Here is a 57671-nt window from a genome sequence, read left to right on the forward strand (position 1 = left end):
GATGTCGCCACCCAGGAAGCCGAGTACCGCCGTGTGCTGAATGGGCTGGGCGGGCGACCCCTGGTCGTGCGCACCCTCGATGTGGGCGGGGACAAACCGTTGCCCTATTGGCCGATCGCTGCCGAGGAAAACCCGTTTCTCGGTGTGCGCGGCGTGCGCCTGACCTTGCAGCGCCCGCAGATCATGGAAGACCAGCTCAGAGCCCTACTGCGCGCCGCTGATCAGCGCCCGTTGCGCATCATGTTCCCGATGGTCGGCCAGGTGCACGAATGGCGGGAGGCGAGGGCCATGGTCGAGCGCCTGCGTAAAGAAATCCCGGTAGCCGACCTGCAACTGGGCATCATGGTGGAAGTGCCGTCCGCTGCTTTGCTGGCGCCACAACTGGCCCGCGAAGTGGACTTTTTCAGTATTGGCACCAACGACCTGACCCAATACACCTTGGCCATCGACCGTGGCCACCCCAGCCTGTCGGCCCAGGCCGACGGCCTGCACCCGGCGGTGCTGAGCCTGATCGACATGACCGTGCGCGCCGCCCATGCCGAGGGCAAGTGGGTAGGCGTGTGCGGTGAACTGGCCGCCGACCCGCAGGCGGTGGCGGTGCTGCTGGGCCTGGACGTGGACGAACTGAGCGTGGCCGTGCGCAGCGTTGCCGAAGTCAAGGCACTGGTTCGCCAGGCCGATCACCAGACGGCCCGCGCCCTGGCGCGCGAGGCCCTGCAACAGGACAGCGCCGCAGCGGTTCGCGCGCTGGTGGAGCGTTACTGAATGGCCAAGATCCTTACCCTGACCCTGAACCCGGCGCTGGACATCACCGTAAGCCTCGATGCGCTGCGCCCCGGGCACGTCAACCGCGCCCAGGACCAGCACAGCCATGCCGCGGGTAAAGGGTTGAACGTGGCCCAGGTACTGGCCGACCTTGGGCACAGCGTGACCGTCGGTGGTTTCCTGGGCCAGGACAACCTGCAACCGTTCGAGGCGTTGATCCAATGGCGCGGCTTTGCCGATTGCTTCGTGCGTGTGCCGGGCGAGACACGCAGCAACCTCAAACTGGTCGAAGCCGATGGCCGTGTGACCGATATCAATGGCCAAGGCCCGCAGGTCGATGAGGCTGCTTGCGAGGCCCTGCTGCGCCTGCTCGAGCAGGTGGCTCCCCAACATGACGCCGTGGTGGTGGCGGGGAGCCTGCCACGCGGTATCAGCCCTGATTGGTTCGCCCGGTTGCTCGAACAGCTCAAGGGCCAAGGCCTGAAGGTTGCCCTCGACAGCAGCGGTGCGGCCCTGCGCGCAGGACTGGACAGCGCCCCTTGGCTGGTCAAACCCAACACCGAAGAACTGGGCGAAGTGCTTGGCCTTGACGTGCACAGCGCCGCCGAACAGCAGGCTGCCGCCCAACGGCTGCTGGCCACGGGTGTCGAGCATGTGGTGGTGTCGGCAGGGGAGCAGGGCGTCAGCTGGTTCACGGCTGGCCGCACGCTGCGCGCCCAGCCACCGCAAGTGCGTGTTGCCAGCACGGTCGGCGCGGGCGACTCGCTGGTAGCCGGCATGGTTCACGGCTTGCTGCTGGCTGAGGCGCCTTTGCAGACCCTGCGCCGTGCCACGGCCATCGCCGCCCAGGCCGTGACCCAGGTCGGTTTCGGTATCCGTGACCGCGAGCAACTGGCGCGCCTGGAGGCCGCCGTGCAACTGACAGAACAACAAGAGGCTCGCCGATGAACATTGCCATTGTCACCGCCTGCCCGAACGGCCAGGTGTCCAGCGTGCTGAGTGCGCGCCTGCTGGCCGCTGCTGCCCAGCGCCGCGGTTGGAAAACCTGCGTGGAAGTGCAGGATGCCGAACATCCCGACCGCCAACTGAGCGCCGCGCAGATCGCGGATGCCGACTGGGTGCTGGTTGTCAGCACCGGGCCGGTCGACCTGGCCCGCTTCGCCGGCAAGCGTTTGTTCCAGAGCACACCGGCGCAAGCGCTGGCCGACCGTGAAGGTTTCCTCGACGAGGCGGCGGCGAAGGCCCAGGTACAGGCCGTTACTCATCAGGCCGAACAGCCGATGGCCACTGCTGGGGCCAAGGTCGTTGCGGTCACTGCCTGCCCGACTGGCGTGGCGCATACGTTCATGGCAGCCGAAGCGTTGCAGCAGGCAGCGCAACAGCTTGGCTATCAACTCACCGTAGAAACCCAAGGCTCGGTCGGTGCGCGTAACCCGCTGTCGGCCCAGGCCATCGCCGAAGCCGACGTGGTGCTGCTGGCTGCCGATATCGAAGTGCCCACCGCGCGTTTTGCCGGTAAGCGTATCTACCGGTGCGGAACCGGCATCGCCCTCAAGCAGGCCCGTGCCACGCTGGACAAGGCCCTGGCCGAAGCCAAGGTGGAAAGCGCAGGTGACACTGCAGCCGCTGCAAGTGCCGGCAAAGGCGAGAAAACCGGTGTTTATAAACACCTGCTGACAGGTGTTTCGTTCATGCTGCCGATGGTGGTGGCAGGCGGCTTGCTGATCGCTCTGTCGTTCGTCTTCGGTATCGAGGCCTACAAGGAGCCGGGCACCCTGCCGGCGGCATTGATGCAGATCGGCGGCGAGGCTGCATTCAAGCTGATGGTGCCGTTGCTGGCGGGGTACATCGCCTGGTCCATCGCCGACCGCCCGGGCCTTGCGCCCGGCATGATCGGCGGGCTGCTGGCCAGCACCCTGGGGGCCGGTTTCATCGGCGGTATCGTCGCCGGTTTTCTCGCCGGTTACAGCGCCAAAGCCATTGCCCGCTGGGCACGCCTGCCGAGCAGCCTCGATGCGCTCAAACCGATCCTGATCATTCCGCTGCTGGCGAGCCTGTTCACAGGCCTGGTGATGATCTATGTGGTCGGCCAGCCGGTGGCTGCCATGCTCGAAGGCCTGACGCAGTTTCTCGACAGCATGGGCACCACCAACGCCATCCTCCTGGGGCTGCTGCTTGGCGGGATGATGTGCATCGACCTGGGCGGGCCGATCAACAAAGCGGCCTATGCCTTTTCGGTAGGGCTGCTGGCATCCTCGAGCTACGCGCCGATGGCGGCGACCATGGCGGCGGGCATGGTGCCGCCGATCGGCCTCGGTATCGCCACGTTCCTGGCCCGGCGCAAGTTCGCCCAAACCGAGCGAGAGGCCGGCAAGGCCGCTCTGGTGCTGGGTTTGTGCTTCATTTCCGAAGGCGCCATCCCGTTCGCTGCCAAAGACCCGCTGCGGGTCATCCCGGCAAGTATTGCCGGCGGCGCGTTGACCGGCGCGCTGTCGATGTACTTCGGTTGCAAGCTGATGGCGCCCCATGGCGGGCTGTTCGTGCTGCTGATTCCCAACGCGATCAACCATGCGCTGCTGTACCTGCTGGCCATCGTCGCGGGTAGCCTGCTGACAGCGGTGGTGTATGCGCTGATCAAAAAGAGCGAGCGGGTGGAAATGGTCGTGGCGCCGGCCAAGGGCTAGGGCGTTCGACCCTCACTGGCCTCAGCGCTGGCACGCCGGCCCCCTAGGTTCACCAGGCCTCCCGAGGGCAAGGGTTGGATCGGTGGCCAGCTTCTTGGGGGCAGTCCAGACGATTAGCGGTATCAGGGCTGCGCAGCAGCCCCCTTAGCGCAGATGTAGCTCGACGGGACCCACGCGCATCTGGGTCCGCAACAGGCTCAGCGCCGGTGCTTTTGCCGCAACGGCACCAGCAGATCCCCCAGGCCGTTGTGATCGACCTCGTGCATCAACGCCAGCAACCCGCCCAGCTCACCCGCCGGAAACCCCTTGCGCGCAAACCATGCCAGGTAGTCACCCGGCAAGTCGGCGATGATCCGGCCTTGGTATTTGCCAAAGGGCATGGTGCGGATTACCAGCAGTTCGAGGGTTTCCGGTTTCATCGGTAAGACCTGGCAGTAGACGTCCGCCGACCATACTGCAATCTGCACGAGCACCCAAGCGGCAATCATGCATAACGCCGTTTTCCATGGTTTCCACTATCCAAGCAACTTATTGTTTTTTAAGCATTTTTATTTAATGGTCGGTTTGGCACGAAGGCTGCTCCTGTTTACATGACTATTACCTGCCAAGGAGTTTGAGCCATGAGCGACCTCAACAAAGACGTAATCAACGTGCTTAACGACCTGATCGAGTACAGCAAGGACGGCGAGAAAGGGTTCAGAACTTCGGCTGACGATGTAAAGAACCCGGAGCTGAAATCCTTCTTCGCCCAACGCGCTGGCGAGTGCGGCAATGCAGCAAGCGAACTGCAGAGTGAAGTGCGTCGCCTGGGCGGCGACCCGGAAACCTCCACCAGCATCAGCGGCGACCTGCACCGCGGCTGGGTGAACCTGAAGTCGATGGTTACCGGTAAGGATGACGAGGCCGTGCTCAACGAAGTCGAACGCGGCGAAGACCATGCCCTCAAAGCCTACAAGGAAGCCCGTGAGAAACTGGTCAAGCTGGGCCGTTCTGCCACCGACCAGAGCTATATGCTCGTTGAAAAGCAACTGCAGGGCGTACAGCGTAACCACGACCAGGTGAAGGCACTGCGCAACGCCGCACGCGCCCGCTCTTAATCCTCAGGGCCCTCTACCCGGTTTCGGCCCTTGGCTTTGGCCCGGTAGAGCGCCTCATCCGCGGCCCCCAGCATGGTCGCCAGATCTTGCTGGGTGCCGGGGGTGTGGACGCTGATGCCGATGCTCACCGTCACCGCGTGGGCATCATCGGCAAAGGGTGCCAGTGCCGCGACATGGGTACGGATCCTTTCCGCCAGCAGACGGGCACCGGACAGTTCGGTTTCCGGCAAAACCACTTGAAATTCCTCCCCCCCGTATCGCGCCGCCAAGTCTGCCGGGCGTCGTATGCACTGTTCGATCGTCTTGGCCACTTCTCGTAACGCATGATCGCCCCCGGCGTGCCCGTGGCGCTGGTTGAATGCCTTGAAGTGATCCACATCCACCATCAGCACGGCCAACGGTTTACGGTTGCGCTGGGCGCGCGCCCATTCCTGGCGCAGCACCTGATCCAGACGGCGGCGGTTGGCCAGGCCGGTCAGGCTATCGGTTGCCGCCAATGTGGCCAGGCCCTGTTCAGCCTCATGCCTGCGGCGCAATTCGCGACCCAGCAGCAGGGTAAGCCAGAGAATACCGATGCACAGCACGCCGGTGGCGATACTGACCACCACCGCCGTGCGGCGCCATGACTGGAACACCTCATCGCTTGAGTGCACCACCAGTACGATCAACGGCAGGTCGGCGACCCGGGCGAAGGTGTACATGCGCTGGGTGCCATAGAAACTGGAGCGGGCTGTAAAGCTGCCGCTGCGCTCGCCGAGGATGCGCTTGAAGTTGGGCCGGTCGGCGAAGCTGGTGCCGATCAACGGGTCTTGGTCGCGTTGTGGCTGGCGGGCGAGCAGTTGGCCATCGACGTTGAGCAGGTTGATGCTGCTTTCATGGCCGATATCAAGGCGCTGGAACAGTTCGTTGAAATAGGAGAGGCGCAGGGCGCCGGCGGCCAGCCCGGCAAAGCTGCCATCGGCTGCGGAGATGCGCCGGCTGAAACTGATGCACCAGTCAAGGTCGCCGAGCCGCGCCTTGAATGGCGGGCTGATCAACAAGCCCAGGTCAGGGTTGCGGCGATGGGCCCGGAAGTCGAAGGTATCGGCGAAATTGGCTTGGCGCGGGGGCACGCTGGTGGAGTCGGCCACGACGTCGCCATTGGCATTGAGCCAGAGAATATCGCCGCGCACCGGGGCCGCGAACGTCTGGTTGAAAAGGATCTGCTGGCGCAGGCTGGGCGTGACCTGCAGCAGTTCGGGGTGCTGTACCGCCCAGATCAGCCCGCGCAGGGATTGGTCATAAAGTTCGACGTTGCGCAGAATGTCGCTTTCGATCAGTTGGACGATATTGCCGGAGGAGCGCATGGCCGATTGCTCGACACTCTCGCGCTCACGCCCCAGCAGGTAACCGACGATGCCCACGATGGCGAGCACGGCGATGCAACTGCCCAGATTGAGGATCAGTTCGGGGTGCGACCTGTAGAGGGCGAGACGCGGTAATCGAGTGGGCATTCGCGCTACTGCTGAGGCAGGGCCGGTTGCGGCGGGCAATATTCTAGGGAAGTGGTGATTGTCGGACAAGATTTGTCCGACGGAATCGAGCAGGGGCTGCTGCGCAGCCCATCGCCGGCAAGCCGGCTCCCACCGAGACCGCGCAGCTCTTCAGGTTGCGCTTTGCCAATTTCCAGAAGTAGACGCCCGTCCTGTGGCAGGAGCTGTCATGCTCAACGTCTAAAAGCTGGCGCGGTCCCGGTGGGAGCCGGCTTGCCGGCGATGGGCCGCGAAGCGGCCCCAGGCTATCGCCGGCCTCAGGTCAGAACACGTTCAACGGATAATCGACGATCACCCGCAGTTCGTCGTTATCGCTGTTGCTGTCGATCGACGCATAGCCCTGGCCGCCGCGATGTACGGCATAACGCACCAGTACCGACAGGTCCTTGAAGTCGCCTTCCTGGAACACGTACTTCACATCCAGGTCACGTTCCCAGTGCTGGGCGTTCTTGCCGTCGGCGCGGTAGTAGTCGTAGTGGGTGTTGTTCTGGTCAGCCTTGGTCAGGTCCGCCTCGCCGCGCGAGTACGACACGCTAGTGGTCAGGCCAGGCATGCCAAGGCCGGTGAAATCATAACCGTACTGCAGCTTCCACGAACGCTCGTTGGGCGCGTTGAAGTCCGAGTACATGCGCGAGTTGTCCAGGTACACACTATCGCCCAGGTTGATGTAGTCGAACGGCGTGTCGCCATTGACCCGCTGGTAGGCAGCAGTGACGCTGTGGTAGCCGGCGTTGACGGTGAAGTGCACGCTGTAGGTGTTGTTGTCGATCTTGCCCAGCAGCGCCTGGCCGGTGTCCTGGGTGTGGTAGAAGTGCACGCCCGGGTTCAGGCTGACCAGGTCGTTGACCACATAGATGTAGTCGAAATCAGCGTAGTACTGGTTCCAGATGTCCTTCAGCTCGGCGGCATAAAGGTTGGCCGTGATGTTCTCGGTGCCGTTCCACGAGGCGCCCGCCCAGTTCAGATGCTTGCTTTTGTCGTGCTCATCCAGCAAGCCGTAGTAGGTGTCGATGCGGCGGTGGCCGCTCTGGTTGTACGGCTTGGTGAAACTGACCTGGCCGCCTTCGAGCAGCAGGCCGTCGACGCTGGTGTTGGTCAGGCTGACGCCACGGAAGGTTTGCGGCAGCATTCGGGTTTCGCCACCGGCGATCACCGGGTTGGTCAGGAACAGGTCACCGGCTTTGAGTTCTGTGTCGAAGGCCTTGAGCTTGACCGCCGCGCCTGCGGTGGAGAACGAGTGGGGGGCAGCGCCCAGTTCACCGTTGTCCTTCACGTGCTTGGGCAGGATGCTGGTGCCGGCATGGCCGCCACCGCCATCGAGCTTAAGGCCCAGCATGGCGTGCGCATCGAGGCCAAAGCCGACTACGCCAGGCGTGTAGCCCGATTCGAAGCGGGCAACCGCGCCCTGGCCCCACTCGCGGGTGTCGCGCACGCCGCGGTTGTGGTTGTCGCGGTTGAAGTAGGCATTGCGAAAATGCAGGTTGAATGACGACCCTTCGATGAAGCCATCAGCCTTGTCTTCATCTGCCTGGGCGGCGAAGGGAATCGTTGCAGTCAATGCAATGAACAACGGGGTAAAACGAAACGCGGAAGGCACCGGTACTAGCTCCTTTGGTCTGACGGTGGGGCAGTTTTTATTTTTGAATGTGCAACTTTCTTGTTAGAGAAATAACGGCCGGGCTGATCGTCAACGCACATAAAAAAAGCCGCTGATCGGCAGCGGCTTTAAAAGGCTAACATATCGGCGCCGGGGGTGCCCATGGTGTAGCCGGGGGGAAACGGGAGCGGCAGTGGTGCGCGATCAGCCTTCGGCATTGGCGTCGCTATGGACTCGGGAGGCTGTCTGTTCTGCATCTTTGCCTGCGTCGACCTTGTGCGCGACAGCCTCTTGGGCTTGCTGGTGCACAGCGGCCAGCTCTGCATTACGGGCGACGAAAGCCGGGGATTCTTCGGCCATGGCCAGGGGCGACAACAACAGGGAAGACAGAACGAAAACGCTGGCAATACCCATACTGTTGGACATGTTGAAACTACCTTCTTGCGCTGCAAGTGCTAATGGAGACAGGGCTAAAGTTAGTCGCTTCATGGCCTTGGAAACAGCGCCTGGCACGATAAGCACTGTTGCGCAAAAGGTAACTATCCCTGCAAAAACCGTCACCCCTTCGCCGCAAAACCCTGCAGTTGAGCGTTTGGCAGGCGAATGCCGAAGGTGTTGGCACCTGCCTCGCTGCGCACGAAAACTTCGCCCCCATGCATCAAGGCAATCGCCTTGACGATGGCCAACCCCAACCCATGGTTGCCCCCGCCACTGTTGCTGCGTGCCGCATCCACCCGATAGAACCGCTCGAACAGCAGTGGCAGGTGATCATCGTCGATAGCCGGCCCGGGGTTGCTCACGGCAATGCTGACCTGCTCCAGCCCGGCATCGATATGCACGCCGATCACCTGATGCGGCGCGGTGTGCTGCACGGCGTTGTTCAGCAGGTTGATCAATGCCCGGCGCAAGTGGGCTTTTTCGATGGGGGCCTGGGCATCGCCGCTGACGGTGACGCTGACCTGGGCGTCTTCGAGGATGTAGTCGAGGTAATCGAGGGTGGTGGCCACTTCTTCGGCCAGCGATACCTCGGTCAGCGCGGTGGCTTTGCTGCCCTGGTCGGCGCTGGCCAGGAACAGCATGTCGTTGATGATGTTGCGCAAGCGTTCGAGCTCTTCCAGGTTCGATTGCAGCACCTCGAAGTAGTGTTCGGCGCTGCGCCCCCGGGTGAGGGCGACCTGGGTCTGGCCGATCAGGTTGGTCAGCGGCGAGCGCAGTTCGTGGGCAACGTCGGCGTTGAACGCTTCCAGCTGCGAATAGGCCTGGCTGACCCGGTCGAGCGCGGCGTTGAATGCGCCGGCGAATTGCGCCAGTTCCGGGGCCAGGTTGACGGTTTGCAAGCGGCCATCCAGGCGCGGGGGGGCCAAGGCCTGCGCCTCGTTGGACAGCGCCAGCAGCGGGCGCAGGCCGATGCGTGCTACCCAGTAGCCCAGTAGCGAGGCCAGCAGCACGCCGAGCACCGCCAGCCCGATGATGGCCACCAGCAGGCTGTGTTGGGCCTGCCAGAAGGTCTCGGTATCGATGGCGATCAGAAACCGCAGGGGCGGGCGGCCTGCCAGGGCCGGCAACTCGCTGACCAGCACCTTGTAAGGGTAAGGCCTGTCAGGCAGGCGCAGGTCGCGCATCCCTTCAGGGCCTTGGGCGAATGCGCGGACCTGTTCGCTGGGCTGGCCATATTCGAACGCGGGGTCGCTGCCGACCACCCAGAAGCGGATACGTTTGTCTTCCTCGCTCAGCAGGTTGAGCTTGTTACTGATCTTGGCCCAGTGCTCGCGGGTACCGTAGCGATTGAGGGTGGATTCGAGCACGCTGAAGCGGGCGTCCAGTTCGGCCGCTGGGAGCATGTCCAGGCTATGGTCGACCTGGCGGTAAAGGGCCGAGCCGATAACCAGAAACACGCCCATCGCCACCAGAATGAACAGCGCCGACAAGCGCAATGCGAGGGAGTTAACCGGCACGGTTTTCCAGGACATAGCCCATGCCTCGAATGGTATGCAGCAGCTTGTTGTCAAATGGCCCGTCGAGCTTGGCGCGCAGGCGCTTGATGGCCACTTCGACGACATTGGCGTCGCTGTCGAAATTGATGTCCCAGACCAGTTCGGCGATGGCGGTCTTGGAGAGGATTTCGCCCTGGCGCCTGGCCAGCACGCTGAGCAGCGAGAATTCCTTGGCGGTCAGGTCCAGGCGTTGGCCGGCACGGCTGGCCTTGCGCGCCATCAGGTCGATCCACAGGTCGCCGACCTGCACCTGCAGCGGTTCATGGCTGCTGCTGCGACGGGTCAGGGCCTGCAGACGGGCGACCAGTTCAAGGAAGGAGAACGGCTTGCCCAGGTAATCGTCGGCGCCCTCGCGCAGCCCGTGGATGCGGTCCTCGACGCGCTCGCGCGCGGTGAGCATGATCACCGGCGTCTGCTTGCGTGCACGCAAGGCACGCAGCACGCCATAGCCATCCAGGCCCGGCAGCATCACATCGAGTACGATCACCGCATAGTCACCTTCAAGCGCCAGGTGCAGGCCGTCGATGCCGTCCCGCGCGAGGTCGACAGTGAAGCCTTGCTCGCTCAGGCCGCGATGCAGGTAGTCCGCGGTTTTCTCTTCGTCTTCGATGATCAGCACACGCATGGTCTTGTCTCAGTGGGGACTCGGCGCGACCGCGCTGGCGGCCTTGGGGCGATGGAACAGGCGCTCCAGCGCCAAGTATATGACCGGGGTGGTGAACAGCGTCAGGGCCTGGCTGACCAGCAGGCCGCCGACCACAGCGATACCCAGCGGCTGGCGCAGCTCGGCACCGGCGCCAAAGCCGAACATCAGCGGCACCGCGCCGAGCAGGGCGGCCAGGGTGGTCATGATGATGGGCCGAAAGCGCGTCAGGCATGCCTGGTGGATGGCCTGCTCAGGCGTCAGGCCACGCTGGCGCTGAGCTTCCAGGGCAAAATCGATGAGCAGGATGCCGTTCTTCTTGACGATGCCGATCAGCAGCACCACCCCGATCAGGCCCATGATGCTGAAGTCCTGGCCCATCGCCCACAGCAGTATCAACGCGCCCAGGCCCGCCGACGGCAGGGTCGAGATGATGGTCAGCGGGTGCACCAGGCTCTCGTAGAGCACGCCAAGGATGATATACACCGCCACCAGTGCGGCGAGGATCAGCCACGGCTGGCTCGACAGCGAACTTTGGAACGCCTGCGCCGCGCCCTGGAAGTTGCCGCTGATCGAGTCGGGCATGCCCAGCTCGCGCTGGGTGCGCTCCAGGATCGCCACCGCATCGCCCAAGGCCACGCCAGGGGCCAGGTTGAACGACAGGTTGGCGGCCGGGAACAGGCCGTCATGGCTGATCGACAGCGGCCCGGTGCTGGGCGCGGCGACATGCGCCAAGGCCGACAGCGGCACCATTTCGTTGGTCAGGGGCGAGCGCAGGTAGAAGAAATTCAGGCTTTCGGCCTTGCCGCGCTGTTGTGCGTCCAGTTCCAGGATCACCTTGTACTGGTTGGTCTCGGTCTGGAATTCGCTGATCTGCCGCTGGCCAAAGGCGTCGTACAGCGCATGGTCGACGTCGGTGGTGGTCAGGCCGAAACGGGCCGCCGCCTGGCGGTCGATGTCGATGCGGGTAACGCTGGCGCCCAGTTGCAGGTCGTTGGACAGGTCACGCAACGCCGGGTTATCGCGCAGGCGCTCGGTCAGGCGTTGGGTCCACAGGTTGAGGGCGACGCCGTCGTTGCTCTTGAGCACGTACTGGTATTGGGTGCGTGACGGGCCGGAGCTGAGGTTGATGTCCTGGCCGGCACGCATGTACAGCACCACACCAGGCACCTGCGCAAGCTTTGGGCGCAGCCGGTCGATCAGCTCGCTGGCCGAAACATCGCGCTCGCCGCGGGGCTTGAGGGCGATCCAGAAACGGCCGTTGGCGATGGTCTGGTTGCTCCCGGTAACGCCCACCGAATGGGAGAAGGCCCTCACGGCGGGGTCGGCTTCGATGATTTTCGCCAGTGCCAGGTGCTTGTCGATCATCGACGGGTATGACACATCCGCCGCCGCTTCAGTGGTGCCAAGAATGAAACCGGTGTCCTGCAGGGGGAAAAAGCCCTTGGGGATGGCCACGTAACCCACCACAGCCAGGGCCAGGGTCAGGCCAAACACGCCGAGGGTCAGGCGCTGGTGGGCCAGGGCCCGGTCCAGGCCTTTTTCGTACCACTTCACCAGCCGCTCGCCGAAGCCACCTTTATGTGCCGAGGGCGGGCGACGCATTAACAAGGCGCACAGGGTCGGTGCCAGGGTCAGCGACACGACCACCGAAATCAGGATGGTAGCGGTGGCGGTCAGGGCGAACTCCTTGAACAGCCGGCCAACCACCCCGCCCATGAACAGCAGCGGAATGAACGCGGCAACCAGCGAGAAGCTGATCGACACCACGGTGAAGCCGATCTCGCCTGCCCCTTTGAGCGCTGCCGTGCGGCTGTCTTCGCCGGCTTCCAGATGGCGGTGGATGTTTTCCACCACGACGATGGCGTCGTCCACCACGAAGCCGACAGCAATCACGATGGCCACCAAGGTCAGGTTATTCAGGCTGAAACCGAACACGTACATCAGTGCGCACGTGGCGATCAGCGACACGGCCAGCACACTGGAGACAACCAGGGTGGCCGACCATTGGCGCAGGAACAGCGCCATCACCCCGATCACCAGGGCCACGGCGATCATCAGCGTCAGTTCCACCTCATGCAGCGACGCGCGGATGGTCTGGGTACGGTCCTGCAGCACCGACACCTCGACCGAGGCCGGCAGCATCTCCTGCAGCTTGGGCAAGGCGCCGAGCACGCGGTCCACGGTTTCGACGATGTTGGCGCCAGGCTGGCGGAACACCACAAGGTTCAGCCCCGGCTGGTTGCCGGACCAGGCTTTGACGTAGGCGTTTTCGGCACCGTCGATCACCTTGGCCACGTCCTGCAGGTGCACCGGTGCGCCGTTGCGGTAAGAGACGATCAGCCTGGCGTAGTCCTCGGGGTGGAACAGCTGGTCGTTGGCGGCGATGGTCGACACGCTGTGCTCGCCATACAGGGCGCCCTTTGCCAGGTTCAGGCTGGTCTGCTGGATGGCCTGGCGCAGGTCGGCGAGCGTAAGGCCCATGGCAGCGAGCTTTTCCGGCTGCGCTTGCACACGGATGGCCGGGCGCAACTGGCCGGTGATGTTGATCAGGCCGACGCCTTCGATCTGGCTCAGCTGGCGTGCCAGCAACGTCTCGGCATAGTCGCTGAGGTCATTGCCAGGCATTTGCGCGGAGCTGACGGTGAGTACCAGCACCGGGCTGTCGGCCGGGTTGACCTTGCGCCAGGTCGGTGGGTTGGGCAGGTCCTGGGGCAGGCGCGCGGTAGCCGTGTTGATGGCCGCCTGGACTTCCTGGGCGGCAGTGTCGATGTTCTTGTCCAGGGTGAACTGCAGGATCAGGGTGGTGGAGCCCAGTGCGCTGCTGCTGGTCATCTGGGTCATGCCGGGGATGGCGCTGAACTGCACCTCCAGCGGCGTGGCCACCGAAGAGGCCATGGTTTCCGGGCTGGCCCCAGGCAACTGGGCGGTGACTTGTATGGTCGGGAAGTCGGCTTCCGGCAAGGGCGCCACGGGCAGCCGTGGAAAGGCGATGGCGCCTAGCAGTACCAGGGCGAAGGTCAACAGCAATGTGGCGATGGGGTGGTCGACGCACCAGGCCGATACGCTGTTGCGGCTGTTCATGGCTGGCCCCGGCCGTCGGCCATTTCCGACGGTGGCGGTGCGTCCGGGGCGACCTCCACGCGCGAGCCGGGCTTGAGCCGCGACTGGCCATCGAGCACCAGACGCTCGCCCGGCTTGACCCCGGCAATGATGTTCAGCCCGCTGTCCTGGTACAGCACTTTGACTGGCACACTGGTGACCTTGTCACCGTCCAGGCGGTAGACGAAGTGGCCATCGGCGCCGCGCTGCACCACCGGCGGTGGCACCACCAGGGCGTTCTCCTGCACCGCGGTGCGTAAACGGATGGTCACCAGTTGCCCTGGCCACAGCCGGCCGTCCTTGTTGTCGAATTCAGCCTTGACCCGCACCGTCCCGGTGTTGGCCGAAATCTGGTTGTCGATCAAGGCCAGGTGGCCCTCACCCAGCAGGGTGCGTTCGCCATCGGCGTCCATGTAGGCCTGCACCAATGCAGGGGCCGACGCCTTGAGCAGGCCTTGCAGGGTTGGCAGCATCTGTTGCGGCAAGGAGAACTCGACCGCGATGGGGTCGATTTGGGTCACGCTGAACAGGCCCTGCGTATCGCTGGCGCGCACCAGGTTGCCGGGGTCGATGTTGCGGATGCCAACGCGCCCGGTGACGGGGGAGCGAATCTGCGTGTAGGAGAGTTGCACTTCGGCATTGGCGATGGCGGCCTGGTTGCCTTTTACGGTGGCCTGCAGCTGGTTGACCAGCGCCTGTTGCTGGTCGAGGGTCTGCTTGGACACGCCGTCATCGCTGCTGAGCAGGCGGTAACGCTTGAGGTCTACACCGGCGACCTGGATTTGCGCCTGGCTCTGGCCGAGCTGAGCGCGGGCCTGGTCCAGGCTGGCGCGGATGCTGCGGTCGTCAAGGGTTGCCAGCAGGTCGCCTTGCTTTACCCACTGCCCCTCTTTGACCAGTACCCGGGTCAGCACCCCTTCGACCTGGGGTTTTATTTCGACGCTGTGCAGCGACAGCACTGAGCCGATGGCGCTGGCGTAGCGCGGCACGTCCTGCTGGGCAACGCTGACCACGCGCACCGGGATGGTGCTTTGCGCGCGCGCAACCGGCGCCTCCTGGCGCTGGCCATACCAGATGCCCAAGGCTGCGAGGGCGAGCAGGGCGGTGGTAGCCAGCAGGAGAGGGCGGGTAGGACGTCGCATCGGCGCGGGCACCTTGGCCAAGAGGGAGGTTGTATTGAAGCTTATAGCGCTGTGACCGGGTCGGCAGCGTGACAGCTGGCTGACAGCGCTGACAGGTTGGGCGGCTTAGCTGGCAGTCCTTAGCGCGTAAGAAGATTCTGAATCTGAAACCAGATGCTTCAAGAGTGCGGCCATGAGGAATTATCCTACGCGCTCTGTCGGATGGCGTCTGATAGTCGGGGAAATGCTTCAGCGATAACTTCGCGGTTCGCCACAACGGCGAGCGGCCGTGAGAAGCCGCAGCTGTATCCAGGATGCCATTTTTCATGGCAGCCGTGCGTGTGCGGGCTTCGGTCCGGGCCGCGGTTCCTGGACGCGGTCTTCTCACCTCGCGTACGGCTGCCACCCAATCCGTGAGAAGAACAAGGTGGTCGCTTTCCAGTAGCATCTTCAGGAAAGTCATCATGAAAAAAATCGTTCCCGATCCACCGATCGCATTCCCGATCCCTTACATCACAATAATCGCCGGCCTCTGCGCCGAGGACGCCAAGGCTCACGCTGCCACGCTGATGGACTGCTTCTGCAAAACCAGCCAGGTCTACCTCGACACCGAAGCCGAAGACCATCGCTACGCGCTGCTGGAAAACCTCGGCATCCTCACTGAACTGCTGCGTGTCCTTGTCGCCCATATGGCGATGCAGGAGATCAACCGTGAGTGATGAACTGAACCTGCGCAGCACAGCCGGTAAGGAAACATTCCTCGGCTTGTACGCCATCCAGCCGGGCATACCGCTCAATCATGCGTTCGATGAGCTGTCGGTCTTGCTCGGTTGTATCCGGCATTTGAGCGAGGAAGCCGAGATGGAGGGCAACATGATCGCTGGCAGCGCGGCACGCATTCTCAGTGCCATGGCCAAAGCACTGATCAACGACATGGAAATGGGCATGAACCGCAGCGCCTAAGCGGTTGTGGGGCCGCTTTGCGGCCCATCGCCGGCAAGCCCGGCACCCACTTGGATTGCGCTGGCCTCTAGAAATTAGGCAAGACGGTTGCTTGCACAGGTAAAGCGCAGGCTTGTCAGAAGCCGATGAAGGCGTAGTACTGCGAAGGCGTGTCGCCGGCCTGCAAACCCTGCGCCTGCAGGCTGGCCAGCAGGGCTGCGTCCTGGACGTGCAAGGCCCACGGCGCACCGTGCGGTGCCGGTATATCCGCCAGCGCTGCAGCCAAGGCCCCCATGTCTGGAAGGTAGGCCGTGAAGCCATTGCCCTTGAGCGCGCTGATGGTCATGCCCAAGGCCTGGCACACGGCAACCTTGGCCGCGATGTCATCGCGATCTGCCTGCCGGGACGCCTGCACCAGTGCCTGCAGCGCCGGGTCCACCGGCAATGAACCATGAATCAGCTCAGGCCCTTGCTCCCAAGCCTCGGGCGGGCAGTCCTTGTTCTCTGGCCGGAGTGGAATGTGCGGGTTGATTTCCACCGGGTAGATGCGGCAAACCAGCGGCCGGCTCTCGTAGATGGTGCACAGGTCGTTTTCGTCCAGGTTGCGGCAGCGCCCAGGGTTGAACGCGGCAAAGGTCACCGAAACCCGCACCTCGCTGTCGCCGCAAGGCACCGGGTGCGAGCGGCGCAGCACATGCTCACGCTGGTCTGCCGGCATCCCCGGGCCGTCCTCCACAAAGGCTTCGATCAGCACTACCACCTGGCCGCCGGAGGCCGCCCACTGGCGCGCCTCGGCCAAGGTCAGTGGCACATGGTGGCCGGTGCAGCACTTGCCACAGCCGGTACAGGCAAAACGCAAAGAGTCGTTCACTTGGCGCCCAGGTTCCATTCGCTGACGAAGGCCCGCTGCTGCTGGCGGTCGTACAGGCACAGCTCGGAGCCGGTGCGTCGCTGCATGTGCTTTTGTGGATACACCCCTTCGATGACCAGGGCGCTGAAGCCCACCTGGTCATCGAACTCCGCAGGTTTGCCGCGGGCGTGGGCATCCTTGAACTGGCTGGCAGCCAGGCAGGCCTTGAGCATCTGCTGGCGTTGTTCGTTCCAGGCCTGGCTGCTGGAGGCCTGGGCAACACCGCTGAAAACGGCGCAGGCGATCAGGAGAGAGCTGAAAAACTTCATACGCTATACCGTGAAACGTTCGAGGGTGGCGAAGTATGACCGACTCATCCCTGGCAACAGGCCAGGGAGTTTGTCGCTGGATATGACAGCACGGCCTTCATCGTTCGGCAAACACTACCGTGCGCGCCGCCACCACCAGGCAATCGGTCAGCTCCGGGGAGGAGAACTTGGTGAGGATGGCATTGGCCCCGGCCAGCCTGGCCTTCTCGGCACTCATCGCGCTGTCCAGCGAGGTGTGCAGCAGCACGTAAAGGTGCTGGAAGTCCGGTGTTTCGCGCAGCGTGCGGGTGAAGGCATAGCCGTCCATCTCCGACATCTCGATGTCGGACACGATGATGTTTATCTCCTGCGCAGTACCTTGCAGCTCCAGCAGCACGTTGATCGCATCCTTGGCACTGCGGGCGGTGTGGCAGTCGATGCCCAGGTTACGCAGAGTGTGCACCGACTGCTGCAGCGCCACTTGGCTGTCGTCCACCACCAGGATGTTGGCGGCGGCCAGCAGGCTGGCGTCTTCTTCGTTCAGTTTGCCCGGAGCAGGCTCCGGCTCCGGCGGGGCGATGGCGTGGATCACCTTTTCGATGTCCAGCACCTGCACCAAGGTGTTGTCGACGCGGGTCACGCCGGTGATGAACGAGCGGTTGCCCGAGCCAAAGGGCGGCGGTTTGATGTCGGTGCTCAGGCAGTGGACGATGCGGCTCACTGCCTGCACATGCAGGCCCTGGCGCGAGCGGCTGATCTCGGTGACGATCAGGCAGCCACCGTCGGGGTCGGCCAGTGGGCGTTCACCGATGGCCCGCGACAGGTCGATCACCGACAGCGGGTTGCCGCGCAGGGTCGCCACGCCTTTCACGTGGGGGTGCGATTCGGGCAACTTGGTCAGCGACGGGCAAGGGATGATCTCGCTGACCTTGAGCAGGTTGATTGCCATCAGCTTGCCGCTGCGCAGGGTGAACAGCAGCAGGGACAACGCGTCCGCGCGGGCATTTTGCGTGGCCATGGTGACCTTCATGGAAGACAGGGGATAACCGGTTATCGGCCTGTTCGGGCCAGGCTTTAACTTGGCGGTCGCCTTCGCTGGCCCTGTCGCCGGCAAGCCGGCTCCCACCAAATGGACCTTCACAAGACATTGGGTTGGTGTCCAACTTCCTGGGGCAGCTCGGGAGCTGCCTTACCCAAGACTTGGAAGCTGACATGACCCCTCCCACCAGATGGACCTCCACAAGACATTGGATTGGCGTCCAACTTCTTGGGCGCAGTCCGGCAGCTGTCTTACCCAACACCTGGAAGCTGACACGGTCCCGGTGGGAGCCGGCTTGCCGGCGATGGCCGCGCAGCGGCCCCTAGCGCTCGCGCAAGGCTTCCTTGGCCCGGTTCAGCGGCTTGATCAGGTAATCGAGAATGGTTTTCTCACCGGTGCGGATATCCACCGTGGCAATCATCCCCGGCACGATCGCAAAGCGCTTGCCGGCCTTGTTCTGCAGGCTGTCCTGCTCGGTACGGATGAACACCCGGTAGTAATAGATTTCCGGCTTCACCTCATCCTGCAGGGTGTCCGGCGAGATGCCCACCACCTTGCCTTCCAACCCGCCATACACCGAATAGTCATAGGCACTGATCTTCACCTTGGCCGCCTGGTCGGGGTGGATGAAGGCGATGTCGCGGGGGGCGATGCGCGTCTCGATCAGCAAGCGTTCGTCCATCGGCACGATCTTCATTACCTGCCCACCAGGCTGTACCACCCCGCCCAGGGTGTTGACCTCGATGTCCTTGACGATGCCCCGCACCGGCGAGCGCAAGGTCAGGCGTGACAGCGAATCGCTGCGCCCGCGGATCACTTCCGAGAGGCTGTCGGCTTCGGCGCTGGCCTTGGCCAGCTCTTCGCGGGCGCGTACCAGATAATCGGAGCGCGCTTCGTTGGCCTTGAGCTCGAGTTCCGAGCGCTGGCGGTTGAGGCGGATCACTTCGACCCGGCTGGAGGCCCCCATCTTGGCGAGGTTCTCGGTAATCTGCAGTTCGCTGCGCACCAGCCGCAGCGAGTCCTCGATACCCGCCAGGGTCTGCTCCAGGCCGCGGCGGCGGGTCTGGTACAGCGCGGTTTCGGCGTCGATCAGCTCCGGCGAGTCGCGCAGGCTGTCGGGGAAAACCAGCGGCTTGCCGGTGACCTCGGCGCGCAAGCGGGCAACGCTGGCGGTGGCCGCACGGTACTTGGCCTCACTTTCACCGACACTGGAGGCCGTCTTGGTCGGGTCGAGCTGGGCCAGCACCTGGCCGCGCTCGACCAGATCGCCTTCGGCCACGTTCATCTCGGCGACGATGCCGCCTTCGAACGACTGGATCACTTGCTCGCGCGAGCTGGGGATCACCTTGCCCGTGCCGGTAGAGACTTCGGTGACCTCGAACCAGGCAGCCCAGGCCAGGAACGCGGCCAGCATCAGTGCGCACACGGTGATCACGCGGCCGGCGCGCAGCACGGCCTGATCGTCCTGGCCATCGAGGTAGGACGCGGGGAGTTCATGGTTGCTCATGCCTGCGCTCCTTGCAGTTTGGCCAGGGCGGCGTCACGGCTGTCGTCGATGACGATGCGCCCGCCTTCGAGCACGATGATCCGCTCCACCCGTTGCAGCACGCTCAACCGGTGGGTGGCGATCACCAAAGTGCGGCCTTGGCAGAAGCGGTCGAGGTTATCGAGCAGCTTGCGTTCGGTCGTGTCGTCCAGCGAGGCGGTGGGTTCATCCAGCAGCAGTACCTGCGGCTGGCGCACCAGCAAACGTGCCAGCACCAATGCCTGGCGCTGCCCGCCGGACAGGCCCAGGCCGCCTTCCAGAATCAGGTGGTCCATGCCTTTGGGCAGGCGGCGCACGAACTCCAGGGCGCCCGTGGCGGCCAGCGCGGCCACCAGCTCCTGGTCACTGGCCTGGCCGGCGCCGAGGGTGAGGTTCTCACGCAGGGTGCCGTGGAACAGCCGCGCATACTGCGCCAGCAAGCCGACGTCCCGGCGCAGGTCGGCCGGGTCCAGGTGGGCCAGGGCAATGCCGTCGAGCGTGACCTCGCCTTGCACCAGGTCCATGGCACCGCCCAGCGCCTGCAACAGCGTCGACTTGCCGGCGCCATTGCGCCCCAGCACGGCGATGCGTTCGCCCGGCCGGATGTCCAGCTGGCCGATGTTCAGCACCGGTGGTGCCTCGGGGTCGTAGCGGAAGTTGGCCTGGCGCAGCCGGTACTCCCCGCGGATGGCCGGCAGGTGTACCCGGGCTTCGCCTTCGGGGTGATCGACCGGCGCCTGCATCAGTTTGTCCAGGCCCTGTAGCGCCACCTTGGCTTGTTGCCAGCGGGTCAGCACATGGGTCAGCTGCGCCAGCGGCGCCATCATCCGCGAGGACAGCATCGAGGCGGCCACCAGGCTACCGGTGGTGAGGTCGCCGGCAATCACCATCGGCGCGCCGATGACGATGACCACGGCAAACACCGCGCCTTGCACGTTCTGGGTCCAGGTCACCAGGCCGTTGGTCAGGGTGCGCAGATGCAGGTTGGTGTGCGCGCAGGCTGCGTTGTACTGGTTCCACTGGCGCTCGAAGCGCGCTTCGGCCTGCAGTGCCTTGATTTCATCCAGGCCCTGAACGCTTTCCACCAGCATGGCGTTGCGCAGGGACGATTCGCGCATCGAGGCATTGGCCAGGCGTGCCAGCCGGCGCTGCGCCAGCAAACCAGGCAGGAGCATGGCCAGCAGCGCCAGCAGCGGGATGAACACCAGCACGCCGCCGATCAGCCAGAACACGAACAGGAACAACAGGAAGAACGGCAGGTCGGCCAGCGCGGTGGCGGTGCTGGAGGTGATCAGGTCGCGGATCGACTCCAGCTCGCGCAGTTGCGAAATGAACGAGCCGGTGGATTTCGGCCGCGCCGAGTTGCGCAGGCGCAGGGCATGGCCGTAGACCAGGTCCGACACGCGCAGGTCGGCGCGTTTGCCGAGCAGGTCGGTAACCTTCAGGCGCAGCAGGCGCATGCTGAAATCGAACACCAGCGCCAGCACCACACCGCCGAACAGCACGTACAGGGTAGGCAGCGATTCGGCGGGGATCACCCGGTCATACACCTGCATCGAGAACAGCACGCCGGCCAGGGCCAGCACGTTGGCCACCAGCGAGGCGACCATCACCTGCCCGTACGGGCGCAGGTCGCGCAACACGATGCGGGCGAACCAATGGCGGTCGTACGGGGCGGTGTAGTCGTCGGTACGTACGTCGCGCAATGGCCGTGCCGGGCGCATCAGTGCCACGCGGTTGATGCGCCCTTCGAGCGCTTCGCGGGGCAGGCGCGAGGTGAGGCCCTGGTCGCCGGCGAACACCACGGCCAGCTGGTTGTCCTCGGTCACGGCTTCGACCACAGCCAGCTGGCCATCGTTGAGTTCCAGCACCAGGGGGGTACGCCATTGCCGCAGGGCCTTGGCATCGAAACGCACGAAGCGCAGGGACAGGCCGGCCTGGCGCGCCATGTGGCGCAGAATTTCATCCAGCGGCCGGGCATCTTCGACGGCCGCCAGGCGGATGCGCTGGGGCGATACATCCAACCGGTAGTGGTGGGCGACCTGCAGCATGACTTCAAGCCAAGGGCCAAGGTCCGGCCGATGGACGACAGCTGGCTCCGGGTTTTGCTGCTGCGTGGCTTGGCTCAGGTTGACCGTATCGTTCATGGCTCGATCTCCACCCCTTGCAGGTTGCGCCCTTCAAGGCCCAAGGCCATGCGCAGGGCGCCGGTGTTGTACAGGCAGTCGACATCCAGGCGCAGCAGGTCGGAACGGGTGCCGGCAAGTTCGAAGCGCGACTGGTAGATTTCCTGCTCGGCATTGAGCAGGTCGAGCAGCGGCCGTGTGCCCAGGTCCAGGTATTGCCGGCCGTAGAGCATGCGTGCCTCCTTGATGCTGGCCTGGCGCGCCTGGAGCGAACTCAGCCGGCGGCCCAGCCCCGAGGTTTGCGCCATGGCTTCGGCCAGACCGCGACGGGCCTGCAGGCGTGCAGCGTCTTCGGCGGAGTCGGCAGCGGTCAGGGCATACCCGGCCGCACGGCTGCGGGCGCTGATGGCACCGCCTTGGTAGATCGGCACCTCGAGGTTCAGGTAAATGCCCGCCTGGGTGCGGTCGAGGCGGTTGTTGTCGCGGTCGTAGTCGTTGTCCAGGTAGTGGTTGACCTGCGGCTGCAGCGACAGCGTCGGGTAGGCCTCGGCCTTGGCCTGTGCCAGTTCGGCTTGGGATTGTGCGCGCAGGGCCAGGGCCATGAGCACTGCAGGCAGGCGGTCGTCGCCCTGCGGTGGGCGCTTGCAGGCCTGGTCGAGTTCGGGGGGCGTTTCTTCGGCCAGGGCCGGCGGTGAAACGCGGCCGAGCAGGGCGGCGAGGGTAGAGCGCCAGCGCTGGTACTGGGCCTGATACTCCTCGAGGGTCGCGCGCGCGCCTTCCACCCGGGACTCGGCCTGGACCACGTCGGAGCGCGTGCTGGCGCCCATGTCGCTGCGCTGGCGCGCCATGCCGGCAATAGCGTTGACGCCGTTGATCTGCTCACGGGCAATCACCATGAGCTGCTCGTAGCGGCGGGTTTCGATCCAGGCGTAGGCGGTATCGCGGGCCAGGTCGTCGATGACCAGCAGGATGTTGGCCTGGGCTCGGGCGGCAGCGGCTTTGGCAGCGTCGACGGCGCTGTCGACCTTGCCGAAATCGTAGAGCATCTGCTTGAGCGACAGGTTCAGCGCCTGGCTGCTGCGGTCGCCGCCATACCCGCTGTCATAGCCGGTACGGATACCGCCGGAAAGCTGCGGGTAGTAACCGGCGCGCGCCACGTTGATGCCTTCGCCTTGCTTGTACAGGTTGCCGACGGCTTCAGCGATGCTGGGGTGCCACTGCGCAGCGGCCAGCACCGCCTCGGCCAGCCCGAGCCGATCGCCATGGGTGGCGGCCTGGCCTGCCGCGGGGCGGGCAGGGATGGCATCGGGGGCATCGCGTAGCAGTGACGGGCCGATGGTGCGTAGCGAGGGGTCTATGTCATCGGCTGCCTGCGCAACCGGGTTCCAAATCAATACCAGGAGCGCGACGGCTCCCGGCAACAGCGGTGACAGCGGACTGCTTCGCTTCACATAATTCCCTTACTGCTGATCGTCCTTGCCGCCGGGCATGGCGCCCGGCGGGTTACTGCGGCCTCAGACGACATGGATGCCGTTCTGCACCCACAGGTGGTGGCTCGGATCCTCCTGGGCCGTGTATTGGTTATAGTCGATGCCGTCGGCGCTCTGGCTGCCGGTCAGGCTCCAGTTATCGGTCATGTGCACCGAATCCTTGTCGTCACCTTTGATCAGCAGCGTGCTGCTGGCGCTTTCGGTGACGGCCACCACATCCGCCAGGCTCAGCGTCAGGGCCACCGCGCTGGTGTCGTTGAGGTCGATGATTTCGATGTCGTGGACACGCTCGGCCAGGGAGCTCAGGTCGATGCTGGCATCGCCGCCGCCCCACAGCAGGGTGTCGGTACCACTGCCGCCGTCGACGCTGGCAAAGGCCTGGTCGACCACCATGAGGGTGTCGTCGCCGGCCCCGCCTTGCAGGCTGATGTGCCCGCCCTGGCTGCCATCGAGGTGGTCATTGCCATCGCTGCCGGCAATCACCTCGGTCGATGCGGCCGCGGCCACACTGGCCAAGGCCGCCCCCTCGTCACCGCTTTCAGCCAGCAGCGAGGTGGTCGCGGTAAACCCGGTGGCGTTGTCCAGGTTGATGGTCAGCGTTGCGGTATCGGTGGTGCCGTTGGGGTGCGTCAGTTCGTAGGTGAAGGTGTCCTGTTGGCCGATCACTGCCGAGGTCAGGCCGGCCTTGAGGGTATAGGTGTAGCTGCCGTCAGCGTTCACCAGAAGCGTACCGTAGGTGCCGGCCACGCTGACGCCGTTGTAACCGGGGATGGCGTAAGTGTTGGCCGCTACCAGCACGCTGAGCACGGTCAGCGTCGAACCGAGGTTGTCGGCTCCGCCCCCGGCAGTGTCGGTCAGCAGGTTGCCGGTCACGGGGGTGTAGCCGCTGACCACGAACTCGTTGGCGTACGTGGTGGTGGTGTTGAGGCTGGTGGTGATCGAGCTGGCCAGGCCAATGCCACCTGCGCTGACACGGATCTCGTAGGTACCGGCGCCCTGGTTCTGGAAGGTGTAGGCCGAACCGCCGCCGAGCAGGCTGACCAGCGACCCACCGGGCACAGACTGCACGAGGACGTACTGGCCGGTAGCCGTGTTGAGTTTGTAAAGGCCGAGGGTGGTGCCGTTGAGCAGGCCCAGCAGGTTGGCGGAGTTGAGTACCACTTGCAGGTTGGCGGTGGTGTCGGCGGCAACGGTGGTGGTGTAGGCCGCCTGCCGCGAGCCGATCAGCGGCAGGGACAGTGTGCCCAGTGTGGCGCTGGCGGTGTCCACCCGGTTCGCCAGGCTGATGTTGGTGCTGTCGATGTCGTTGACGGCATCGACCACCGTGGCGGGCGCGCTGAGGTTGCTGTCGCTCCAGACCTCCGTGGCTTGCGGGCTGTCGATCCGCACATACAGGTTGGCGACATCGGTCAGGCCGTTGCCGTGCACCAGTTGATAGCTGAACACGTCCACCTTGCCGACGCTGGCGGGGGTGCCGTTGGGCGTGTAGGTGTAGCTGCCATCGGCGCGGATCACCAAGGTGCCATACAGGCCCTGCACTTCGGTGGCGCTGCCGGCGGTGACGTAGCTGCCGTTCTTGAGCACTTGCAGCACGGCACTGCTGTCCGGGCCACGGGCATCGGTGGTGCCGTCGACCCCGGGGTCGGTGATGACGTTGCCGGTAGTGGGGGTACCAGTGCCGGTGAACTGGGTCAGGCTGGTGGTTTCTACGTCCAGCGTGGTGGTCACGTTGGTCACCAGGCCGATCCCGCCACTGGCGACGGTCAGCCGGTACTCACCGGCTTGCAGCTCGCCGATGTCGACGCGCACCCCTTGGCCCAAAGGCAGCAGGACCAGGTCCAGCAGGCCTTGGCTGTTACCGGTCGCCACCGTGACCCAGGCCCCGGCAGCATTTTTTACCTGCAAGGTGAAGGTGGTGTTGTCGAGCAGGGCCAGGGCACTGCTTGTGGTCAGCGTCAAGGTAGGGTCAACCGTGGTGCCGGCCCCGACCGTCCAGGTGTAGGTCTTGCTGAAGCCCGCCAGCAGGGTGGTGAAACTGTCGGTGTAGGTCTGCGTGGCGACAACCGGTGCCAGGTTGACGGTGGGGCTCGCCAGGTTGTCGCTGGCGATCACCGGTGCATTGGCGTCGACGTCCGGCGCGGTGATGGTGACGTTGCCGGAGACATTGTTGCGGGGGTCGGTGAGCGACACCGACAGGCTCTGGCCGTTGTCCTGGGCAGGTGTCAGGGTGACGGAGAAGGTGCCGTCGGGCTGCACCGTGCCGGTTTGCAGGACGGTGCCGTTGGCGCTGCGCACCGTGACCGTGGCGCCTGCCTCGCCGCTGCCGGTCAGCGTGCTGCCGTCGGCGCTGATCACCAGGTTGCTGGCCAGCGCTGGCGGGGTGAGGTCTGGAGCGGTCAGTGCGGTGCCGGTCGAAGCGTTGCCGCTGGCGTCGGTCAAGGTGACCGTCAGGGCCTGGTTGTCGATCTGCGCCGCCGCCAGGCTGACCACGAACAGGCCGTTGCTGCCGACTGTGGCGGTGCCGAGCACGGTGCCTGCCGCGTCGCGCACGGTGACGGTGCTGCCGATCTGGCCAGAGCCGCTGACCGTGGTGCCGTTGGCGTTGATGGCGGCCACTGGCGCCGCGGGTGGCGTGGTGTCGGGGGCTGTGACGCTGGCGCTGCCGGACTGGTTGCCGGCGGCATCGGACTGGCGCACGGTGAGCAACTGCCCGTCGTTCTGCGTGGTGGAGAGGTTGACGGTGAAGCTGCCATTGGGTTGCACCACGGCGCTGCCCAGCGGCCCGCCCGGGCCGGTGACGGTGACTGTCGCGCCGGGCTCGCCGACACCGGTCAGCACGGTGCCTGCGCCGCCCACGGCCAGGTTGGTCGGTGCCGCCGGCGCCTGAGTGTCCGGCGCGGTATAGCTGGTGCTGCCCGAGGCATTCGCTGCCGCGTCGACCTGCGTCACACCGAGTACCTGGCCGTTGAGCTGCGCGCTGTCCAGGTTGATGCTGAACACGCCGCCCGCGTTGACCACGCCGGTACCGAGCACATTGCCATTGGCATCGCGCACGGTGACTGTGGCATTGGCTTCACCGGTGCCGGTCAGCACCAGGCCATTGGCGGACAGCGCAGTGACCACCGGGTTGGCCGGCGGCGTGCTGTCGGCCGCCTGCACGAACACCGGTTGCGACTCAGTGCCCGCCACCGCCTCGGCAGTGACCGACAGCGATTGGCCATTCAACTGGGCGCTGTCGAGCTGCAGACTGAAGTCGCCGTTGCCGTCCGCTGTACCACTACCGATCACATTGCCCTCACTGTCATAGACCGTGATGGATGCCCCGCTGGTGGCGTTACCCGTGAGGGTCAGGCCGTCAGGGTCCAGCACCACGTTGGTCGGGGGCGCTGAGGGTGGAACATCCGGGGTGAGGTAGGTCTGTACTGGTGAGGGGTTGGTACCGTCGTCTTGGATCACTTCCAATGTGACGTCTGCGCCAGGTGCGGGGTCGAGGTCGATGGAGAAGTTGCCATTGGCATCGACCACACCGGTGCCGATCACAGCGCCTCCCAGGCTGACAGTCACTGTAGCGTTGGGCTCACCGCGCCCGGTCAGCACGTCGTAGTCGGCATTGATGGCCAGATTGGTAACCGGTGCAGGTGGCGACGTGTCGCCAGCCTGGTAAGTGGCTGGCAGCGAAGCGTTGCCCGCCTCATCAAGGGCGACCACGGTCAGCAATTGGCCGTTGTCCTGCGCCGGGCTCAACGTCACGCTGAAGGTGCCGTCTTGGTTGGCCTGGCTGGTGCCGAGAATGGTGTTGTCCGGGCCACGCACGGTGATGATGCTGTCGGGTTCGGCACTACCGGTCAGCAGCGTGCCCGTCGCGTCCAGCGCCAGGCCGGTGGGTTGCTCCGGTGGCACCAGGTCCGGGGCGGTCACTTCGAGTGGCGCGCTGGGGTTGCCGGTGGCGTCCTGAGCGACCACGGTCAGTACCTGGCCGTCGATCTGTGGGGTGGTGAGGTCAAGCACGAAGGTGCCATCAGGGTCGATCACGCCCTGGCCGACCATGTCGCCACGGTCGTTCATCACGGTGATGCGCGCCCCTGCTTCGCCGCTACCGGTGAGCTGGGTGCCGCTGTCGTTGAGCACCGCGACCACCGTGGCCGGCGGCGTGGTGTCGGCTGCGGTGGCCGAGCTGATGGGCGATACGTTATCGCTGTCGTCTGTCAGGGTTACCTGCACCGTTTGGCCGTTGAGCTGCGCCGAGCTCAGATCGACCACGAAGGTACCGTCGGCCCCCACGGTGGCGGTGCCGATTTCAGTGGTACCCAGGTACACCCGTACCGTGGTGCCCGCTTCGCCGACGCCGCTTAGCTGATCGCCTGCAGCATTGAAACGCAGTTCGGTCGCCGCTGCAGGGGGCGTGAGGTCGGGTGCATCGACGGTGACCGGCGCGCTGATGTTGCCGGGTGGGTCGGCCTGCTGTACCGACAGCACTTGCTGGTTGATCTGGGCGGGCGACAGTTCTACAGAGAAGCTGCCATCGGTGAGCACAATGGTCGTACCGAGCACTACGCCTGCGGCATTGGTCACCGTGACGGTGGCGCCTGGTTCACCCTGGCCGGTGACCACGCTGCCATCGGCATTGATCGCCACCTGTGTGAGGATGGCCGGCGGCGTGAAGTCGGGCGTTTGCAAGGTGGCGACCGCCGACACGTTGCCGGCTGCGTCGGCCTGGCTGAGGCTGAGCAGTTCGGCGTTGCCCAGTGCCGGGTTGAGCGTGACGGTGAAATTACCGCTGGCATCGACCACTGCCGTGCCGATCTCGTCGCCCTGGGCGTTGGTCACACTCACCTGTGCGCCGGGCTCGCCGCGGCCGGTGAGGGTAACCCCGTCGCTGGAAATCGCAAGCTCGGTGGGGGCTGCCGGTGGGGTGGTATCGGCTGCGGTGATGGGGCTGGGGTCGGACTGGTTGCCGGCGGCATCGGTCAGTACCACCTGTACCTGCTGGCCGTTGGCTTGTGGCGCGCTGAGCGTGACCTGGAAGGTACCGTCGGCGCGGACCACTGCGCTGCCCAGTGTACTGCCATCGGCAGCCAGCACTTTGACGGTGCTGCCGGCCTCGCCGGTACCGTTGAGCACGCTGCCGCCGCCGGCGAATGCCAGGTTGCCAGCAGCATCGGGTGCCACGCGGTCGGGCGCAGTCAGGCTGACACTGTCGGACTCATTGCCCGCGGCGTCGCTCTGCTGTGCACTGAGCTGCTCGCCATTGATCTGTGCGGTACTCAGGCCAATGCTGAAATTACCATCGGCATCGACCACGGCGGTGCCCAGGTCGACACCGCCTTCGCCGAGCACGGTCACCGTGGCCCCCGGCTCACCTCGGCCGGTGAGCGTCAGGCCATCGGCGCTCAGCACCAGGTTGGTCAGCGCTTGTGGAGCGGTGGTGTCCGGTGCCTGCAGGGTCGCAGGTAACGAAACACTGCCATCGGTGCCCACGGCACTGACCTGCAAGACTTCGCCGTTGGCCTGAACGCTGTCGAGGTTGACCGTGAAGCTGCCGTCATTGCCCACTGGCGCAGTGCCCAACAGCACGCCGTCAGGGCCATACACACTGACGGTGCTGCCAGGGGATCCATTGCCGGTAACCACCAGGCCATCGGCTGAGAGCGTCAGGTTGTCCGGAATGTCCGGTGCCAGGTCGCCTGGCGCGGTCACGGTCTGTGCCGGCGAGGTGTTCTGCGCGGCATCGGCCTGGGTCACGCTGAGGTTTTCGCCGGCTATCGCTGCAGGGCTGAGCGCGACGGTGAACCGGCCATCGCTGCCGACCGTGGCGGTCCCCAGCGAGGTGCCGTCGGGCGCGCGCACGGTGACCGTGGCGCCGGCTTCGCCGGTACCGGTCAGGCTGGCGCCGTCGGCAGCGACGGCCAGGTTGGCGACGGCGGTGGGTGGTGTGGTATCGGCTGCGGTGTAAGGCGCGGCAGGCGACACGTTGCCTGCGGCATCGGTGGCCGTAACCTGCAAGGTCTGGCCGTTGGTTTGGGCGCTGCTCAGGGTGACCTGGAAGGTGCCATTGCTGCTGGCCACGGCGGTACCCAGGACATTGCCTGCGGCATCACGCACGGTCACGGTGCTGCCTGCTTCGGCGCTGCCGCTCAGTTGCACGCCGCTACTGGCCAGGGCGAGGTCGGTTGGCGCCGCGGGTGGGGTGAGGTCCGGCGCTGTTACCGCAACGGGCGGCGAGGTGTTGTTGCCCGCGTCGGTCTGGGTCACGCTCAAGTTCTGGGCGTTGAGTTGCGCGCTGGTCAGGGTGAGGGTGAAGCTGCCGTTGGCGGCCACCTGGCCGGTGCCAATGATGGTGCCATCGGGGCCGCGCACCGTCACGCTGGCACCCGCTTCACCCAGGCCGGTGAGGGTCAGGCCATTATTGTTGAGCACCACATTGGTCAGCGGGGCTGGTGCGGTGAGGTCGGGTGTGTCGAGGGTGACAGCAGGCGACGTGTTGCCAGCTGCATCCAGCTGGCTCACACCGATCGCCTGGCCGGTTGCCTGTGGCGTATCGAAGGTGACCGTGAAACGTCCATCAGCACCCACGGTCGCGGTGCCGACCACGGTGCCGGCGGCGTTGCGCACCTGCACGGTGGCGCCGGCTTCGCCACTGCCTGACAGCTGCCTGCCATCGGCGCTGAGCACGGGGTTGCCGACCGCCGCCGGTGGCGTGCGGTCCGGTGTCGCCAGGCTCGCCGGGCCAGACACATTGCCAGCGGCATCGCTGAGGGTGACCTGCAAGGCGCTGCCGGTGGTTTGCGCACTTGGCAGGGTGATCTGGAACTCGCCGCTCTGGTTGACGGTGCCGGTTGCCAGCACCGCGCCACTGGCATCGCGCACTGTCACCGTGGCGCCCGCCTCACCCTGGCCGCTGACGACGGTTGCCGCGCTGTTCAGGCTCAGGCCGGCGGGCGCATCAGGCGCTTGCAGGTCAGGCGCCTGCAAGGTTGCGGCCAGCGAGCTATTGCCCGCCGCGTCGCTCTGGGTGACGGTGAGGTTCTGGCCGTTGGCTTGCTGGGGTGTCAGTGTGACGCTGAACAAGCCGTTGCTGCCAACGATGGCGGTGCCCAGTTCGGTGCCTTGGGCATCGACCACGCGCACGGTCGCGCCCACCTCGCCCTGGCCGGTGAGGGTACTGCCGCTGCCGTCGAGGGCAAGCTGGGTGGGGGCATCCGGGGCGGTATTGTCTTCGGCCACGATTGTGGCCGGTACGGAAGGTTTACCGCCGGCTGAAAGGCGTGCGCTGACCTGCAGGGTCTGGGCATTGAGCTGGGCGTCGCTGAAGAACACGCGGAAGATGCCGTCGCTGCCGACCGTCGCGGTGCCCAGCGTGGTGCCGCCGGAGGTCACGGTGATCAGCGAGCCCACGGTGCCTTCGCCGGTCAGGAGGAAGCCGTCGGCACTGATGGTCAGCGCCGTTGGTGTGGCGACCTCGGTGCCGTCTGGCCCGTCCACGTTTACTGGGGTCTCGTTGCCAGCGTCGTCCCGGACCACCACCTGCACGGTGTCGCCGGCAACCAGGGGTGGGTCGACTTCGACCACGAAGGTGCCGTCCGGCCCGGCGGTTGCGGTGCCCAGTTCAGTGGTGCCGTCGCGAACGATGATGGTGGCGCCGGGTTCGGCAGTACCCCCGATGGTCCCGCCATCCGGGCTGATCGTGATGTCGGTGGCCGCATCAGGCGGTGTGGTGTCCGGCGCGGTAACGGTCGATGCGCCAGAGTCGTTGCCGGCCCCGTCGCTGACCACCACGGTCAGGGTCTCGCCATTGGTGAGCGGGGTATCAAGCGGCACGCTGAAGCTGCCGTCACCGTTCACTGCAACGGTGGTGGAATTGCCACTGGGGTCGGTCACCGTGACCGTACTGGCCCCGGGGGCGTTGCCGGTCACCGTGGTGCCATCCGGGCTGACGTCTACATCGGTCGGCAGCGCAGGCGGCGTGAGGTCCGGCGCAGTGGCCTGGGCTGCGAGGGAGGTGTTGCCGGCAGCATCGGTGAGGGTCACCTCAAGGCTCTGCCCATCCAGTTGCGCTGGCGACAGCGGCACGCTGAAGTTGCCGCCCACCGGCACCACGACCGTGCCCAGCAGGTCGCCGTTGGCATTGCGCACTTCAACGGTGGAGCCGACCTCCCCGTTGCCCTGCAGGGTTGTGCCATCGGCACTGACTTGCACGCCGGTCGGGGTGGCAGGGCCGGTTGAATCGTCAGCGGTGAAGGTGGCCGATGGCGAGGTATTGCCCTGATCGTCGACAAGCACCACCGACAGAACTTCGCCGTTGGTCTGGGCAGGGGCGAGGGTGACGGTGAAGCTGCCGTCGGGTTGCACTTGGGCATCGCCCAGCAATTGCCCGTCAGCATCGCGCACTTCTACGGTGGCGCCTGGCTCACCTTGCCCGCTCAACACACTGCCATCGGCGCTCAGCCCCAGGCCTTGTGCAGGTTGCGGTGCTTCCAGGTCGTTGGCGGTGACGGTGTCGGCAGTGGAGGTGTTGCCCGCAGCGTCCGCCTGGGTGACGGACAGCGTCTGGCCGTTGAGCTGCGGTGGGTCGAGGGTCACCCGGAAGCTACCGTCGGCCTCCACCACGGCAGTGCCCAATACTGCGCCGCCGGTGCCGATGACGCGCACCTGCGCGCCGGGCTCGCCGCTACCGGTGAGCACGCTGCCATCGGCGGAAAGGGCCAGGCCGGTGGGGGTGTCGGGCGCCTGATTGTCCGGGGCTGGCAGGTCGACCGCTGCAGACACGTTACCGGTTGGGTCGCGTTGCTCCACGGTCAAGGCCTGGCCATTGGTCTGCGGTGGGGCAAGGGTGAGCTCGAAGGTACCGTCGCCGGCCACCTCGACGCTGCCCAGTACAGTACCGTCTGGGCTGCGCACGATCACGGTGGCACCTGGTTCGCCAGTGCCGCTGACGGTGGTGCCGCTGTCGTCGATGCTCGGGTTGCCGACGACTTGCGGTGGGGTACTGTCGGGAGCGGTGAAGTCGACCGGCCCGGCACTGTTGCCCAGATTGTCGGTGGCCTCTACGGTCAGGCTCTGGCCGTTGCGCTGTGGCGGGTCGAGGGTGACATCGAAGCGCCCGTCGGCGCCGACTGTCGCGGTGCCCAGTACGGTGCCGTCCTGCGCGCGCACCGTGACGATCGAGCCGCTCTGGCCCTGGCCGGTGAGGTGCAGGCCTGTGCTGTCGATGGCCAGCGCGGAAGGTTGCAACGGGCCGTCCAGATCCGGCGCGGTCAGGGTTGCGGTCGATGTGTTGCCGGCAGCGTCACTCAGCGCCACGTCGAGCATCTGGCCATTGGTTTGGGCCGGTGTCAGGGTGACGGTGAAGACGCCGTTCGCACCCACCACTGCCGTGCCGAGCACTGTGCCCTCGGCATCGCTGACCTGCACGGTGGCCCCGGGTTCACCGCGGCCGGTGAGGGTGACGCCATCGGCGCTCAGGGCCAGGTCACTGGCAAGGTTGGGCGCGGTGATGTCCGGTGCGCCGACCTGGGTCGGCAGCGAGCTGTTGCCGTCTGCGTCCAGGGCCACCACATCGAGCAGTTCGCCGTTGGCTTGAGGGGGGGTCAGGCCGATGGTGAAGGTGCCGTCATTGCCCGCTTGCACGCTGCCCAGCACATTGCCTTGGGCATCGCGCACTTCGACAAAGCTGCCTGCAGGCGCCGTGCCGCTGACGGACGAGCCATCGGGGGCCACCACCAGCCCGGCCGGGCCTTCCGGTACGGGCGTCTGCGGCACGGTGATGCTCAGCTCAGGCGATGCATTGCCGGCAGCGTCGGTTTGCACCAGCACGATGCTTTCGCCCGCCACCACCGGAGCATCCAGTTCGACCAGGAAGGTGCCATTGGCTGCCACCGTGCCACTGCCGATCACATTGCCGTCGGCATCCAGCACTTGCACGGTGGCACCCGCTTCACCGCGGCCCGCGATCACGACACTGCCGGCGCCCACTATCACGCCGGTGATCAGTGCCGGGGGCGTGATGTCCGGGGCTGTATACGCCAGTGGTGCGGAGCTGTTGCCAGCGGCATCTGTGACCGTGATGGCCAAAGGTTGGCCGTTGGCCTGGGCAGGGTCGAGGGTGAGGCTGAAGCGGCCATCCGGCCCGGCGATAGCGCTGCCGATCAGGTCGCCGGAGCTGTCACGCACCTCTACCCGTGCACCGGGTTCGGCGCTGCCGGTCAGCGTTTGGCCGTCGGTGAGCGCCAGCCCGGTCGGTTGCCCGGGGGCTATCAGGTCTGGTGCCGTCAGTGGGCTTGTCGGTGATACGTTGCCAGCGGCATCGGTCAAGGTCACTTGCAGCGACGAGCCATTGGTCACGGGCGTGGTCAGCTGCAGGGTGAAGGTGCCATCAGGCTGCACCGTCCCGGTGCCCACGACCTGCCCCTGGTCGTTCGTTACGGTTACCGTTGCACCTGCTTCACCGCGCCCCGATACGGTACGGCCATCGCCGCTGATGATCAGGTCAGTGGCGGGCGCCGGCGCAGTGGTGTCACCCCCGCCGGTATCGATGTCCGGCGCGTTGACGGTGCCGGCAGTGGAGATGTTGCCAGCGGCGTCACTGGCAGTGACTTGCAGCGCCTGCCCCTCGGTTTGTGGGGGTTGCAGGGTGACGTTGAACAGGCCGTCGGCACCTGCCACGGCGGTACCCAGCACGGTGCCGTCAGCGGCACGCACTTGCACGGTGGACCCGGGTTCGGCACGGCCGCTGACGACTCTACCGTCAGCGCTGACAGCCAGGTCGGTCGGTGGCGTGGGCGGGGTGGTGTCGGGCGGGTTGCTAACCCCGTCATCGGGTGCGTTGATGGCTGCTGCAGGTGAGGTGTTCCCGGCGGCGTCGCTGGCAGTGACTTGCAGCGCCTGTCCATCGGTTTGTGGGGGTTGCAGGGTAATGCTGAACGAGCCGTCGGCGCCTGCCACGGCGGTACCCAGCACGGTGCCGTCGGCGGCACGCACTTGCACGGTGGATCCAGGTTCGGCACGGCCGGTGAGTGTGGTTCCCTGCTCGTTCACGGCCAGTTCGGTGGGCGCCACGGGGGCGGTTGCATCCGGCGCGGTCACGTTGCCCGGCTGCGAGATGTTGCCAGCCGCGTCGGTCAAACTGACGTCCAGGCTTTCGCCATTGACCTGGGGTGGGTTCAAGGTGACGGTGAAGGTGCCGTCGGCGTCCACGGTACCGGTGCCCAACAGGTTGCCAGCGGCATCACGCACGTTCACCGTGGCGCCCGCTTCGCCGCGGCCAGTGAGGCGCAGGCCATCGGGCGATACCAGCAGGTCGATAGGTGTGGCGGGTGGCGTGGTGTCACCTGGGGCGGAGCTGCCGCTACTACCGCCACCGCCGCCGCTGCCTGCGGCGGCGGCAGCGCCACCAACGCCCAGCAGGCTCAACCCGGCAATCGCCCAGGTTGGGGTTTCGCTGCCCGCGACGCCGATGCCGGCGACCAGGTCATCGAGCGAGTCGACTTCCTGGAAGGTGAAACCGGTGAAGGCTTCGGCATCGTAGTTGGCGTACCACAGGGTGCCGTCTTCGCCGACGAAGACCATGTCACTGCCCACACCTGCCTGGTCCACGGCAAAGAAGTTGCCGACGGTGACCTTTTCCCCAGACTTGAGGGTGACGATCAGGTCCTGACCCCGCCGGGTCACGGTTGCCACCTGGTCCGGCGCAACGGGCATCTGCACCACGCCTGGGCCGTTGAGCGTGATATTGCCCCAGGCATTCTGGGTGGCGACGGTGGTTTGCTTATCGGCAACGACGATATTGTCCATGGAGGCTCCCTGCTGATTGCGGTACACAGGGTCGGCGTAAGCGATCCTGCTGGCGCAACCGCTTGTGCAGTAGCACGCAGCCCGGTCGTCTAACGGTCCTGTTACCGGTGGTAAGGGAGATATAGCAGCCCAACGGAAAGCAACCAGAGGCTTTCTGGGTTAATCCTTTTGTACGAAACGCGTCTAGCGCAGGCCCAAGCGCCGCGCCAGGCGGTTCAAGTTGGCCCGGTCCAGGCCGAGCTCGCGGGCGGCGGCGGCCCAGTTGTCCTGATGGCGCTGCAGGCAGGCATCGATCACCTGGCGTTGGTAGCCGTCGACAGCCTCGCGCAAGCCACCTTCGGCCAGCGCCGGCGCCGGCAAGGGCGCCGGGGCGGGGGCCTGTACCACGCCCGCCTCGGTACGCAGGTCCAGGTCACTGGCTTGCAGTGTGAGAATACGTGGCCGGTCCGGGTGCTGGCCCAGTGCCTTGAGGGCTGAGCGGCCGATCAGGTGTTCCAGTTCGCGCACGTTGCCGGGCCAGCCGTAAGCCAGGAGCGACGACTGCGCGTCGTTGCTCAGGCGCAGACTGTTCAGGCCCAGGCGTGATCGATTCTGTTCGAGGAAGTACCCCGCCAACAGCAGCACATCACGCCCACGCTCGCGTAGGGGCGGAACCTGCAGCGGGTACACGCTCAGGCGGTGGTAGAAGTCGGCGCGGTAGTTGCCGTTGCGTACCTCGGCGGCAAGGTCGCGATTGGTCGCTGCGATCAGGCGCACATCGACTGTGTGTTCGCGGTCTGAGCCCAGGCGCTGCAGTTGCCCGCTTTGCAGTACCCGCAGCAGCTTCGCCTGCACCGCCAGCGGCAGTTCGCCCACTTCGTCGAGAAACAGCGTGCCGCCATTGGCCAGTTCGAACTTGCCGCGGCGCTCACCGTGGGCACCGGTAAAGGCCCCGCGTACATGGCCGAACAGTTCACTTTCCACCAGCGTGTCGGGCAGCGCGGCGCAGTTGAGGCTGATCAGTGGCTTGTGGGCACGGTGGCTGGCCTGGTGCAGGGCCTGGGCCACCAGTTCCTTGCCCACCCCGGTTTCACCGGTGATCAGCACCGTGAGGTCGCTGCCGCCGACCAGGCGTATTTCATCCAGCAGGCGCTTGTGCGCCGGGCTTTGGCCAATCAGCTCTTTGCCCTGGCCGCTGGCCTGGCGGTAGATTTCGGCGCGCTGGTGCTCATCCTCGGCGCGCAGGGCCAGGTGTTCGATGCGTTCGGCCACCGTGACCGTGGCGGCTGCCAGGCTGGCGAAAGCCTGCAGGGCATCCAGCTCCAGGCTCTGGAACTGGCCAGGGGTGAGGGCATCGAGCGTCACCAGGCCCCACGGGCGCTCGTCGACCATCAGCGGGCAGCCCATGCAGTCATGCACGTGAAGGTCGACGTCGTGGGCATTGACCAGCCCGTCATAGGGGTCGGGCAACTGGGAATCGCTGGGGAAGCGCGTAGGCTCGGCGCGGCTGAGCAGCACCTGGAAGCGCGGATGCTCGCTCACTTTGAAGCGCCGGCCCAGGGTATCGGCAGACAGCCCGTCGACAGCCAGTGGCACCAGCCATTCGCCATCCAGCCGCAACAGCGCAGCGGCATCGCAGGGTAGCAGGCCGCGCATGGCTTGCAGCAGGCGGCGGTAGCGTTCCTGGTCGGGCAGGTCGCGGGACAGGTCGCTGACCAAGGGGAGCAGGGCGGTGAGCAACGGCTTTGCGGTCATAAGGACTCCTGTTGGTCTAAATGACTATACTCCGCGGCTGGTCTTTTTGACATCAAATAGTATAAGTGCTTGATTTTTATGGAATTAAAGTTTGGCACGAATACTGATACTGCACATGCAACCTTTCCAAGCCCCTGGTTCAGGAGTCGTTGCAAATGCTCAATGCCGAACAACGTGCAATCATCAAAGCCACCGTCCCGCTGCTGGAAACCGGTGGAGAAGCGCTGACCACCCACTTCTACCAGTTGATGCTCAGCGAGTACCCGCAGGTGCGTCCACTGTTCAACCAGGCCCATCAGGCCAGTGGCGATCAGCCGCGCGCCCTGGCCAATGGCGTGCTGATGTACGCCCGGCACATCGACCAGCTGGAACAGCTCGGCGGCCTGGTCGGCCAGATCATCAACAAGCACGTCGCCTTGCAGATCCTGCCGGAGCACTATCCGATCGTTGGCAGCTGCCTGCTGCGGGCCATCGAGGAAGTACTCGGTAAGGACATCGCCACTGCCGAGGTGATCGCTGCCTGGGGCGCGGCCTACGGGCAGTTGGCCGAGATCCTCATCGGCGCCGAGGAAGGCCTCTACAAACAGAAGGAAGAGGCCGTCGGTGGCTGGCGCGGTACCCGCGAATTCCGCTTGGTGCGCCGCGAGCAGGAAAGCAGCGAGATCGTTTCGTTCTACTTCGCCCCCGTGGACGGCAAACCGGTGCTCAAGGCTGAACCGGGCCAGTACATCGGCTTGCAATTGTTCATCGACGGCGCCGAGCAGCGTCGCAATTATTCGCTCTCGGCGTTGTGCGATGGCAAGCAATACCGCATCAGCGTCAAGCGTGAGGCGGGCGGCAAGGTGTCCAATTACCTGCATCATGAAATGATGGTTGGTGACACACTGCAACTGTTTCCGCCGTCCGGCGACTTCACCCTTGCCAGCAGTGACAAGCCGCTGGTGCTGATCAGTGGTGGGGTGGGCATCACGCCGACCCTGGCGATGCTGGAGGCGGCCCTTCAGACCCAGCGCCCGGTGCACTTCATCCACTGTGCACGCAATGGTGCGGTGCATGCCTTCAGCGAGTGGGTGGATGGGCTGGCCAAGCAGCATCCTCAACTCAAGCGCTTCTATTGCTATGCCGAGGATGATGGGTCGCGCGATGCCAATGCGGTTGGGCTGTTGAGCCAGGAGCTGTTGGCTGAATGGATGCCGAGTGAGCGTGATGTGGAGGCGTATTTCCTTGGGCCCAAGGGCTTCATGGCGGTGATCAAGCGCTACCTGGAAGCGCTGGGTGTGCCGCCGCAGCAGAGCCGCTATGAGTTCTTCGGGCCAGCGGCAGCCTTGGAATGATGTATTGACCGGGCTGCCCCCATCGCCGGCAAGCCGGCTCCCACCGGGATCGCGGTTGGCTTTGGGGCAGGGGGGGGCCTTCAAAGGCCTGCGCTGAGATTGAGGGCAGTGGGGTACTTTGTGAGCCGGCTTGCCGGCGATGGGGCCGGTACATCCCATGCAAGGCTCAAATGAACCCCCATAAAGGTCATCCCCGCTACAAACCTCCCCCCAAGCACGCTGCCGGTCTCAGGGCCGGCGGCGTATCGTCGATTGCTCATATAAAGGAAAGATGAACCACGCCGGCCATCTTTCATCCTTAATCGTCCTTTAATCACTGTATCCTTCACTCCCGGGTGTCGAGGGGCTTGCCTCTGCGCGGCATCCGGGCAACTGCTTTTTTACCGGCCGGCGTTGAACCGACGGCACGCCCGCCGGTCTCAAGCCCACTCCGGATAGCCCTCGCAGTGCTGTCTGCCGCTTCCTCGACACGCTAACGGTCAGACCTGCGTGTAGAATCGCGCCAGGCAGGTGGACCACGCTGCCCCTATCCATCGAAGGAACCGGCAATGAACGAACAAACATCGCGCCTGAATCGGGAACGGCGCTTTCTGGTGCTACTGGGGGTGATCTGTCTCGCCCTGATCGGTGGCGCTTTGTACATGCAGGTGGTGCTCGGCGAAGCGCCCTGCCCGCTGTGCATCCTGCAACGCTATGCCCTGCTGTTCATCGCCGTGTTTGCCTTCATCGCCGCGGCGATGCCCGGGCGGCGCAGCCTCACGCTGTTCGAGGGGCTGGTGGTGCTTAGCGCAATTGGCGGAATCGTTGCGGCCGGCAACCATGTGTATATACTCGCCAACCCCATGGTCAGTTGCGGTATCGACACCCTGCAGCCGATCGTCGACGACCTGCCGCTGGCCAAGCTCTGGCCGCTCGCCTTCCAGGTCGACGGGTTCTGCAGCACGCCATACCCGCCGATCCTCGGCTTGTCCCTGGCGCAATGGGCATTGATGGCGTTCGTGCTGACGGCCATCCTGGTACCGCTGGGCATCTATCGCAACAGGCGCCAGCCTTAGACATAAGTCCCGATTTTGCTGTGGTCTTTTGCACCCACAGAGAAGAGGGAAAAGTCGCCCACCGCTTGATCCAGATCAACCACAAAGCCTTGCAGGACGCGGGTTTGAGGTCTATCAAGCGGGGTGCGACAAACTGTCGCGAAGTTGAATTTCCAATCACTATTGTTACGCATTCTGTAAAAGACTGTTGCTCAATAAGTCATAGTCAAGGGTTGGCGACCTCACTACAATCGCCCCCAATTTCCGTTCGGCACTGCTTGCGAGTCGCAGGATTGAAGGAAGCCCCAGCGCTTTCTTTTGCTGACTTCGTCAAGTTTCGCCCAGCGGCGATACCGGGCGGATACCCCTCCGCGTTTTCCCGCACCAAACGGACTTGGTCTGAAGTACAGGCCTGTTGCCTACGAAACCATAAGCACCGCTAACACGCTTGAGCCAAGGTCCTGCAGTCGGGCCCCAGGCAGGAGCGTATTCGGGCGCGAAATGCCTCACTTGGCAGGACGAAGTGTTGGCTACCAAAACACAAATTGCATTGAAGCAAGCTGATCTAGAGGTCGTGAGATGAGTAAAAAGCGTTACCCCAGACTGTTTGGCATATTGCCCTTTTTAGGCATGCTTTTACTCAGCGGGTGCAACTGGACCCTGCTCGACCCGAAAGGTCAGGTCGGCATTGAGCAAAAGAACCTCATCCTCATCGCTACCGGCCTGATGCTGCTGGTGGTGATCCCGGTCATCATCATGACCGTGGCGTTCGCCTGGAAGTACCGTGCTTCCAACAAGGCGGCCACCTACACCCCAGATTGGTCGCACTCGACCAAGATCGAGGCTGCGGTGTGGATCATCCCGATCCTGATCATCATTGCCCTGGGTTATGTCACCTACAAGTCCACCCACAAGCTGGACCCCTACCGTCCACTGGATTCGGACGTGAAGCCGATTCAGATCGACGTGGTCGCACTGGACTGGAAGTGGCTGTTCATCTACCCGGAACAAGGCATCGCCACGGTCAACAAGATCGTCTTCCCGGCTAACACCCCGGTCAACTTCCGCGTCACCTCCGACGCCGTGATGAACTCGTTCTTCATCCCGGGCCTGGGCGGCCAGATCTACGCCATGGCCGGCATGACCACCAAGCTGCACCTGATCGCCAACGAAAACGGCGTGTTTGACGGTATCAGCGCCAACTACAGCGGTGCTGGCTTCACCGGCATGAAATTCAAGGCCACTGCAACCTCCCAGGAAGACTTCGACAAGTGGGTCGCCGAGGTCAAGCAGTCGCCGAAGAAGCTGGACAAGGCCGAATACGACGCCTTGGCCAAACCAAGCGAAAACAACCCAGTCGCGCTGTATAGCGAGGCCTCGCCTGACCAGTTCCAGATCATCGTCGACAAGTACGAAGGCATGAACCGCGGTCGTCCGAGCCACGAAGAAGCAGGCAGCAAAGATCTGGCCACTACCAAGGGTGTGGAATCGAGTATGCAACCAGCTGCCGGTGCAGAGGAGTAAGAGATGTTCGGTAAATTAAGCCTGGAGGCGATACCCTATCACGAGCCGATAGTCATGGTGACGCTTGCCATGATCGCGCTCGGTGGTATCGCTGTCGTCGGTCTTATCACCTATTTCCGCAAGTGGACCTACTTGTGGACCGAGTGGCTGACCACGGTCGACCACAAGAAAATCGGGGTGATGTACATCATCGTCGCGATGGTCATGCTGCTGCGCGGCTTTGCCGACGCCATCATGATGCGTACCCAGCTGGCTGCTGCTACCGGCGGCTCCGAAGGCTACCTGCCGCCTGAACACTATGACCAGATCTTCACCGCGCACGGTGTGATCATGATCATCTTCATGGCGATGCCGTTCTTCACCGGCCTGATGAACCTGGCGGTTCCTCTGCAGATCGGTGCACGTGACGTTGCCTTCCCGTTCCTGAACTCCCTGAGCTTCTACCTGCTGCTGGCAGGCGTGCTGCTGGTCAACATCTCGCTGGGCGTTGGTGAATTCGCCAAGACCGGCTGGGTTGCCTATCCGCCGCTCGCGGGCATTCAGTACAGCCCTGGGGTGGGTGTCGATTACTATATCTGGGCGCTACAGCTATCCGGATTGGGTACGACGCTTACCGGTGTGAACTTCCTCGTCACCGTGATGAAGATGCGCGCACCTGGCATGAAACTGATGGACATGCCGATCTTCACCTGGACCTGCACCTGGGCCAACGTGCTGATCGTCGCTTCCTTCCCGATCCTGACCGCTGCACTGGCACTGCTGACTGTTGACCGTTATCTGGACTTCCACATCTTCACCAACGAGCTTGGTGGGAACCCGATGATGTACGTCAACCTGTTCTGGGCGTGGGGTCACCCTGAGGTTTACATCCTGATCCTGCCGGCCTTCGGCGTGTTCTCGGAAGTGACTTCGACCTTCTCCGGCAAGCGTCTGTTCGGCCACCACTCGATGATCTACGCATCGGGCGCGATCGCCATCCTGGGCTTCGCCGTATGGCTGCACCACTTCTTCACCATGGGTGCCGGCGCCAGCGTCAACACCTTCTTCGGCCTGGCGACGATGCTGATCTCCATTCCGACCGGTGTGAAGTTGTTCAACTGGCTGTTCACCATGTACCAGGGCCGTGTGCGCTTCACCGCACCGATGATGTGGACCCTGGGCTTCATGATCACCTTCTCCATCGGTGGCATGACCGGCGTTCTGCTGGCTGTTCCAGGTGCTGACTTCGTGCTGCACAACAGCCTGTTCGTTATCGCCCACTTCCACAACGTGATCATCGGTGGTGCGGTATTCGGCTACATTGCCGGCTTCGCCTTCTGGTTCCCGAAAGCCTTCGGCTTCACCCTGAACGAGAAGTGGGGCAAAGCTGCCTTCTGGTTCTGGATCTCGGGCTTCTACGTAGCGTTCATGCCGCTGTACGCCCTGGGCTTCATGGGCATGACCCGTCGTCTGAACCACTCCGACAACCCGCTGTGGGAACCCTACCTGTACGTTGCCGTCGCCGGCGCCGTGCTGATCCTGTTCGGTATCGCTTGCCAGCTGATCCAGATCTACGTTTCGGTCCGCGACCGCAACCAGAACCTGGACGTGACCGGCGACCCATGGGGCGGCCGTACCCTGGAATGGTCGACTTCGTCGCCACCTCCGTTCTACAACTTCGCTCACATGCCTGAGAAAGTTGGTCTGGACTGCTGGCACGAAGCCAAGGAAGCCGGTGTTGCGTACAAGGCTCCGGCCAAGTACGAAGCCATCCACATGCCGAGCAACACGGCTACCGGTCTGTTCATGGGCCTGTTCCTGACCGTCTTCGGCTTCGCCTTCATCTGGCACATCTGGTGGCTGGTGGGTGCGAGCCTGGTTGCGACCATCGCTGTCTTCGTTCGCCACGCTGCGCGTGACGACCAGGGCTACATGGTTCCGGCCGAAGAAGTGGCGCGCATCGAAGGCGAGCGCATGAAAGCGCTGGCCAAAGCAGGTGCTCTGCCTGCCGGCGCACGTGTCGAATCGTTTGAGCGGGTGTAATCAATGTCCAGTCAAGTAATCCACGGCGATGCTCATGGTCACGACCATGGGCACGACGATCACCACCACGACTCGGGCCAGATGACCGTACTCGGTTTCTGGCTGTACCTGATGACCGACTGCATCCTGTTTGCGTCGCTCTTCGCCACCTACGCGGTGCTGTCCGGCAGTTTTGCCGGCGGCCCGTCGGGTCATGACATCTTCCAGCTCGATTTCGTAGCTGTAGAAACACTGTTCCTGCTGCTGTCCTCGATCACCTTCGGCTTCGCCATGCTGAAGATGTTCGACGGCAAGAAAGCAGGCGTGCTGGGCTGGTTGGCAGTGACCTTCCTGTTCGGTGCTGCGTTCATCGCGATGGAAATCTACGAGTTCCATCACCTGATCGTTGAGGGCTACGGCCCGCAGCGCAGTGGCTTCCTGTCGGGCTTCTTCGCCCTGGTAGGCACCCACGGCCTGCACGTGACCGCCGGCCTGATCTGGATGGCAATCATGATGTACCAGATCAACAAGCACGGCATCACGCCGACCGCTAAGACCCGCATGAGCTGCCTGAGCCTGTTCTGGCACTTCCTGGACGTGGTCTGGATCTGCGTATTCACCGTCGTCTACCTGCTGGGGGTTCTGTAATGGCTAACGCACACGACACTCATCACGAAGGTAACCACGGTAGCGTGAAGTCCTACATGATCGGCTTTGTACTGTCGATCATCCTGACCGCGATCCCGTTCGGCCTGGTGATGTACCCGAGCCTGCCGAAGAACCTGACCGTCCTGATCGTGGTGGCCATGGCCGTCATCCAGGTGGTAGTGCACCTCGTGTACTTCCTGCACATGGACCGCTCGAAAGAGCAGCGTTCCAACGTGTCGACGTTCCTGTTCACCACCCTGGTGATTGCACTGCTGGTCGGCCTGTCGCTGTGGATCATGTTCAGCATCCACTACGAAATGATGGCCAAGTGAGGTAAGACTGCATGTCCGTTAAGCACTTTATCCAAATCACCAAACCGGGGATCATTTTCGGTAACGTGCTTTCCGTGGCAGGCGGTTTCTTCCTTGCCTCGAAGGGCCATGTAGACTTCGCCCTGTTCCTGGCGGTGGTAATAGGTACGTCCCTGGTGGTTGCGTCCGGTTGCGTGTTCAACAACTGCATCGACCGCGACATCGATATCAAGATGGAACGCACCAAGAACCGCGTCATGGTCCAGGGTGGCATGTCGCTGACCCTCGCGCTGGTCTACGCCACCCTCCTCGGGGTGGCGGGCTTCAGCCTGCTGTATGTCCAGGCTAACCCGCTGTCGGCGTTCTGCGCGCTGATCGGGTTCATCGTCTACGTCGGTTTCTACAGCCTCTGGCTGAAGCGCAAATCGGTGCACGGCACCTTGGTCGGCAGCCTGTCCGGTGCCATGCCTCCGGTGATCGGCTACTGCGCCGTCAGCAACAGCTTCGACCTGGCGGCAGTGACCCTGCTGGTGATGTTCAGCCTGTGGCAGATGCCGCACAGCTTCGCCATCGCAATCTTCCGCTTCAAGGATTACAGCGCTGCCAACATTCCGGTCCTGCCGGTGGCGCGCGGTATTCTTGCGGCCAAGAAGCAGATCGTGCTGTACGTGCTGGCCTTCGTGCTCGCGACCCTGATGCTCACCCTCGGCGGTTACGCCGGCCTCGGCTACCTGGCCGTGGCAGCAGCCATGGGCCTGTACTGGCTGTATATGGCCTGGGGTGGTTACAAGGCCGAGGACGACAGCAAGTGGGCCCGCAAGGTATTTGGCTTCTCCATCCTCACCGTCACCGCCCTGAGCGTGATGATGTCGGTGGACAGCCAGACTGCCGCGGACGTGCTGATGACCTACGCGCGCTGATACAGTCGCCTGCAACATCGAAAACCCTGGCCTTGGTGCCAGGGTTTTTTTATGGGTGTCAGTCAGTGCTGGCCTCTTTGGGGGGCAAACGGCAACCGTGTGAGGGGCTTTAGCTTGGAAGAGGGCAGTGCAAACAATGAAAATCCTGGTAATTCAAAAAATAAGCCTGAAAAGTTCTAAGTAATCAGGAAATTATCCTTTACACATACGCCTGCTCGGCACTATCTTCTGAATCAGGCCGCCGCAGCGGCCAGCGTCGCTCGGACGGTTCCGGGCGCTTACGTTTCGTTGAGGAAACCATGGCCGACCAAGGTTCGCCGCGCCGCTTCGCGCGCATCGATCGTCTCCCCCCGTATGTCTTCAACATCACTGCCGAGCTCAAGATGGCCGCCCGCCGCCGTGGTGAGGACATCATCGACCTGAGCATGGGCAACCCTGATGGCGCGACGCCGCCGCACATCGTCGAGAAGCTGGTGCAGGTCGCCCAGCGTGAAGACACCCACGGCTATTCCACCTCTCGCGGGATCCCGCGCCTGCGCCGGGCCATTTCCAACTGGTACAAGCAGCGCTACGAGGTCGACATCGACCCGGACAGCGAAGCCATCGTCACCATCGGCTCCAAGGAAGGCCTGGCCCACCTGATGCTCGCCACGCTCGATCAAGGCGACACGGTGCTGGTGCCCAACCCGAGCTACCCGATCCACATCTACGGCGCAGTGATCGCCGGTGCCCAGGTGCGTTCGGTGCCGCTGGTGCCCGGTGTCGACTTCTTCAACGAACTGGAGCGGGCGATCCGCGAGTCCATCCCCAAGCCGAAGATGATGATTCTGGGCTTCCCGTCCAACCCCACTGCCCAGTGCGTGGAGCTGGACTTCTTCGAGCGCGTGGTGGCCTTGGCCAAGCAGTACGACGTGCTGGTGGTGCATGACCTGGCCTACGCCGATATCGTCTACGACGGCTGGAAGGCGCCCTCGATCATGCAGGTGCCGGGGGCCAAGGACATTGCGGTGGAATTCTTCACCTTGTCCAAGAGCTACAACATGGCTGGCTGGCGGATCGGCTTCATGGTGGGCAACCCTGAGTTGGTCAGCGCCCTGGCGCGGATCAAGAGCTACCACGACTACGGCACCTTCACCCCACTGCAGGTGGCGGCCATCGCCGCGCTGGAAGGCGACCAGCAATGCGTGCGCGACATCGCCGAACAGTACCGCCAGCGCCGCAACCTGCTGGTCAAAGGCCTGCACGAGCTGGGCTGGATGGTCGAGAACCCCAAGGCGTCGATGTATGTCTGGGCCAAGATCCCCGAGCAGTACGCCCACCTGGGGTCGCTGGAGTTTGCCAAGAAGCTGCTGGCTGAAGCCAAGGTGTGTGTCTCGCCGGGTATCGGTTTTGGCGATTACGGTGATGACCACGTGCGCTTCGCCCTGATCGAGAACCAGGACCGGATTCGCCAGGCGATCCGGGGCATCCGGCAGATGTTCCGGGCTGATGGCCTGAGCCGTAAATAGCGCAGTTTCAGGGGCCGCGATGCGGCCCCTGATGTTTGCCGGATCGACGGCAAACTATTTTTCATTGCCCCTCTTCTCAGCCGACCTGGCTTCGATTACAAATGGCGCCGCGGGCCAGCCCCGATAACAATAACCTTCCCCTTCCGTGCCATCATGTCCGAATACAACCCTTGCCTTGACTGCGGCGCCTGCTGCGGGTACTTCCGTGTGTCCTTTTTCTGGGGCGAATGCCAGTCAGCCGGTGGCCTTGTGCCCGATGACCTGGTGGTGCAGATCAACCCAACCCGGGTAGCCATGATCGGCACCGATGCCAAGCCCTGCCGTTGCGTCAGCCTCAAGGGCGAAATCGGCAGCGAAGTGGCGTGCACCATCTACGCCAACCGTTCCAGCCCTTGCCGTGAGTTCGAAGCATCGTGGGAGGGCGGCGTGCACAACCCCAGTTGCGACGATGCACGTGCTGCTTACGGCTTGCCACCGCTGACGCCACCGGGGGCCAATGAGCCGCATTGGCCGGATGATGGGGCCGAGGTGGCTTGAGCCCTTTGCGGCGGCCTGCGGCGTAACTGCCGCAGGCCGTTGTAAGAAGTTTCTGAACCTGAAACCAAATGCTTCAGAAACACGGGCTTGGCGAATTATCCTACGAGCCCTGTCGGATGCCGTCTGATAGGCAAGCCTGTACCTCATAGGTAACTTTTCGCGGTCGCTGTGGTTTGGCGACCGGGTGTGAGAAGCCTGTAGTTTGAGATCGCTTGCCAGATATGGCAGCTGTGCGCGTGCAGGCTTCGGTCTGGCCGTGGTGATCTCGGACACGGTCTTCTCACCTCGCGCATGGCTGCCACCCAATCTGTGAGAAGGATGTGAGTGGTTGCTTCTGAAACCTCTACCGAGAGAAGTGACTATGAAAAAGCTCGTTCCCGATCCACCCGACAGCTGCCCCATTCCCTACATCACGATAATCGCCGACCTTTCCCTTGAAGACGCCAAGGCTCACGCCGCCGCGCTCATGGATAGCCTTTCGAGCACCATCGAGCTCTACCTCAGCACCGTGGGCGAAGACCAACGCAGGGTGGTGCTGGACAACATGGGCATCCTCACCGATCTTCTGCGGGCCCTTTTCAGCCACATGACCACGCTGGAGAGGGAGCATGAGTGATGACCTCAAAGCGCGAACCACGGCGGGTCGAGAGACCTTTCTCGGGCTGTATGCCATCCAGCCGGGCGTGCCGCTCGATCACGCGTTTGACGAACTTTCTGTTCTGCTTGGCTGCATTCGGCATTTGAGTGAGGAAGCGGAGATGGAGGGAAACCTCGTTGCTGGCAGCGCCGCGCGTATCCTGAGTGCCATGGCCAAGGCGCTGATCAATGACATGGAGGTGGGGTTGAACCGCAGTGCCTGAAGCGTGTGGGCCAAGGGTGCTGCAGTGCTCTTGAGAGTGGGCGCCGCCCGCGCGGTGCTCAGTCTCCAGCACAGCCTGATACGCCGAGCATGCCCCAGCCCTCGCACATGACGTTAAACTGTCATCTCCCCAGCAATGGACAGGAGATGCGGCGTGACCCCACCCCGAAGTTTCCCCACCGACCTCTGCCTCGACAGCCCGCGTCTGCAGCTGCGCCCGATGCGCCACGCCGATGCCCAGCAATGGCTGACGATCATGGCCGACCCCGAGGTCATGCGTTACTGGCACCATGCCCCCTGGCAGGACCTGGCCGAGGCACAAAGCGCCTTGGCTGCCGACCGGGAGGCCTATGCCAATGGTGACCAGCTCAAGCTGGGCATGTACCGCCGTGACACTGGCGAACTGATTGGCATGGTCCAGCTGTTCAACATCGACGACACCTCCCGCCGTGGCGAGATTGGCTACTGCCTGGCCAGCGCGGTGCAGGGCAGGGGCTACATGGACGAGGCGCTGACCTGCTTCATCGACTACCTCGCCCATACCCTGCACATGCGTCGCCTGGAGGCAGAGATCGACCCCCGCAACAATGGCTCGGCACGCACGCTGGAACGTCAGGGGTTCGTCCTTGAAGGCACATTGCGCGCACGCTGGTGCGTGGCGGGTGAGTTCTCCGACTCGGGCATTTACGGGTTGTTGCTCGAGCCACCTGTTGCATGACGGCTTTCTACGTCACGTTCAGCCTTGCCCTGTATTTGCTCGGCCTGTGTTTCGATGGCGCGCTGATGAGCGCCGGCAGGCACATGCCGGCCTTGCAGATGTTGCTGTATGGGCCTTGGGGTGTTCCGTTCGGTCTGTTCCAGTGGTTTGCCAACCCGCTGCTGGCCATCGCAGTCCTTGCCCACCGGCGTTTTAGGCGTTTGGCGCTGGTCGCCGGGTTGGCCGCGCTGTACCTGGCGGCGAGCAGTTTTGGCATCGAACGGCTGCCGGATAACATCAGCTACGCGTTTCAGGACCGCACTGGCTTTGGTGCGGGTTTTTACCTTTGGCTGGCATCTATCGTGGTGTTCTGCGCGGGGCAGGCATGGCATGTCTGGAAGGCGCAAGGCGCACAAGACATGCCGGGTTGGCGCTGGCTGGACGTTGCGTTGATTGCAGCATTGGCACTGGCGGTGTATGCCGCCACGCAAATGCCGTCGCTGCGTTTTGTGCCGGGCAAGGTACTGATGCCTCCCGAGCAGCCGCAGGCGTTTTGAAATTGACCAGGAGAGGGTGATGAACAAGCAGTTTTTGCTGGGGTTGAGCTTGGCTTGCTGTATGCCTGTGGCGATGGCCGAGGACACCTCGCCGAGCTACACCCAGTGCATGGACAAGGCTTCCAGTACGGTGGCGATGAGCAGTTGCATCCAGGCTGAGACCCAGCTGCAGGACGCGCGGTTGAACCGGGCTTACAAACAACTGATGGGCAAGCTCGAGGCGGGCCCGAAGAAGAGCTTGCGCGATGTTCAGCGCCAGTGGATCGCTTACCGGGATGGCAACTGCAAATTCCACGTGCAAGCCAGCGGCGGCACGATGGCCCAGCTGGAGGGCGGGATGTGCATGATGGACATGACCCGCGAGCGGGCGGCAGAACTGGAGCGGGTGCTAAGCCCCGGGCAATGATGTTGCTCCTGCGGGCCCCATCGCTGGCAAGCCAGCTCCCACATGGATTGCGCCGGCTTTTAGAAATGCCTAGAAGCTGACGCGGTCCCTGTGGGCCGGCTTGCCGGCGATGGGCCGCAAAGCGGCCCTAGCGATGGCGAGCCTTGAGGTACTCGCGCACCTCCACAGCATCCCCTGCAAACTCGATCCGGTCCGCCTTGGCATCACGCTGGTAGGCATACATCGGGTCGTAGTATTCCTTGAGCAACCCCTCGATCCACCCCCGGTGTAAATCGATACCCCCGGTGCGCTGCTGCTCATCCAGCGCCAGGCGCATGATCTCTGACAGGCGCTGACAGCGCTCGCCACCCAGGCGCTTGTGGATGTTGCTCATGCTCTGTAACAGGCGCTCAGCGAACAGCCGGCGCCCGAGCTCTTCGCCATGGAGCGCGACGAATTCGGCGCACAGGTTAACCACGTAGTCGCGCAGAATGCGTTCCACGCGGTTTTCGAAGCTGTCCTCCAGCCATACCAATGGGTACTGCTGCATACCCTGGTACAGCTCCAGCGGCACGGTGCAGCTCCCGACGATACGGCCCTCGTCCTCCAGCACGAATTGCTCGATACCGCGGGCGCGTTTTTTCAGCACGTCGATGGCCAGCTTGTTCTCGAAATCGATCTGCGCCGGCTGCCCGGTGGCACGTTTGCCGAAGCTCGAACCTCGATGGTTGGCATGCCCTTCAAGGTCGATCACGTTGCTCAGCTGGTGCAGCACATCGGTCTTGCCAGTGCCGGTCAGGCCGCCGAGCAGAACGAAATCGCATTGCTCCACGGCCTGCTGGGTTGTTTCCAGCAGGAACGTGCGCATGGCTTTGTAGCCACCCTTGACACGCGGGTAAGCGATGCCCGCTTCGTCGCGCAGCCACTGCTGAACGATCAGCGAGCGCAGGCCGCCGCGGGCGCAGTACAGGTAGCCATCGGGGTGGGCCTTGGCAAAGCTGGCCCAGGCGTGCAGGCGCTCGCGCTTGAGGGTGCCGCTGACCAGTTGATGGCCAAGGGTGATGGCGGCGGCCTGGCCCTGCTGCTTGTAGCAGGTACCGACCTTTTGCCGTTCCTGGTCGGTCATCAGCGGCAGATTGACCACGCCGGGGAAGGCGCCCTTGGCAAATTCGACGGGCGCACGCATGTCCATCATCGGCACATCGTCGAGGAACAACTGGCGGAAGTCGGTGCAGTCGTGGCGCATCAGTTCACCTCGACTGCGTGGCTCTGTCGCTCAGCCAGCAGGCCGATCGGCGCAAGGTCCAGGCCCAGTTCGGCGGCGACGGCAAGAAACGCCTGCTCGCCCTCGGGGGTGACCGCTACCAGCAGGCCGCCACTGGTTTGAGGATCGCACAGCAGGTGCTTCTGATCGTCGGTCAGTGCACCGATCTTGTGCCCGTAGCTGTCGAAGTTGCGCAGGGTACCGCCGGGGATGCAGCCCTCGGCCATGTAGTGCTCGATACCCGGCAGGCGCGGAACGGCGGCGTAGTCCAGGTGTGCGGTCAGCCCGCTGCCCTCGGCCAACTCGACCAGGTGGCCGAGCAGGCCGAAACCAGTCACGTCCGTCATCGCCTTGACACCGTCGAGCTTGCCAAAGCGGCTGCCGGGGGTGTTGAGCGTGCACATCCAGTCGCGGGCCAGGCCCTGGTCCTGTTCGCGCAGCTTGGCCTTTTTCTCGGCGGTGGTGAGGATGCCGATGCCCAAGGGCTTGGTCAGGTACAGGCGGCAACCCTCTGTCGCGGTGTCATTGCGCTTGAGGTGGCGCTTGCTGACCACGCCGGTGACTGCCAGGCCGAAGATCGGCTCGGGGGCATCGATCGAATGCCCGCCGGCCAGGGGGATGCCGGCTTCGGCGCACACGGCGCGGCCACCGCGAATCACTTCACGGGCCACTTCGGGCGGCAGCACGTTGACCGGCCAGCCGAGGATGGCGATGGCCATCAACGGGTCGCCGCCCATGGCGTAGATGTCGCTGATGGCGTTGGTGGCGGCGATGCGGCCGAAGTCGTAGGGGTCATCGACGATGGGCATGAAAAAGTCGGTGGTGGAAACCACGCCGCGCTCATCATCCAGGGCGTACACGGCGGCATCATCGCGCGATGCGTTGCCGACCCACAGGTTCTGGTCATGGGCCTGGACGCCACTTTCGGCCAGGATCACATCCAGCACCTTGGGGGAGATCTTGCAGCCACAGCCAGCACCATGGCTGTATTGGGTCAGGCGAATCGGCTCGCTCATTACGCACCTCATTTTTCGTGATGGGCGATTGTAGCAAAGCTGGCCTTTGCGTCCGTGCCACTTATAATCCATCTCCGTCTGCCTATCGCTGACACTTTCCCCGCTATTGAACCGGAGAATCCCATGCTCAAACGCCCTCTGGCGCTCGCCGCCGGCCTCGTGATGTCCTGCTGTGCCGTTGTAGCGCAGGCCGCTGACACCTTGCGGGTCAGTGCCATTCCCGACGAAGCGCCGACCGAGCTGCTGCGCAAGTTCGAGCCGCTGGGCAAATACCTGTCCCAGCAACTGGGCATGCAGGTAAAGTTCGTGCCGGTAGCCGACTACCCGGCAGTGGTTGAATCGCTGGCCAGCGACCGTCTGGACCTCGCCTGGCTGGGTGGTTTCACCTTCGTTCAGGTGCACCTCAAAGACCCGACCGCCACGCCTCTGGTGCAGCGTGAGCAGGATGCCCAGTTCACCTCCAAGTTCATCACCGCCAACCCACAGGTGAAGAGCCTGGCCGACCTCAAGGGCAAGTCCTTCGCCTTCGGTTCGATTTCGTCCACCTCTGGCAGCCTGATGCCGCGCTACTTCATGCTCAAGCAAGACAACATCAAGCCTGAGGGCTACTTCAGCCGGGTCGCCTACTCCGGAGCCCACGACGCAACCGTGGCCTGGGTCCAGGCCGGCAAGGTCGATGCTGGCGTGCTCAACGCCAGCGTCTGGCAGAAGCTGGTCGATGCCGGCAAGGTCGATACCAGCAAGGTCAAGGTGTTTGCGACCACCCCGACCTACTATGACTACAACTGGACCGTGCGCGGCAACATGGACCCAGCGCTCAAAGACAAGATCAAGCAAGCCTTCCTCGCCCTGGACCCTTCGAACCCGGAGCACAAGAAGATCCTCGACCTGCAGGCCGCCAGCCGTTTCATCGAAACCAAGCCTGAGAACTACCAGGGCACCGAGCAGGCGGCACGTGAGGCCGGCCTGCTCAAGTGACTATCACGCTGCTCGACGCGGGGCTGCGCCACGGCCAGGTTCGCGCGCTTGACTCGGTGTCTGTGCGTATCACCCAGGGTGAGCGTGTTGCGATCATCGGCCCTTCAGGGGCCGGCAAATCCAGCCTCCTGCACCTGATGGCCACGGCCGTACAGCCCAGCGCAGGGCGCCTGGATTTGTTGGGTGAGCAGCCTTGGGCGTTGTCGGCAAAGGCTCGCCAGCGGCTGCGCGCCAGGGTTGGCCTGGTACATCAGGCGCCGCCCTTGCCGCCTCGCCAGCGGGTGGTGACTGCCGTGCTGGCCGGGCGTCTGGGGCAGTGGGGTACGTTGCGTTCGCTGCTCAACCTCGTGTACCCCACCGATGTGCAGGGTGCACGCCAGGTGCTGGCCGAGCTGGGCTTGGCGGAAAAGCTGTTCGTCCAGTGCGGGCAGCTTTCCGGGGGCCAGTTGCAGCGCGTCGGCATTGCGCGTGCGCTGTATCAGCGGCCCGAGGTACTGCTGACCGATGAGCCGGTGTCAGCGATGGACCCTGTGCTGGCCGAGCACAGTCTGGCCCTGCTCAACCGCCATGCTCAAGCTCACGGCGTGACGCTGGTAGCCAGCCTGCATGCAGTGGACCTGGCCTTGGCGCATTTCCCGCGGGTTATCGGCATTCGTGAGGGCAGGGTGGCGTTCGACTGCTCTGCCGAGGCTGTGACCGAGCAGATGCTCGATGCGCTTTACGCCAACGAGCAGTTGGGGTCGCCACTGCCCCAGGCGCCGACCTTGGCTGTGCAGATTCCGCGATGCTGAAGGCCAGCGCCCGGGATCCGGCATTTGTGCCGCGCCTGTTCGTCGCCCTGGTTGCGCTGGCCCTGCTGTGGCCTGGGGCGCAATTGAGCGAGCTGAACCCGGGTGTGCTGCTGCAAGCGGAAAACCGCCAGCAGATTGCCAGCTTCACCAGCGCCTTCTGGCCGCCGGCGCATGATGGCGAGTTCCTCAAATTACTCTACGAGGCGACCCTGCAGACGTTGGCGGTGGCCACTGCCGGCATGGTGCTTGCGCTGCTGCTGGCAGTCCCGGCCAGCCTGCTGGCCAGCCGCGCCTTGTCGTTGCGCGCAGCCTCTCGCGGCGGCCGTTCCGGCGCTTGGTCCCGCCTGCTCAGGATGCCGGTGCGGGGGCTGTTGATTTTCCTGCGCAGTGTCCCCGAGGTCGTCTGGGCGTTGCTGTTCGTGCGCGCGGTAGGGCTGGGGCCAACGGCGGGGGTGCTGGCCATCGCCATCACCTACAGCGGTATGCTCGGTAAGGTCTATGCCGAAATTTTCGAGTCGGTCGACCAGCGCCCGGCGCATGCCCTGCTGCAAGCGGGCAGTGGCCGGCTGACCGCCTTCTTCTACGGCATCCTGCCCAGTGCTGGCACCGAGCTTGTGTCGTACACCGTCTACCGCTGGGAGTGCGCGGTGCGCGCCTCGGTGGTGATGGGTTTCGTGGGTGCGGGGGGGCTGGGCCAGCAGATCGACCTGTCGATGCGCATGTTCGCAGGCGGGGAGGTGGCGAGCATGCTGCTCGCCTTCTTTGGCCTGGTGCTGCTGGCGGACCTGCTCAGCCGCTTCCTGCGGGGGCGGTTGGCATGAGCCGCGTGATCAATCTGCTGGTGATGGCTGCCCTGGTTGGCGCGGTAGTCGCCTCGTTCAGCTACCTGGACCTGGACCTGCAGGCGCTGGTGGGTAACGGCGGGCTGGGGCAGATGGCCGAGTATGCCGGGCGTTTTCTGCACCCGGACGTTACCCCCGAACATCTGCAAGCGGTGGCGCGCGGTGCCCTGGAAACCCTGGCCATGTCCGGGCTGGGTACGCTGCTGGCAATGGTGCTGGGCATGCTGCTGGCATTGCCCGCAGCGGGGCGTTTCGGTTGGCCGCTGCAGGCTTCGGCGCGCCTGCTGCTCAATGCCCTGCGGGCCATCCCCGAGCTGGTATGGGCGGCGCTGATGGTACTGGCCGCAGGGCTTGGCCCCAATGCCGGGACGCTTGCACTGGCTCTGCACACGGCAGGTGTGCTTGGCCGGTTGTACGCCGAGGCATTGGAAAATACCCCGGCCGAGCCGGCGGCGGCGATCCGCCTGCAAGGTGGTGGGCAACTGGCGGCGTTCTGCTTCGGCACCTTGCCCAACCTGTGGCCGCAGTTGCTGGCTTACAGCCTGTACCGCTGGGAAAACAACATCCGTATGGCCAGTGTGCTTGGCCTCGTTGGCGCAGGGGGGCTGGGGCAGATGCTCTACACCACGCTGAGCCTGTTCCAGGAGGCCCAGGCCAGCACGGTGATCCTGGCCATGCTGGTCCTGGTGCTGCTGGTGGACGTATTCAGTGATGTCATGCGCCAGCGTTATGTGCGGGCCTGAACGCCTCAGCGCCTAACTCCCCGCACTGCGCTTCACGTTGCATCGACTCCAGGTTGCGCTCGATGGTCTCGCAAATGGCGTCCATCTGGATCTGGTGTTCACTGAAGCGGAACGGGCTCTGCAGGTCGGTGCCGATCCGCTCGATGGCGAGCAGCATGAACCCCACCACGGTAGACGCCAGTGGCGTGAACCAGCCCAGCGACTCGACCAGGCCCACAGGCACGATCAGGCAGAACAACGAGATGAATAGCCGCGGAAAGTACACGTAAGGGTAGGGCAGCGGCGTGTTGGCGATACGCTCCATGCCGCCTTGGGCGTTGGACAGGTCCACCAGCGTCGATTCCAGCCGCGCCAGGCGGATGCTGTCCAGCCGCCCGGCCTTGTATTCGCGGGCGAGCAGGGTCGCCGAGCCACTGAGGATATCGTTGGCGAAATTGTTTGAACGGTTGCGCCGCTCGAACTCTCCTGGGGGAATGAACGCCATCAGCTCGTCTGGGCAGGCTTCGCCTTTGAGGTGTGCAGCCAGGCAGTTCACATAAGCGATATGCCGGCGCAACAAGGTGGCCTTGACCGGGTTCAGGCCGTCGTCGGTGTCGTCGATCAGCGTCAGCGTCTGCCGGGCGAAGCTGCGTGAACTGTTCACCAGCGCGCCCCACAAGGTGCGCGCCTCCCACCAGCGGTTGTAGGCGCTGCTGTTGCGAAAACTCACCAGCACCACCAGCGCCGAACCCAGCAGTGTCAGCGGGATCAATGGCAGGGTGAATTTGCTGTTCAAGAACAGCATGAAATCGATGGTGACCAGCACGTCCCAGATCAGCAGCCAGAACAGCGACCAGCCGATGTAGCCGAAGGTCTTCACCACCAGGCGATACTTGCGGGCGATGATCTCTTTCACGCGGGGAACCTCGAAAGGGGGATGCAGGATCGGACGTCGAGGGTCGAAGAAGGTTCGCGGGTGGGTGTTGCAAGAGGTTTTGATCTCGCCAGCGCGACCCTTTTGCCCTCCTGCGCCTGCCGTGGCAGGCCCCTTTGCATGAGTCGTGCTGGCCTGAGCTCAGGTTCAATTCAAGGTTTGGCGGCGACCGCGACATACCCTTTGATTGCGGCAGGCGCGGCCTTGGGCTTGGTTTTATCGGCCAGGTACTGGAAGCGGCGCCATTCCTTGTCGATTTCGCTATACGACATGAACACGCTGACACGCTCTTTGTCGGCCAGGTCCGGCCGGCTGCGCGCATCGATTTCATCTTTGGCGATGAAAGCGACATTGATCCCCACGACCTTGCCGTCGTCGGCGAACACCGGGCCACCGGACATGCCTTTGACCATCGGGCCGTCGTGCACCGAATAGAACACGCTGCCTGGCGTGCCCTGCAGGCGTACCAGCGAAGCCAGGGTGTGGCCCTTGCCCTGCACGGGCATCATCAGGCTGTTGAAGCCGACTGCTGTCACAGACTCGCCTGGCACGTACTGCCGCCAGAGCGGCACCTGCGCCGCCTTGTGCTTGAAGAACACCACATCACCCAGGCCTTCATGGACCACGTTGCGCAGGAAGGGGGTGTGCTTGGCGGTTACTGCGTAGTCTTCGTTCCACTGGATGGCGGTGGCCATCAGCAGCATCGGCAGCGGTGCACCGGAGGTGACCACGAATGCCTGATCGTAGACTGGGTCCGACACGTAGGACGTTGGCACTCCATTGCACCCACTGAGCAGCATCATTGCTGCCAGGCAAGGCACAGTTGATTTCATGATTGGCACAGATATCGAGAAATGGGAGCGCGACTATGGCGAAGTGCTATTACGCCATCAATACTTTCTGTGTATATCCGACGAATGACATCTTAGGTGGGGGCAAAGGTGCTGGCCAATAGATTCCAGGCATGGCTGGAGAGCCCGTGGCCATTGGGGTGGCGTCAAAAACTGCGGGTTGAAAAGGGGCTTGCATTCAAAAGTGAAATGGCCTCAGCTCATTGAGCTGGATTGAGCTGGATTGAGCTGGATTGAGCTGGATTGAGCTGGATTGAGCTGGATTGAGCTGGATTGAGCTGGATTGAGCTGGATTGAGCTATATTGAGCTGCATTGAGCTGCATTGAGCTGCATCCGGAGACGCCATGACATTGCTGAACAAGATTCTGAAACTGCTTCAGGAGGATCGGAGCCTTAGATCGCGTGAGATCGCCGAGCGTCTCGATGCAAGTTGGGCCACAGTCAAGCGTCACCTCGATGCGTTGTTGGAGGCTGGCCAGGTTCAGCGCGAGAAGGACGGACGTATCACGCGTTACCGGCTGGTCACGGCAGATGCTCGATTGCCAGACAGTGCGCCTGCGCAGTCTCCTTCCGCTGATCTGCCTTGGTCGCCTGCGAGCCTCGCCCTGCGCAAGTCGTTGACCCGTCCATTGGCAATGCGCGAAGTCGTCACCTATCAGCGCGACCTTGTAGACAGCTACGAGCCGAACCAGACTGCCTGGCTGCCACCCAGCTTGACGGCTGCGCTAGAGGCTGAAGGCCGGATGAGGGGGCAGCAGCCAGCCGGCACCTACGCGCGCAAAGTACTCGAACCTTTGTTGATTGACCTGTCATGGTCTTCGTCACATCTGGAAGGCAACCGCTATACGCTGCTCGACACCAAGAAGCTGTTCGAAAGTGGTGTGACGCAGGGAGATCTCGATGCGGTGATGTTGCTCAATCACAAGGCGGCCATCGAATTCATGGTCGATGCAGTACCTGAATACGGCCTCAACTCCGCCGTCATCCGCAACCTGCATGGCTTGCTGATGCAGGATCTGCTAGCAGACAGCAATGCCTTGGGCAGTATTCGCCAGACAGTCGTGAACATCAGCGGGACTACCTACTTCCCAACCCAGGTGCCCTCACTGCTGGAAGAGATGTTCGACTTGATACTCGACAAGGCACGGCAGATCAAGAATCCCATCGAGGCGGCATTCTTCTTGTGGATAAACCTGGCCTACCTGCAACCCTTCGAAGATGGCAACAAGCGCACAAGTCGGTTGGCGGCGAACATACCGCTGATGCTCTATAACTGCTCGCCTTTGTCGTTCCTGGACGTAAACCCGCAGGACTATGCGCTGGCGATGATGGGGGTGTATGAGCAGCGTGATATGGCGATGGCAGCGGATCTGTTTGTCTGGGTCTATCGCAGGTCGATCAGCAAGTATGGCGTGATGCTTGAAGCAATGGGGGTTCCAGACCCCGTGCGCCTGCAGTATCGAGAGGTGTTGAACGAGACGATTGGTGCCGTCGTACGCGACAGGCTCACTGTCCGCTCCGTGGTAGCCGGGCTGCCTTTTTCAGAGGACGAGAAAAGGCAGTTTCAGCCTCTGTTGCAGGCTGAACTGGATATCCTGGCGCTGCACAACTGCGCCAG

45 protein-coding genes (2 of these 45 cut by a window edge) are annotated in these 57671 nt (G+C 63.9%); 25 read left to right on the forward strand and 20 right to left on the reverse strand.

What is annotated here, in order from left to right:
* The 3 genes in view from ptsP to ACIPZC_RS07635 are tightly spaced (each overlapping or abutting the next) and all read left to right on the forward strand, a layout consistent with a single transcriptional unit that may run on beyond the window.
* A protein-coding gene (gene ptsP / locus ACIPZC_RS07625) for a phosphoenolpyruvate--protein phosphotransferase (RefSeq protein WP_400626006.1) crosses the window boundary here: on the forward strand, positions 1-765 show its 3' portion. It extends 2088 nt beyond the left edge of the window; only the last 765 of its 2853 coding nucleotides appear in the window; the start codon falls outside the window, past its left edge; the stop codon is at positions 763-765.
* Positions 766-1713, forward strand: a complete 948-nt coding sequence (pfkB, locus tag ACIPZC_RS07630) for a 1-phosphofructokinase (RefSeq protein ID WP_400626008.1) — start codon at positions 766-768, stop codon at positions 1711-1713.
* Positions 1710-3449 (forward strand): PTS fructose-like transporter subunit IIB, encoded by a 1740-nt coding sequence (locus ACIPZC_RS07635; protein WP_267818673.1) that lies wholly within the window; start codon positions 1710-1712, stop codon positions 3447-3449. Before pfkB ends, ACIPZC_RS07635 begins: the two co-directional genes overlap by 4 nt.
* A gap of 197 nt (positions 3450-3646) precedes the next feature.
* On the opposite strand, the gene ACIPZC_RS07640 is transcribed toward ACIPZC_RS07635, so the two are convergent.
* On the reverse strand, positions 3647-3868 hold the full coding sequence (locus ACIPZC_RS07640; RefSeq protein WP_012316204.1) for a DUF3820 family protein: 222 nt from the start codon (positions 3866-3868) through the stop codon (positions 3647-3649).
* Between the two features lie 201 nt (positions 3869-4069).
* On the opposite strand from ACIPZC_RS07640, the gene ACIPZC_RS07645 reads away from it, so the two are divergent.
* Entirely contained in the window at positions 4070-4546 is a 477-nt protein-coding gene (locus ACIPZC_RS07645) for a PA2169 family four-helix-bundle protein (protein WP_400626011.1), read from the forward strand.
* Here ACIPZC_RS07645 and ACIPZC_RS07650 read toward each other — a convergent pair.
* The 7 genes from ACIPZC_RS07650 to ACIPZC_RS07680 form a co-directional block, all read right to left on the reverse strand.
* Entirely contained in the window at positions 4543-6039 is a 1497-nt protein-coding gene (locus tag ACIPZC_RS07650) for a diguanylate cyclase domain-containing protein (RefSeq protein ID WP_400626013.1), read from the reverse strand. The two genes, ACIPZC_RS07645 and ACIPZC_RS07650, sit on opposite strands and share 4 nt — an antisense overlap.
* A gap of 301 nt (positions 6040-6340) precedes the next feature.
* Positions 6341-7675 carry an OprD family porin gene (locus ACIPZC_RS07655; protein WP_400626015.1) on the reverse strand — a complete coding sequence of 445 codons (1335 nt, stop codon included), beginning with the start codon at positions 7673-7675 and terminating at the stop codon, positions 6341-6343.
* Between the two features lie 204 nt (positions 7676-7879).
* Positions 7880-8101, reverse strand: coding sequence for a hypothetical protein (locus ACIPZC_RS07660; RefSeq protein ID WP_349974836.1), 222 nt, complete (start codon positions 8099-8101; stop codon positions 7880-7882).
* A 131-nt stretch (positions 8102-8232) separates the two neighbouring features.
* Complete coding sequence (locus tag ACIPZC_RS07665) at positions 8233-9645, reverse strand: heavy metal sensor histidine kinase (RefSeq protein ID WP_400626018.1); 1413 nt, start codon at positions 9643-9645, stop codon at positions 8233-8235.
* On the reverse strand, positions 9620-10294 hold the full coding sequence (locus tag ACIPZC_RS07670; RefSeq protein ID WP_267818660.1) for a heavy metal response regulator transcription factor: 675 nt from the start codon (positions 10292-10294) through the stop codon (positions 9620-9622). Before ACIPZC_RS07670 ends, ACIPZC_RS07665 begins: the two co-directional genes overlap by 26 nt.
* 9 nt (positions 10295-10303) lie before the next feature.
* Positions 10304-13396 (reverse strand): multidrug efflux RND transporter permease subunit, encoded by a 3093-nt coding sequence (locus ACIPZC_RS07675; protein ID WP_400626020.1) that lies wholly within the window; start codon positions 13394-13396, stop codon positions 10304-10306.
* Positions 13393-14556: an efflux RND transporter periplasmic adaptor subunit gene (locus tag ACIPZC_RS07680; RefSeq protein WP_400626022.1), complete on the reverse strand. Its 1164-nt coding sequence runs from the start codon at positions 14554-14556 to the stop codon at positions 13393-13395. The genes ACIPZC_RS07675 and ACIPZC_RS07680 overlap by 4 nt, the downstream gene beginning before the upstream one ends.
* 443 nt (positions 14557-14999) lie before the next feature.
* Here ACIPZC_RS07680 and ACIPZC_RS07685 point away from each other — a divergent pair, with 443 nt between their 5' ends.
* Together ACIPZC_RS07685 and ACIPZC_RS07690 are read left to right on the forward strand one after the other, a co-directional pair.
* Positions 15000-15254 (forward strand): hypothetical protein, encoded by a 255-nt coding sequence (locus tag ACIPZC_RS07685; protein ID WP_400626024.1) that lies wholly within the window; start codon positions 15000-15002, stop codon positions 15252-15254.
* Positions 15247-15498, forward strand: a complete 252-nt coding sequence (locus ACIPZC_RS07690) for a DUF3077 domain-containing protein (protein WP_400626026.1) — start codon at positions 15247-15249, stop codon at positions 15496-15498. The genes ACIPZC_RS07685 and ACIPZC_RS07690 overlap by 8 nt, the downstream gene beginning before the upstream one ends.
* Before the next feature lie 115 nt (positions 15499-15613).
* Here ACIPZC_RS07690 and ACIPZC_RS07695 read toward each other — a convergent pair whose 3' ends face one another.
* The 8 genes from ACIPZC_RS07695 to norR form a co-directional block, all read right to left on the reverse strand.
* A complete protein-coding gene (locus ACIPZC_RS07695; protein WP_267818650.1) occupies positions 15614-16348 on the reverse strand; it encodes a YkgJ family cysteine cluster protein in 735 nt (244 codons plus the stop codon).
* Positions 16345-16656 carry a hypothetical protein gene (locus ACIPZC_RS07700; RefSeq protein WP_241804137.1) on the reverse strand — a complete coding sequence of 104 codons (312 nt, stop codon included), beginning with the start codon at positions 16654-16656 and terminating at the stop codon, positions 16345-16347. Before ACIPZC_RS07700 ends, ACIPZC_RS07695 begins: the two co-directional genes overlap by 4 nt.
* Positions 16657-16753: 97 nt before the next feature.
* Positions 16754-17653: a chemotaxis protein gene (locus ACIPZC_RS07705; protein WP_241804138.1), complete on the reverse strand. Its 900-nt coding sequence runs from the start codon at positions 17651-17653 to the stop codon at positions 16754-16756.
* A 343-nt stretch (positions 17654-17996) separates the two neighbouring features.
* Positions 17997-19181: an HlyD family type I secretion periplasmic adaptor subunit gene (locus tag ACIPZC_RS07710; protein WP_241804139.1), complete on the reverse strand. Its 1185-nt coding sequence runs from the start codon at positions 19179-19181 to the stop codon at positions 17997-17999.
* A complete protein-coding gene (locus tag ACIPZC_RS07715; RefSeq protein ID WP_349974831.1) occupies positions 19178-21346 on the reverse strand; it encodes a type I secretion system permease/ATPase in 2169 nt (722 codons plus the stop codon). The genes ACIPZC_RS07710 and ACIPZC_RS07715 overlap by 4 nt, the downstream gene beginning before the upstream one ends.
* Positions 21343-22776, reverse strand: coding sequence for a TolC family outer membrane protein (locus tag ACIPZC_RS07720; RefSeq protein WP_400626029.1), 1434 nt, complete (start codon positions 22774-22776; stop codon positions 21343-21345). Before ACIPZC_RS07720 ends, ACIPZC_RS07715 begins: the two co-directional genes overlap by 4 nt.
* A gap of 63 nt (positions 22777-22839) precedes the next feature.
* Positions 22840-34605: a BapA/Bap/LapF family large adhesin gene (locus ACIPZC_RS07725; protein WP_400626031.1), complete on the reverse strand. Its 11766-nt coding sequence runs from the start codon at positions 34603-34605 to the stop codon at positions 22840-22842.
* Between the two features lie 183 nt (positions 34606-34788).
* Positions 34789-36339: a nitric oxide reductase transcriptional regulator NorR gene (gene norR, locus ACIPZC_RS07730; protein WP_400626033.1), complete on the reverse strand. Its 1551-nt coding sequence runs from the start codon at positions 36337-36339 to the stop codon at positions 34789-34791.
* Positions 36340-36494: 155 nt separating this feature from the next.
* On the opposite strand from norR, the gene hmpA reads away from it, so the two are divergent.
* The 14 genes from hmpA to ACIPZC_RS07800 all read left to right on the forward strand — a co-directional run bounded on the left by hmpA (position 36495) and on the right by ACIPZC_RS07800 (position 48675).
* Complete coding sequence (gene hmpA, locus ACIPZC_RS07735; protein WP_241804143.1) at positions 36495-37673, forward strand: NO-inducible flavohemoprotein; 1179 nt, start codon at positions 36495-36497, stop codon at positions 37671-37673.
* Positions 37674-38221: 548 nt separating this feature from the next.
* Entirely contained in the window at positions 38222-38728 is a 507-nt protein-coding gene (locus tag ACIPZC_RS07740; protein WP_039601973.1) for a disulfide bond formation protein B, read from the forward strand.
* Between the two features lie 558 nt (positions 38729-39286).
* Positions 39287-40231 carry a ubiquinol oxidase subunit II gene (cyoA, locus tag ACIPZC_RS07745; RefSeq protein ID WP_241804144.1) on the forward strand — a complete coding sequence of 315 codons (945 nt, stop codon included), beginning with the start codon at positions 39287-39289 and terminating at the stop codon, positions 40229-40231.
* A gap of 3 nt (positions 40232-40234) precedes the next feature.
* Complete coding sequence (gene cyoB, locus ACIPZC_RS07750; RefSeq protein WP_241804145.1) at positions 40235-42253, forward strand: cytochrome o ubiquinol oxidase subunit I; 2019 nt, start codon at positions 40235-40237, stop codon at positions 42251-42253.
* A gap of 3 nt (positions 42254-42256) precedes the next feature.
* Positions 42257-42880 carry a cytochrome o ubiquinol oxidase subunit III gene (gene cyoC / locus ACIPZC_RS07755; RefSeq protein WP_241804146.1) on the forward strand — a complete coding sequence of 208 codons (624 nt, stop codon included), beginning with the start codon at positions 42257-42259 and terminating at the stop codon, positions 42878-42880.
* The gene (cyoD, locus tag ACIPZC_RS07760) at positions 42880-43212 is read left to right on the forward strand and encodes a cytochrome o ubiquinol oxidase subunit IV (protein ID WP_400626036.1); all 333 of its coding nucleotides are present in this window, start codon (positions 42880-42882) and stop codon (positions 43210-43212) included. The genes cyoC and cyoD overlap by 1 nt, the downstream gene beginning before the upstream one ends.
* 11 nt (positions 43213-43223) lie before the next feature.
* The gene (gene cyoE, locus ACIPZC_RS07765; protein WP_241804147.1) at positions 43224-44111 is read left to right on the forward strand and encodes a heme o synthase; all 888 of its coding nucleotides are present in this window, start codon (positions 43224-43226) and stop codon (positions 44109-44111) included.
* 299 nt (positions 44112-44410) lie between these two features.
* Positions 44411-45619: an alanine transaminase gene (alaC, locus tag ACIPZC_RS07770; RefSeq protein ID WP_241804148.1), complete on the forward strand. Its 1209-nt coding sequence runs from the start codon at positions 44411-44413 to the stop codon at positions 45617-45619.
* A 153-nt stretch (positions 45620-45772) separates the two neighbouring features.
* On the forward strand, positions 45773-46156 hold the full coding sequence (locus tag ACIPZC_RS07775; RefSeq protein WP_241804149.1) for a YkgJ family cysteine cluster protein: 384 nt from the start codon (positions 45773-45775) through the stop codon (positions 46154-46156).
* Between the two features lie 361 nt (positions 46157-46517).
* The gene (locus tag ACIPZC_RS07780; protein WP_241804150.1) at positions 46518-46772 is read left to right on the forward strand and encodes a hypothetical protein; all 255 of its coding nucleotides are present in this window, start codon (positions 46518-46520) and stop codon (positions 46770-46772) included.
* A complete protein-coding gene (locus ACIPZC_RS07785) occupies positions 46765-47016 on the forward strand; it encodes a DUF3077 domain-containing protein (protein WP_400626039.1) in 252 nt (83 codons plus the stop codon). Before ACIPZC_RS07780 ends, ACIPZC_RS07785 begins: the two co-directional genes overlap by 8 nt.
* Positions 47017-47169: 153 nt before the next feature.
* Positions 47170-47733 carry a GNAT family N-acetyltransferase gene (locus ACIPZC_RS07790; RefSeq protein ID WP_400626041.1) on the forward strand — a complete coding sequence of 188 codons (564 nt, stop codon included), beginning with the start codon at positions 47170-47172 and terminating at the stop codon, positions 47731-47733.
* The gene (locus ACIPZC_RS07795) at positions 47730-48269 is read left to right on the forward strand and encodes a hypothetical protein (protein WP_400626043.1); all 540 of its coding nucleotides are present in this window, start codon (positions 47730-47732) and stop codon (positions 48267-48269) included. Before ACIPZC_RS07790 ends, ACIPZC_RS07795 begins: the two co-directional genes overlap by 4 nt.
* Before the next feature lie 19 nt (positions 48270-48288).
* Positions 48289-48675, forward strand: coding sequence for a lysozyme inhibitor LprI family protein (locus tag ACIPZC_RS07800; protein WP_400626045.1), 387 nt, complete (start codon positions 48289-48291; stop codon positions 48673-48675).
* A 127-nt stretch (positions 48676-48802) separates the two neighbouring features.
* On the opposite strand, the gene mnmH is transcribed toward ACIPZC_RS07800, so the two are convergent.
* Positions 48803-49900: a tRNA 2-selenouridine(34) synthase MnmH gene (mnmH, locus tag ACIPZC_RS07805; RefSeq protein ID WP_400626047.1), complete on the reverse strand. Its 1098-nt coding sequence runs from the start codon at positions 49898-49900 to the stop codon at positions 48803-48805.
* Positions 49900-50934 (reverse strand): selenide, water dikinase SelD, encoded by a 1035-nt coding sequence (gene selD / locus ACIPZC_RS07810; RefSeq protein ID WP_400626049.1) that lies wholly within the window; start codon positions 50932-50934, stop codon positions 49900-49902. Before selD ends, mnmH begins: the two co-directional genes overlap by 1 nt.
* Before the next feature lie 123 nt (positions 50935-51057).
* Here selD and ACIPZC_RS07815 point away from each other — a divergent pair, with 123 nt between their 5' ends.
* The 4 genes from ACIPZC_RS07815 to phnE are packed head-to-tail and all read left to right on the forward strand — an operon-like array spanning position 51058 to position 54288.
* Entirely contained in the window at positions 51058-51912 is an 855-nt protein-coding gene (locus tag ACIPZC_RS07815; RefSeq protein WP_241804156.1) for a putative selenate ABC transporter substrate-binding protein, read from the forward strand.
* A complete protein-coding gene (locus tag ACIPZC_RS07820) occupies positions 51909-52703 on the forward strand; it encodes a phosphonate ABC transporter ATP-binding protein (protein WP_241804157.1) in 795 nt (264 codons plus the stop codon). The genes ACIPZC_RS07815 and ACIPZC_RS07820 overlap by 4 nt, the downstream gene beginning before the upstream one ends.
* Positions 52697-53524, forward strand: a complete 828-nt coding sequence (locus ACIPZC_RS07825; protein WP_400626051.1) for a PhnE/PtxC family ABC transporter permease — start codon at positions 52697-52699, stop codon at positions 53522-53524. The genes ACIPZC_RS07820 and ACIPZC_RS07825 overlap by 7 nt, the downstream gene beginning before the upstream one ends.
* Complete coding sequence (gene phnE / locus ACIPZC_RS07830; protein WP_400626053.1) at positions 53521-54288, forward strand: phosphonate ABC transporter, permease protein PhnE; 768 nt, start codon at positions 53521-53523, stop codon at positions 54286-54288. Before ACIPZC_RS07825 ends, phnE begins: the two co-directional genes overlap by 4 nt.
* Here phnE and ACIPZC_RS07835 read toward each other — a convergent pair.
* Positions 54260-55183 (reverse strand): bestrophin family protein, encoded by a 924-nt coding sequence (locus ACIPZC_RS07835; RefSeq protein ID WP_400626055.1) that lies wholly within the window; start codon positions 55181-55183, stop codon positions 54260-54262. The genes phnE and ACIPZC_RS07835 overlap by 29 nt on opposite strands.
* A 170-nt stretch (positions 55184-55353) precedes the next feature.
* Positions 55354-56001 carry a trypsin-like peptidase domain-containing protein gene (locus ACIPZC_RS07840; RefSeq protein WP_267824095.1) on the reverse strand — a complete coding sequence of 216 codons (648 nt, stop codon included), beginning with the start codon at positions 55999-56001 and terminating at the stop codon, positions 55354-55356.
* 396 nt (positions 56002-56397) lie between these two features.
* Between ACIPZC_RS07840 and ACIPZC_RS07845 the strand changes: the two genes are divergently transcribed.
* A protein-coding gene (locus ACIPZC_RS07845; protein WP_400626057.1) for a Fic family protein crosses the window boundary here: on the forward strand, positions 56398-57671 show its 5' portion. 58 nt of this gene lie beyond the right edge of the window; 1274 of the gene's 1332 nt are visible here — the first part of the coding sequence; the start codon lies at positions 56398-56400; its stop codon lies off the right edge, out of view.

The sequence above is a fragment of the Pseudomonas sp. NPDC089743 genome, from assembly GCF_044748785.1.
Lineage (GTDB): Bacteria > Pseudomonadota > Gammaproteobacteria > Pseudomonadales > Pseudomonadaceae > Aquipseudomonas > Aquipseudomonas putida_X.

Bases quoted from the DNA above. Each gene is read 5' to 3' on its own strand.
- ACIPZC_RS07650 (WP_400626013.1), bottom strand. From the start codon at position 6,039: ATGCCCACTCGATTACCGCGTCTCGCCCTCTACAGGTCGCACCCCGAA.
- ACIPZC_RS07740 (WP_039601973.1), top strand. From the start codon at position 38,222: ATGAACGAACAAACATCGCGCCTGAATCGGGAACGGCGCTTTCTGGTG.
- ACIPZC_RS07785 (WP_400626039.1), top strand. From the start codon at position 46,765: ATGAGTGATGACCTCAAAGCGCGAACCACGGCGGGTCGAGAGACCTTT.
- mnmH (WP_400626047.1), bottom strand. From the start codon at position 49,900: ATGCGCCACGACTGCACCGACTTCCGCCAGTTGTTCCTCGACGATGTG.
- ACIPZC_RS07640 (WP_012316204.1), bottom strand. From the start codon at position 3,868: ATGAAACCGGAAACCCTCGAACTGCTGGTAATCCGCACCATGCCCTTT.
- ACIPZC_RS07780 (WP_241804150.1), top strand. From the start codon at position 46,518: ATGAAAAAGCTCGTTCCCGATCCACCCGACAGCTGCCCCATTCCCTAC.
- cyoE (WP_241804147.1), top strand. From the start codon at position 43,224: ATGTCCGTTAAGCACTTTATCCAAATCACCAAACCGGGGATCATTTTC.
- alaC (WP_241804148.1), top strand. From the start codon at position 44,411: ATGGCCGACCAAGGTTCGCCGCGCCGCTTCGCGCGCATCGATCGTCTC.
- selD (WP_400626049.1), bottom strand. From the start codon at position 50,934: ATGAGCGAGCCGATTCGCCTGACCCAATACAGCCATGGTGCTGGCTGT.
- cyoD (WP_400626036.1), top strand. From the start codon at position 42,880: ATGGCTAACGCACACGACACTCATCACGAAGGTAACCACGGTAGCGTG.
- ACIPZC_RS07700 (WP_241804137.1), bottom strand. From the start codon at position 16,656: ATGAAGTTTTTCAGCTCTCTCCTGATCGCCTGCGCCGTTTTCAGCGGT.
- ACIPZC_RS07635 (WP_267818673.1), top strand. From the start codon at position 1,710: ATGAACATTGCCATTGTCACCGCCTGCCCGAACGGCCAGGTGTCCAGC.
- ACIPZC_RS07675 (WP_400626020.1), bottom strand. From the start codon at position 13,396: ATGAACAGCCGCAACAGCGTATCGGCCTGGTGCGTCGACCACCCCATC.
- ACIPZC_RS07715 (WP_349974831.1), bottom strand. From the start codon at position 21,346: ATGAACGATACGGTCAACCTGAGCCAAGCCACGCAGCAGCAAAACCCG.
- phnE (WP_400626053.1), top strand. From the start codon at position 53,521: ATGAGCCGCGTGATCAATCTGCTGGTGATGGCTGCCCTGGTTGGCGCG.
- ACIPZC_RS07825 (WP_400626051.1), top strand. From the start codon at position 52,697: ATGCTGAAGGCCAGCGCCCGGGATCCGGCATTTGTGCCGCGCCTGTTC.
- norR (WP_400626033.1), bottom strand. From the start codon at position 36,339: ATGACCGCAAAGCCGTTGCTCACCGCCCTGCTCCCCTTGGTCAGCGAC.
- ACIPZC_RS07710 (WP_241804139.1), bottom strand. From the start codon at position 19,181: ATGAGCAACCATGAACTCCCCGCGTCCTACCTCGATGGCCAGGACGAT.
- ACIPZC_RS07725 (WP_400626031.1), bottom strand. From the start codon at position 34,605: ATGGACAATATCGTCGTTGCCGATAAGCAAACCACCGTCGCCACCCAG.
- cyoA (WP_241804144.1), top strand. From the start codon at position 39,287: ATGAGTAAAAAGCGTTACCCCAGACTGTTTGGCATATTGCCCTTTTTA.
- cyoC (WP_241804146.1), top strand. From the start codon at position 42,257: ATGTCCAGTCAAGTAATCCACGGCGATGCTCATGGTCACGACCATGGG.
- ACIPZC_RS07705 (WP_241804138.1), bottom strand. From the start codon at position 17,653: ATGGCCACGCAAAATGCCCGCGCGGACGCGTTGTCCCTGCTGCTGTTC.
- ACIPZC_RS07670 (WP_267818660.1), bottom strand. From the start codon at position 10,294: ATGCGTGTGCTGATCATCGAAGACGAAGAGAAAACCGCGGACTACCTG.
- ACIPZC_RS07660 (WP_349974836.1), bottom strand. From the start codon at position 8,101: ATGTCCAACAGTATGGGTATTGCCAGCGTTTTCGTTCTGTCTTCCCTG.
- ACIPZC_RS07795 (WP_400626043.1), top strand. From the start codon at position 47,730: ATGACGGCTTTCTACGTCACGTTCAGCCTTGCCCTGTATTTGCTCGGC.
- ACIPZC_RS07800 (WP_400626045.1), top strand. From the start codon at position 48,289: ATGAACAAGCAGTTTTTGCTGGGGTTGAGCTTGGCTTGCTGTATGCCT.
- hmpA (WP_241804143.1), top strand. From the start codon at position 36,495: ATGCTCAATGCCGAACAACGTGCAATCATCAAAGCCACCGTCCCGCTG.
- ACIPZC_RS07815 (WP_241804156.1), top strand. From the start codon at position 51,058: ATGCTCAAACGCCCTCTGGCGCTCGCCGCCGGCCTCGTGATGTCCTGC.
- pfkB (WP_400626008.1), top strand. From the start codon at position 766: ATGGCCAAGATCCTTACCCTGACCCTGAACCCGGCGCTGGACATCACC.
- ACIPZC_RS07685 (WP_400626024.1), top strand. From the start codon at position 15,000: ATGAAAAAAATCGTTCCCGATCCACCGATCGCATTCCCGATCCCTTAC.
- ACIPZC_RS07665 (WP_400626018.1), bottom strand. From the start codon at position 9,645: ATGTCCTGGAAAACCGTGCCGGTTAACTCCCTCGCATTGCGCTTGTCG.
- ACIPZC_RS07645 (WP_400626011.1), top strand. From the start codon at position 4,070: ATGAGCGACCTCAACAAAGACGTAATCAACGTGCTTAACGACCTGATC.
- ACIPZC_RS07680 (WP_400626022.1), bottom strand. From the start codon at position 14,556: ATGCGACGTCCTACCCGCCCTCTCCTGCTGGCTACCACCGCCCTGCTC.
- ACIPZC_RS07775 (WP_241804149.1), top strand. From the start codon at position 45,773: ATGTCCGAATACAACCCTTGCCTTGACTGCGGCGCCTGCTGCGGGTAC.
- ACIPZC_RS07840 (WP_267824095.1), bottom strand. From the start codon at position 56,001: ATGCTGCTCAGTGGGTGCAATGGAGTGCCAACGTCCTACGTGTCGGAC.
- cyoB (WP_241804145.1), top strand. From the start codon at position 40,235: ATGTTCGGTAAATTAAGCCTGGAGGCGATACCCTATCACGAGCCGATA.